This window comes from Roseovarius sp. D22-M7 (assembly GCF_037083785.1).
Lineage (GTDB): Bacteria > Pseudomonadota > Alphaproteobacteria > Rhodobacterales > Rhodobacteraceae > Roseovarius.
In genome coordinates this window covers 1-54065 of sequence record NZ_JBAPKY010000023.1, presented here as the reverse complement: position 1 = coordinate 54065, position 54065 = coordinate 1, and the positions used below count along the sequence as shown (strand labels likewise).

The 54065-nt window shown below is 65.2% G+C and carries 48 protein-coding genes, 1 tRNA gene and 3 pseudogenes; 19 read left to right on the top strand and 33 right to left on the bottom strand.

Annotation, left to right across the window (positions count from 1 at the left end; genetic code table 11):
* Positions 1 to 416: 416 nt before the first annotated feature.
* Together V8324_RS12005 and V8324_RS11995 are read right to left on the bottom strand one after the other, a co-directional pair.
* Positions 417 to 491, bottom strand: a tRNA-Glu gene (locus V8324_RS12005).
* A 797-nt stretch (positions 492 to 1288) separates the two neighbouring features.
* Positions 1289 to 1619: pseudogene (locus tag V8324_RS11995) on the bottom strand (transposase); the annotation flags it as partial.
* Here V8324_RS11995 and V8324_RS11990 point away from each other — a divergent pair.
* Positions 1602 to 2408: pseudogene (locus V8324_RS11990) on the top strand (transposase); the annotation flags it as partial. The pseudogenes V8324_RS11995 and V8324_RS11990 sit on opposite strands and share 18 nt — an antisense overlap.
* A gap of 392 nt (positions 2409 to 2800) precedes the next feature.
* On the opposite strand, the gene V8324_RS11985 reads toward V8324_RS11990, so the two are convergent.
* The 11 genes and pseudogenes from V8324_RS11985 to V8324_RS11940 form a co-directional block, all read right to left on the bottom strand.
* On the bottom strand, positions 2801 to 3073 hold the full coding sequence (locus tag V8324_RS11985; RefSeq protein ID WP_336420166.1) for a hypothetical protein: 273 nt from the start codon (positions 3071 to 3073) through the stop codon (positions 2801 to 2803).
* The gene (locus V8324_RS22400) at positions 3070 to 3597 is read right to left on the bottom strand and encodes an IS630 family transposase (RefSeq protein ID WP_442970524.1); all 528 of its coding nucleotides are present in this window, start codon (positions 3595 to 3597) and stop codon (positions 3070 to 3072) included. The genes V8324_RS11985 and V8324_RS22400 overlap by 4 nt, the downstream gene beginning before the upstream one ends.
* A 22-nt stretch (positions 3598 to 3619) precedes the next feature.
* Positions 3620 to 4021, bottom strand: coding sequence for a transposase (locus tag V8324_RS22395; protein WP_442970523.1), 402 nt, complete (start codon positions 4019 to 4021; stop codon positions 3620 to 3622).
* A gap of 410 nt (positions 4022 to 4431) precedes the next feature.
* Positions 4432 to 5613: an IS91 family transposase gene (locus tag V8324_RS11975; protein ID WP_336420165.1), complete on the bottom strand. Its 1182-nt coding sequence runs from the start codon at positions 5611 to 5613 to the stop codon at positions 4432 to 4434.
* Positions 5614 to 5624: 11 nt separating this feature from the next.
* Positions 5625 to 6494 carry a tyrosine-type recombinase/integrase gene (locus V8324_RS11970; RefSeq protein ID WP_336420164.1) on the bottom strand — a complete coding sequence of 290 codons (870 nt, stop codon included), beginning with the start codon at positions 6492 to 6494 and terminating at the stop codon, positions 5625 to 5627.
* A gap of 241 nt (positions 6495 to 6735) precedes the next feature.
* Positions 6736 to 7221 (bottom strand): flavodoxin family protein, encoded by a 486-nt coding sequence (locus tag V8324_RS11965; RefSeq protein WP_336420163.1) that lies wholly within the window; start codon positions 7219 to 7221, stop codon positions 6736 to 6738.
* A 177-nt stretch (positions 7222 to 7398) separates the two neighbouring features.
* Positions 7399 to 8358, bottom strand: a complete 960-nt coding sequence (locus V8324_RS11960) for a DUF808 domain-containing protein (RefSeq protein ID WP_336420162.1) — start codon at positions 8356 to 8358, stop codon at positions 7399 to 7401.
* A 458-nt stretch (positions 8359 to 8816) separates the two neighbouring features.
* Positions 8817 to 9957, bottom strand: a pseudogene (locus V8324_RS11955) (transposase).
* Between the two features lie 172 nt (positions 9958 to 10129).
* On the bottom strand, positions 10130 to 12430 hold the full coding sequence (locus V8324_RS11950) for a xanthine dehydrogenase family protein molybdopterin-binding subunit (protein WP_336420161.1): 2301 nt from the start codon (positions 12428 to 12430) through the stop codon (positions 10130 to 10132).
* 3 nt (positions 12431 to 12433) lie between these two features.
* Complete coding sequence (locus tag V8324_RS11945; RefSeq protein WP_336420160.1) at positions 12434 to 12886, bottom strand: (2Fe-2S)-binding protein; 453 nt, start codon at positions 12884 to 12886, stop codon at positions 12434 to 12436.
* Between the two features lie 401 nt (positions 12887 to 13287).
* Positions 13288 to 13977 carry an SOS response-associated peptidase gene (locus V8324_RS11940; RefSeq protein ID WP_336420159.1) on the bottom strand — a complete coding sequence of 230 codons (690 nt, stop codon included), beginning with the start codon at positions 13975 to 13977 and terminating at the stop codon, positions 13288 to 13290.
* 341 nt (positions 13978 to 14318) lie between these two features.
* Here V8324_RS11940 and V8324_RS11935 point away from each other — a divergent pair, with 341 nt between their 5' ends.
* Positions 14319 to 16367, top strand: a complete 2049-nt coding sequence (locus tag V8324_RS11935; protein ID WP_336420158.1) for a multicopper oxidase family protein — start codon at positions 14319 to 14321, stop codon at positions 16365 to 16367.
* 439 nt (positions 16368 to 16806) lie between these two features.
* Positions 16807 to 18312, top strand: a complete 1506-nt coding sequence (locus V8324_RS11930; RefSeq protein WP_336420157.1) for a hypothetical protein — start codon at positions 16807 to 16809, stop codon at positions 18310 to 18312.
* 267 nt (positions 18313 to 18579) lie between these two features.
* On the opposite strand, the gene V8324_RS11925 is transcribed toward V8324_RS11930, so the two are convergent.
* The 5 genes from V8324_RS11925 to betI all read right to left on the bottom strand — a co-directional run bounded on the left by V8324_RS11925 (position 18580) and on the right by betI (position 23466).
* Positions 18580 to 18822 (bottom strand): YdcH family protein, encoded by a 243-nt coding sequence (locus V8324_RS11925; protein ID WP_336420156.1) that lies wholly within the window; start codon positions 18820 to 18822, stop codon positions 18580 to 18582.
* A 106-nt stretch (positions 18823 to 18928) separates the two neighbouring features.
* Positions 18929 to 19588, bottom strand: a complete 660-nt coding sequence (locus V8324_RS11920; protein ID WP_336420155.1) for a thermonuclease family protein — start codon at positions 19586 to 19588, stop codon at positions 18929 to 18931.
* Positions 19589 to 19653: 65 nt separating this feature from the next.
* Complete coding sequence (gene betA / locus V8324_RS11915) at positions 19654 to 21309, bottom strand: choline dehydrogenase (protein ID WP_336420154.1); 1656 nt, start codon at positions 21307 to 21309, stop codon at positions 19654 to 19656.
* Positions 21310 to 21367: 58 nt separating this feature from the next.
* On the bottom strand, positions 21368 to 22885 hold the full coding sequence (gene betC, locus V8324_RS11910; RefSeq protein WP_336420153.1) for a choline-sulfatase: 1518 nt from the start codon (positions 22883 to 22885) through the stop codon (positions 21368 to 21370).
* Positions 22882 to 23466: a transcriptional regulator BetI gene (betI, locus tag V8324_RS11905; protein ID WP_336420152.1), complete on the bottom strand. Its 585-nt coding sequence runs from the start codon at positions 23464 to 23466 to the stop codon at positions 22882 to 22884. Before betI ends, betC begins: the two co-directional genes overlap by 4 nt.
* 239 nt (positions 23467 to 23705) lie before the next feature.
* Here betI and V8324_RS11900 point away from each other — a divergent pair, with 239 nt between their 5' ends.
* Both V8324_RS11900 and V8324_RS11895 read left to right on the top strand, forming a co-directional pair.
* Complete coding sequence (locus V8324_RS11900; RefSeq protein WP_336420151.1) at positions 23706 to 25274, top strand: ABC transporter substrate-binding protein; 1569 nt, start codon at positions 23706 to 23708, stop codon at positions 25272 to 25274.
* 101 nt (positions 25275 to 25375) lie between these two features.
* Positions 25376 to 26302 carry a choline ABC transporter substrate-binding protein gene (locus V8324_RS11895; RefSeq protein ID WP_336420150.1) on the top strand — a complete coding sequence of 309 codons (927 nt, stop codon included), beginning with the start codon at positions 25376 to 25378 and terminating at the stop codon, positions 26300 to 26302.
* Between the two features lie 54 nt (positions 26303 to 26356).
* Here V8324_RS11895 and V8324_RS11890 read toward each other — a convergent pair whose 3' ends face one another.
* Complete coding sequence (locus tag V8324_RS11890; protein WP_336420149.1) at positions 26357 to 26680, bottom strand: hypothetical protein; 324 nt, start codon at positions 26678 to 26680, stop codon at positions 26357 to 26359.
* 126 nt (positions 26681 to 26806) lie between these two features.
* Between V8324_RS11890 and choW the strand changes: the two genes are divergently transcribed.
* Both choW and choV read left to right on the top strand, forming a co-directional pair.
* Positions 26807 to 27643 carry a choline ABC transporter permease subunit gene (choW, locus tag V8324_RS11885; protein ID WP_336420148.1) on the top strand — a complete coding sequence of 279 codons (837 nt, stop codon included), beginning with the start codon at positions 26807 to 26809 and terminating at the stop codon, positions 27641 to 27643.
* On the top strand, positions 27640 to 28668 hold the full coding sequence (gene choV / locus V8324_RS11880) for a choline ABC transporter ATP-binding protein (RefSeq protein WP_336420147.1): 1029 nt from the start codon (positions 27640 to 27642) through the stop codon (positions 28666 to 28668). The genes choW and choV overlap by 4 nt, the downstream gene beginning before the upstream one ends.
* Positions 28669 to 28821: 153 nt before the next feature.
* Here choV and V8324_RS11875 read toward each other — a convergent pair whose 3' ends face one another.
* The 5 genes from V8324_RS11875 to V8324_RS11855 form a co-directional block, all read right to left on the bottom strand.
* Positions 28822 to 29292, bottom strand: coding sequence for an Hsp20 family protein (locus tag V8324_RS11875; RefSeq protein WP_336420146.1), 471 nt, complete (start codon positions 29290 to 29292; stop codon positions 28822 to 28824).
* A gap of 142 nt (positions 29293 to 29434) precedes the next feature.
* Positions 29435 to 30223 (bottom strand): trypsin-like serine peptidase, encoded by a 789-nt coding sequence (locus V8324_RS11870; RefSeq protein ID WP_336420145.1) that lies wholly within the window; start codon positions 30221 to 30223, stop codon positions 29435 to 29437.
* A gap of 45 nt (positions 30224 to 30268) precedes the next feature.
* Positions 30269 to 31687, bottom strand: coding sequence for a glycolate oxidase subunit GlcF (gene glcF / locus V8324_RS11865; RefSeq protein ID WP_336420144.1), 1419 nt, complete (start codon positions 31685 to 31687; stop codon positions 30269 to 30271).
* Entirely contained in the window at positions 31684 to 32826 is a 1143-nt protein-coding gene (glcE, locus tag V8324_RS11860) for a glycolate oxidase subunit GlcE (protein WP_336420143.1), read from the bottom strand. Before glcE ends, glcF begins: the two co-directional genes overlap by 4 nt.
* 52 nt (positions 32827 to 32878) lie before the next feature.
* On the bottom strand, positions 32879 to 34315 hold the full coding sequence (locus V8324_RS11855) for an FAD-linked oxidase C-terminal domain-containing protein (RefSeq protein WP_336420142.1): 1437 nt from the start codon (positions 34313 to 34315) through the stop codon (positions 32879 to 32881).
* Positions 34316 to 34436: 121 nt separating this feature from the next.
* Between V8324_RS11855 and V8324_RS11850 the strand changes: the two genes are divergently transcribed.
* The 3 genes from V8324_RS11850 to V8324_RS11840 are packed head-to-tail and all read left to right on the top strand — an operon-like array spanning position 34437 to position 35968.
* Positions 34437 to 34847, top strand: coding sequence for a CopD family protein (locus V8324_RS11850; RefSeq protein ID WP_336420141.1), 411 nt, complete (start codon positions 34437 to 34439; stop codon positions 34845 to 34847).
* A gap of 3 nt (positions 34848 to 34850) precedes the next feature.
* Positions 34851 to 35573, top strand: coding sequence for a DUF599 domain-containing protein (locus V8324_RS11845; RefSeq protein ID WP_336420140.1), 723 nt, complete (start codon positions 34851 to 34853; stop codon positions 35571 to 35573).
* Positions 35574 to 35608: 35 nt separating this feature from the next.
* On the top strand, positions 35609 to 35968 hold the full coding sequence (locus V8324_RS11840; RefSeq protein WP_336420139.1) for a hypothetical protein: 360 nt from the start codon (positions 35609 to 35611) through the stop codon (positions 35966 to 35968).
* 22 nt (positions 35969 to 35990) lie between these two features.
* On the opposite strand, the gene V8324_RS11835 is transcribed toward V8324_RS11840, so the two are convergent.
* The gene (locus tag V8324_RS11835) at positions 35991 to 36122 is read right to left on the bottom strand and encodes a hypothetical protein (protein WP_336420138.1); all 132 of its coding nucleotides are present in this window, start codon (positions 36120 to 36122) and stop codon (positions 35991 to 35993) included.
* A gap of 108 nt (positions 36123 to 36230) precedes the next feature.
* On the opposite strand from V8324_RS11835, the gene V8324_RS11830 reads away from it, so the two are divergent.
* Positions 36231 to 36851 (top strand): outer membrane protein, encoded by a 621-nt coding sequence (locus V8324_RS11830; protein ID WP_336420137.1) that lies wholly within the window; start codon positions 36231 to 36233, stop codon positions 36849 to 36851.
* A gap of 108 nt (positions 36852 to 36959) precedes the next feature.
* Here the strand turns inward: V8324_RS11830 and hisG are convergent, their stop codons facing one another.
* From hisG to hisS, 3 genes are read right to left on the bottom strand one after another with little or no spacing between them, the layout of a single operon-like run.
* Positions 36960 to 37655 carry an ATP phosphoribosyltransferase gene (hisG, locus tag V8324_RS11825; protein ID WP_336420136.1) on the bottom strand — a complete coding sequence of 232 codons (696 nt, stop codon included), beginning with the start codon at positions 37653 to 37655 and terminating at the stop codon, positions 36960 to 36962.
* The gene (locus V8324_RS11820; RefSeq protein WP_336420171.1) at positions 37652 to 38737 is read right to left on the bottom strand and encodes an ATP phosphoribosyltransferase regulatory subunit; all 1086 of its coding nucleotides are present in this window, start codon (positions 38735 to 38737) and stop codon (positions 37652 to 37654) included. The genes hisG and V8324_RS11820 overlap by 4 nt, the downstream gene beginning before the upstream one ends.
* Complete coding sequence (gene hisS / locus V8324_RS11815) at positions 38737 to 40251, bottom strand: histidine--tRNA ligase (protein ID WP_336420135.1); 1515 nt, start codon at positions 40249 to 40251, stop codon at positions 38737 to 38739. The genes V8324_RS11820 and hisS overlap by 1 nt, the downstream gene beginning before the upstream one ends.
* Before the next feature lie 10 nt (positions 40252 to 40261).
* Here hisS and V8324_RS11810 point away from each other — a divergent pair, with 10 nt between their 5' ends.
* Positions 40262 to 40555: a SlyX family protein gene (locus V8324_RS11810; RefSeq protein ID WP_442970522.1), complete on the top strand. Its 294-nt coding sequence runs from the start codon at positions 40262 to 40264 to the stop codon at positions 40553 to 40555.
* A 13-nt stretch (positions 40556 to 40568) separates the two neighbouring features.
* Here V8324_RS11810 and dnaE read toward each other — a convergent pair whose 3' ends face one another.
* Positions 40569 to 44069 carry a DNA polymerase III subunit alpha gene (dnaE, locus tag V8324_RS11805; RefSeq protein WP_336420134.1) on the bottom strand — a complete coding sequence of 1167 codons (3501 nt, stop codon included), beginning with the start codon at positions 44067 to 44069 and terminating at the stop codon, positions 40569 to 40571.
* Between the two features lie 179 nt (positions 44070 to 44248).
* On the opposite strand from dnaE, the gene V8324_RS11800 reads away from it, so the two are divergent.
* The 4 genes from V8324_RS11800 (at position 44249) to V8324_RS11785 (ending at position 48935) form a co-directional block, all read left to right on the top strand.
* Positions 44249 to 45766: an ABC transporter ATP-binding protein gene (locus V8324_RS11800; RefSeq protein ID WP_336420133.1), complete on the top strand. Its 1518-nt coding sequence runs from the start codon at positions 44249 to 44251 to the stop codon at positions 45764 to 45766.
* Positions 45767 to 45829: 63 nt separating this feature from the next.
* The gene (locus tag V8324_RS11795; protein WP_336420132.1) at positions 45830 to 46912 is read left to right on the top strand and encodes an ABC transporter permease; all 1083 of its coding nucleotides are present in this window, start codon (positions 45830 to 45832) and stop codon (positions 46910 to 46912) included.
* Positions 46912 to 47832 carry an ABC transporter permease gene (locus tag V8324_RS11790; protein WP_336420131.1) on the top strand — a complete coding sequence of 307 codons (921 nt, stop codon included), beginning with the start codon at positions 46912 to 46914 and terminating at the stop codon, positions 47830 to 47832. The genes V8324_RS11795 and V8324_RS11790 overlap by 1 nt, the downstream gene beginning before the upstream one ends.
* Before the next feature lie 29 nt (positions 47833 to 47861).
* Positions 47862 to 48935, top strand: coding sequence for a BMP family ABC transporter substrate-binding protein (locus tag V8324_RS11785; protein ID WP_336420130.1), 1074 nt, complete (start codon positions 47862 to 47864; stop codon positions 48933 to 48935).
* Positions 48936 to 48983: 48 nt separating this feature from the next.
* Here the strand turns inward: V8324_RS11785 and V8324_RS11780 are convergent, their stop codons facing one another.
* The 4 genes from V8324_RS11780 to V8324_RS11765 all read right to left on the bottom strand — a co-directional run bounded on the left by V8324_RS11780 (position 48984) and on the right by V8324_RS11765 (position 52080).
* Positions 48984 to 49604, bottom strand: a complete 621-nt coding sequence (locus V8324_RS11780; protein WP_336420129.1) for a class I SAM-dependent methyltransferase — start codon at positions 49602 to 49604, stop codon at positions 48984 to 48986.
* Positions 49605 to 49627: 23 nt separating this feature from the next.
* Positions 49628 to 50320, bottom strand: a complete 693-nt coding sequence (locus tag V8324_RS11775) for a CDP-alcohol phosphatidyltransferase family protein (protein ID WP_336420169.1) — start codon at positions 50318 to 50320, stop codon at positions 49628 to 49630.
* A gap of 47 nt (positions 50321 to 50367) precedes the next feature.
* Complete coding sequence (locus tag V8324_RS11770) at positions 50368 to 51030, bottom strand: phosphatidylserine decarboxylase (RefSeq protein ID WP_336420128.1); 663 nt, start codon at positions 51028 to 51030, stop codon at positions 50368 to 50370.
* A 228-nt stretch (positions 51031 to 51258) separates the two neighbouring features.
* Complete coding sequence (locus V8324_RS11765; RefSeq protein ID WP_336420127.1) at positions 51259 to 52080, bottom strand: ABC transporter permease; 822 nt, start codon at positions 52078 to 52080, stop codon at positions 51259 to 51261.
* 159 nt (positions 52081 to 52239) lie between these two features.
* Here V8324_RS11765 and cysQ point away from each other — a divergent pair, with 159 nt between their 5' ends.
* The 3 genes from cysQ to V8324_RS22390 all read left to right on the top strand — a co-directional run.
* Positions 52240 to 53016, top strand: coding sequence for a 3'(2'),5'-bisphosphate nucleotidase CysQ (gene cysQ / locus V8324_RS11760; protein WP_336420168.1), 777 nt, complete (start codon positions 52240 to 52242; stop codon positions 53014 to 53016).
* Positions 53013 to 53813, top strand: a complete 801-nt coding sequence (locus V8324_RS11755) for a 3-deoxy-manno-octulosonate cytidylyltransferase (protein ID WP_336420126.1) — start codon at positions 53013 to 53015, stop codon at positions 53811 to 53813. The genes cysQ and V8324_RS11755 overlap by 4 nt, the downstream gene beginning before the upstream one ends.
* Positions 53814 to 53957: 144 nt before the next feature.
* A partial coding sequence (locus V8324_RS22390; protein ID WP_442970525.1) for a 2Fe-2S iron-sulfur cluster-binding protein occupies positions 53958 to 54065 on the top strand: 108 nt, incomplete at its 3' end.

Sequence of the window (54065 nt, the reverse complement as noted above, 5' to 3'; positions counted from 1 at the left end):
CCACGCCCGACGGCGTCATCTCGCGGTGATCGGATACGTCGGAATGGCTGATCATATGTCGTCGGAACACGTGATCGAATGTGTCGGAATGCGCAAGATGAGCAGGGGAACCCGATCTATGTCGGTAAGGGCAAGCGGAAGGTCCCGAAAAAAAGGCCACCCGTTCACAGCACGGGATTCGGAAGGGCGTTGCCAAACTGATGGCGGAACTCGGCGCCTCCGAATACGAACTCATGGCCGCCTTCGGCTGGACGTAGGCGAGGACCGCCACCGTCTACACCAAGAGGTTCCGGCGCCGAGAGGCTGCATCGGCAGCGTCCCGGCGGGTCGAAATTTCCAAAGGTGGACCACGGCCCAAGATGCGTGGTCCATTTTCAGGCCTACGTGGACGAAAAATATTGGAAACATTGCGGAAATGGCAGCCCGTAGGGGAGTCGAACCCCTCTTTCCAGGTTGAAAACCTGGCGTCCTAACCGATAGACGAACGGGCCAATTGTCAGACGCGTACTAGGCAAAAGGCGGGCAGCGCACAAGAGGCTTTTTGAAAAAATCCTTCGCGAACGTCTATCCCAGATAATTCATGAAGCTGCAGTCTTCTGTTCAGGGGCTCGGTTTCGCGGGTCTGGGATCTGTTGCGCGGAATCGATTTCGGCGCCGGGTGGCAAGCCGGGCGGGTACTGGAATGTTGGGTGATCTGCAGTGATGTTGAGGGTGTCGGGGCGCTTGCGTCAGGCTCTTTTCGGTGCGGCGAGCGCATCGAAGAGACGGTTGAGAAGCCCAGATCGTGGATGCGATCCCGGCAGTTTGACCAAAATCGGGTTTACTTTCCTACGATAGTGGCGACAGGCTTGACGAGGTCTAGCCGAAGCATGACCGCCTCGGCCCGGTGCCGTTTTGAGCGCTTTGGACAGGCCGCGTGCCAGCAGGCGCCGCCATGCAGCATCGGACGCAACAGGTTGGCGTTTGCCTTCGAGCACGACGTGCAGTTCCGAGACGTGACGCGACCCGGGTTCACTGGAGTGGTTTCTTTTTCGGGGAGCGGTGCAAGATCGCGGGCAAGGAAATCCTAGCCGGCATTCCCCAAGTGTCCGGCCGGATGGCGTCAAGAATGCCTGACGAGGCCATGAGATCAAGCGTTTATGCGCTGCATGGCGATTGGCCTCGCGCAGTCGCGCGGTTGGGTGGCTCAGGCCGAGCGACCGGGTCATCCTCGGCCGCCTGAGGTGTTCTTCAGCGTTCTGGGCGGACCCGTTGAGCCGCATTCGTCGAGTTTGAACCGGAAACGCTGTCACGCGCATGACGGTGGCGCTCGCAGTCGGTGAATGGCGGCGAACGGTGCGCACCATCGGACCGGACACCGCGGCCTCGGAGAGTTGGAAGGTGATCGCAAGGGCATGGCGCACGACGCGGGCCCCGATCTTGATCAGCTTGAGTTGCAGGCTGGTGAGCGACCAGTCGGCAATTTCCTCGGGTAGTTCGATGCACCGCAGGAAGGTGGCCAGTTTCTAGGCGAGCGCGTGCAGGTGCAGCCGGACCTCGTTGTCGCGGAACCGCCTGTACGACAGCCGCGTCCAGTGGAAGGCGTATTTGCCTTCCTTGATATGCTGCTCGGGGACGCCGGGCTGATGAAAGAGCTGAAGGTCAAGCTCATGGAGCGGATGCCCGTCGCCGAGCTGACGGCGCATCCTGGCTATGAAGATGGCAAGGAAGCGCCGCCGGGTCAGGGCAACCGCCGGAATGGCGCCTCGACCAAGGTGCTGAAGGGGCAGGACGGCGGGATGCCGCTGGCGGTGCCCCGCGACCGCGACAGCGGCTTCGAGCCCGAGTTGGTGAAGAAGGGCCGGACCCGGACCTGTGGGATGGATGACGAGATCATCGGGCTCCATGCCGCCGGACTGACGGTCCGAGACATCCAGGCCCACCTGCTCGATCACCATGGCCTGAAGGTCTCGCCGGACCTGATCAGCCGCGTCGCCGACGCGGTGCTCGACGAGGTCCGCGACTGGCAGAGCCGCGCGCCGGACCGGATGTCTCCGATCGTGAGCTTCGACGGTCGCCATTGTCGCGCCATTGGTCCGAGCGACAATGGCGACGCGGGTGAAGATCCGCGATGCCGACAGCCGGACGGTCAAGACCAAGGCGATGCATGTCGCCCGCGGCGTCAGCCGCGACGGCCAGCGCGAGGTTCCGGGGTGACGAGGATCAGAAAACAGTCCCCCCGGACCGTTTTCTGATCCGCCTCAATCCGGAAATCGATCAAGACGCGCGGGTCCGTCCCGACCGACGGGGCCGCGACAAGGCTGATCTACCTCGCCATCCGAACCTTCGAGAACGGCAACCGCAATGTCCGGGAATGGTTTGCAGCCCGCAACCAGTTCGCCATGATGTTCGGCGAGCGCTTCGACGCTCGAGGATCTGAAACCGCATGGGCCGGGCCGGATACACAAAGTTCAGGACACCCCCCAGAAGGTCGTTCTCCGCCATGACCCGCCGCACACGGCGAGCAGCGGTGCGGATGCCAAGAACCCGCAGCCGCGCCCAGATCGCCCGATAGCCCTCCCCGGAAAACGGGGAGGACGCGATGACGGCGGGGTGGCTGCGTGTCATTGGCGGCGGTGCTACTCGGGACGCGGTGCCGATACACCGTGGCCCGGGGAATCTTCCAGAGGTCGCAGACCCGCGCCGTTCCGTAGCGCCGCCGCGTGGGGTTCGCATGCGCCCGCCTCATTTCTTCGCCTGCCTCGGGCCTTTTCGCGCTTGATTCCATCCCCCGGATCGAATGATCGCTGCGCGACTGGTCTCAAGGCCTCCGACGGGCCAAAGGGCGCCCGCCCTCCAGTCTATCGATCCTGGCATACAGCAACTCGTTGGCCATGGTGATCTCGCCCACCTCGGCATGGAGCCGCGCGATCTCCTCGTCACGGTCATCCCTCTCGCGCTCGTTCCGGGCGCTTTCCGACGCCATGAGAACCCGATCGCGCCAGTCCGACGGCCGGTGGACCGGAGCGTTCAGATCACGCGCGACAAGAATGCCAGACGAATACAGGTCTTTACAGCGTTTCCATTTATTCATGAGGCATAGCCTGCGGCCTTGAAGAAGTTCCAACATTCGTCGGGTATGAAGAGATCACAGATTTCACCGATGGCCTCGATGAGCTGGCTGAAGGTCCTTGCTCCAATGCGCCGGAGATGAGCCTTGAGCTTGGAGAAGGCCATTTCGATGGGATTGAGGTCGGGGCTGTAGGCAGGCAGGAACAGGAACCAGCAGCCATTTGCCTTGAGCAGTCCGGCCGCCTTCTCGCTCTTGTGAGTGGCCAGGTTGTCGAGGATGACGACGGATCCGGGCTCCAGTTCCGGGATCAGGACCTTCTCGACGTATGCGTCGAAGGCGTCGCGATCCATTGCGCCCGAGATCACCCATGGCGCGACGATGCCTTCGCACGACAAGCCCGCGATCAGGGTCTGGTTCCCCCACCGCCGGAACGGGGCGCTCCCCTTGAGGCGCAGGCCCTTGAGGCACCGTCCATAGGCGCGGGTCATATTCGTGTCTGTGCCGGTTTCATCGAGGAAGATCAGACGCTCGGGATGGATCCGCATGACTTTTTGTCGCCGAGCCCAGTCATGTCGCGCCTTGCGCACTGCAGGCTTTTCGCGTTCCCGGGCGATCAGCCCTTTTTTTATATGTGTACCCGCGGCGACGCAGCAGCGCATCAATGCCACTTGTCGAGCACGCTACCTCATGAGTTGTCAGCAACGCCGCCTGTAATTCCACCAAGGTGATGTCCGGGTCCTGTTCGATCAATTCCACGAAGAACCCGACGAAGGGCTCAAGCTTGCCGCTGCCTTTACGCGCGCCGGATGGCAGCGGCTCCAGTGGCTCGCCGTTGCGGACCTTCTTGCCCCACCTGGCCGCCGTCGCAGGACTGAGCAGCAAAACCTTGCCCGCTCCCGCCGCGCGCATGCCATCACCCATCAGCCGCTTGAAACGGACGCGCAAGTCCATCGAAAGTGCGTTGCTCATCTGACCTCCTCCCAGGGAGGAAGGAATCAGAAAAACGCCTTCTTGGGAATCTGGAGGGTTCTGTGAGGTCTGCGTGCGCAACGCTGATGCTGCCACACGGGTGCCCGGCAGACCTCATTGAAGCCGGATTGAGCGAACCCGCGGGCAGGTTTTGGGCTATGGGGATTGTGGCTCCGGCGTTGGCCTGGCGTGATAACCGCGAGGGCGAGCGGGTCGATGAATGGCATCGAACAGTCGACTATTGGGATCCTGGCTGGTCGCAAGGGGTCGCGAAACCGGTACGGTTCGCAGGCAAGTGTTGTTGCTTAGCGGCTGGAACAGCGGCAACGGAGGCTTCGGCACGTGATCTATCGGGCCGGTCTGCATGGAGGCGGGCGGCCGGTAGGATAGCGGTTCTTTGTCCTGGTCGATCATGAACTGTCGTTCCGGAATGCCCACTCGGGCGGGGCCTGGCCGTGATACCATACGGTGATCCTGACCATTGATCGACCGCAACAGGGGCATGGCCGCGCGGCAGGGGCCGCCTTCATTGCGGGTTTAGCACGGCTCTCGACCTCCTGCGCCTGGTTGGCCAGCAACGCTCTGCACGCCGTGATGCGGGCAACACGCTGCCCGTTGGCGAGGAAGCCATAATGGCGGATGCGGTGAAAGCTGTCCGGCACGGTATGAAGAAGAAAGCGCCGGATGAACTCTCCGGCATCAAGGGTCATCGTCCTGGGCCGACGACCATGGCGATAGTCACGCCAGCGGAACGTCACCTTGCCATCTGCCATGCTGACCAGACGTGAATTGGCGATGGCGACACGATGGGTATACCGGCTCAGATAGACCAGCACCTGTTCCGGCCCGCCGAAGGGTGGTTTGGCATAAACCACCCAGTCCTGACGACCGGCTGACGTCATCAGCCGGCCGAAGGCCTGCGGGTGGGCGCGTTCCGCGATATCGCCGAAGAACTGTAGCTGTCCGGCCTCGAAGGCAGTGCGCAGCGCCTGAAGAAACAGCCGACGGAACAGACGTGACAGCACCCGGACTGGCAGGAAGAAGTTGGGGCGGCAGTCGATCCAGCGCGTGCCATCGGGTGACGGGCCGCCGCCCGGAACGATGCAATGGAGATGGGGATGATAACTCAGGGTCTGACCCCAGCTGTGCAGCACCGCGATGAGACCGATCCCGGCACCGAGATGTTTGGGGTCGGCGGCAATGATGCGCAGCGTCTCGGCGGCTGTCCGGAACAGGATGTTGTAGACGACCTTCTTGTTCTGGAAGGCTATGGATGCAATCTTGGGGGGCAGCGTGAAGACCACATGAAAATAAGGCACCGGCAGAAGGTCGCCCGCCCGCGCCTCGAGCCAGTCGCGCGCCACCGCACCCTGACACTTGGGGCAGTGCCGGTTGCGGCAGGAATTATAGGCGACACGCACCGCACCGCAGGCCCGGCAGCCCTCGACATGGCCGCCGAGCGCGGCTGTCCGGCACAGTTCGATCGCCGACATCACGCGGCGCTCCACGCGTCCGAGGTGGCCGTCGTGAGCCTGAACGTAAGCGGGGCCATGGCGGCGGAAGATATCCGACACCTCCAAGCCGGATGGCATAGCGCCCCCCCTCAGTCGGGTGGCACCACCTCCAGGCTCAGGCGATCGAACGGGCTCTGCGTCTTCGCGATCGTCGTCGTGGCTACCTTCGTGTAGCGCGCAGTGGTCGACAGGTTACTATGGCCAAGCAGCACCTGGATGACGCGGATATCGACACCGCTTTCAAGAAGATGGGTCGCGAAGCTATGTCGCAAGGTGTGTACGCTGACTTTCTTGGTCAATTCTGCCGCCTTGGTCGCGGATCGACAGGCTGCGTGCAGCACCTGCACATCGATGGGCTTATTGCCACGCCCGGGAAACAGCCAGCCTGACGGCCGCGCCAGACGCCAGTAGGTTCGCAAGATGTTGAGAAGCTGTGGCGAAAGCATGACCGTGCGGTCTTTGGCGCCTTTACCATGGCGGATCTGTAGCACCATCCGATCACTGTCGATATCCGCGACCTTCAGACTGACCGCCTCCGAGGCGCGCAACCCAGCAGCGTAGGCCGTGGTCAGTGCGGCGCGCGCCTTCAGGGACGGCACCGCCTCGAGGAACCGCACGACCTCGTCAGCGCTCAGAATGGTCGGCAACTTGCGCGGCGTGCGCGCATAGGCGATCCGCTCGGGGATCTCCGCCCGGTTCAGGGTGATACCGTAGAAAAAGCGCAAGGCGCAGACCGTCTGGTTGAGCGCTGGCCAGGAAATGCCTTGTGATACCAAGTAAACCTGAAAAGCCCGAACATCCTCCAAACCCAGTTGATCCGGTGATCGGTTGAAGTATCGGGCAAATTTGGTCACAGCATTTAGATATGATCGCTGTGTAGCCGGCGACAGGTTGCGAAGCGTCATGTCGTCGATCATACGGCGGCGTAGCGGGCTTACCGCTGGTGTGGCATCAGCCATGGAATGGTCTCCTGATCAAAGGTTGGTCTCAGCAACCAAACCTTCTCATCAGGAGGCCATTTCCACCAATAGCGACGCCCATCCCGCGTCAGCGGGTTCGTTCAATCCCCCCGATTCAGTCATCAATGGCGACGCTGTAATGACTTCAAGTTCCGAGTTGCCCCCCCAGGAACGGCGCACTTGACACCATGGTCAAGAATACATCACCCGTCATGACGCGCGTTCGGTTCCGATCGGCCCATCAGAACATCCCCATGGCTAGACCGGCAGCCAGCGCCTGACCGAGCTCTCGGCATCGCATCAGTTCCTCATCCGGGATGGTCTTGGGCGCAAGGATCGCTTCCGGGGTCTGGGCATGGGTGCAGACGATCAGCGGGTCTTGCACCGCGCGCAGCCGCCAGCCCTGCGCGATGCGGGCCATCTGGCGGGCGGCATTCTCGCCATCGGACCCCGCGCAGACCATCTGCGCATAGGCGCGTCCTTCGATCCGGCCCAAAACGGGGTAATAGCAGCGATCGAAGAAATCCTTCATGGCGCCAGAGAGCGCGGCAAGGTTTTCCGGGGCGCAGAAGATATAGCCGTCGGCAGCCGTCAGGTCGTCCGGCCCGGCCTGATCGGCGGATTTCAGGTGTGTTTCCGCCTCTTCGCGAGCCGCCTCGCAGGCAGCCTTCGCCATCTGTTGGCTGCCGCCGGTGCGAGAGTGGTAGACAATGAGCAGCTGCGCCATGACCGCAGGTTAGCGATGGTGTAATCGGTTGACCATACCCATCGGCAAGACGCGCTCTACACGCTCTCCATTCGTGTCAACCCGGACCTCGAGACCAAGGACGTCTCCCCAAGCGATGCCGGAAAGGCTTCGGGCCCTGCCACTGTCACGCTCATGCGCAAGCGTAATAACGCGCGATCAGGCCTTTTCCGGAAACAGCCAGCTTGAGACCGGCACGATCGCGCGGGTGACGATCGGGATCAGCACGAGGCCGCTGGCCAGCCCGACGATCCCGTCGAGCCCCGCCGTCACCGCCCAGCTCACGAGACCATGCCCGGTCCCGAGCGTGCCCGCCGCCAGATCCGCCATGTGCGCGATCTGCTCATATGGCAAATGCCAGCCGAAATCGTGCAGCCCGTGCACGAGAATGCTGCCCCCGACCCAGAGCATGGCCACGGTGCCGACCGTGGCGATCACCCCCATCACCGAGGGCATCGACGTGACGATGCCCCGTCCCAGTGAGCGTGTGGCGGCAAGGCGTCCTTCCGCGCTGAGGTGAAGCCCAAGATCGTCGGCTTTCACCAGCAGGGCCACGGCCCCGTAGACCAGCGCCGTTATCGCGATGGCCACCGCCGCCAGTGCCAGCGCCTGGATCCAGAAGACGTCTATGTCGAGCTGCGCCAGCGAGATCGTCATGATCTCGGCGGAGAGGATGAAATCGGTCTTGATCGCCCCCTTCACGCGCTTTTCTTCCAGATGCGCCGCCTCCAGCGTCTGCGCCTGCTGGGGGCCATGCTCCTTGTGCGGGACGATCAGGTGCCAGACCTTCTCGGCCCCCTCGAAACACAGATAGGCCCCGCCGAGCATCAGAAGCGGCGTCAGCATCCATGGCAGGAAGGCTTGCAGCAACAGCGCCGCGGGCAACAGGATCACCAGCTTGTTGAAGACCGAGGCCCGCGCGATCGTCCACACGATTGGCAATTCGCGCGCCGCCGGCAGCCCGGTGACGTATTTCGGCGTCACCGCCGCGTCGTCGATCACCACGCCCGCGGCCTTGGTCCCGGCCTTGCCGGCCTGCGCCGCGACATCGTCCAGCTGGCTCGCGGCCAGCTTCGCGATCGCCGCCACATCGTCGAAAAGGGCCAGTAATCCGCTCATGTCGCTACCTGCCTTGGTTGATCGTCACGACAGCCAACCGGTTTCGGGGACATGACTGCCCGCCGACCATGTGCCAGTTTGCGGCGTCAATCAAGCGCATGAGCCACTGGTGAATTCCGGGCTCAATCCGCGCCCGGAGCATGGCTCGATACACGGGGTCGATGCTTGGCTGAGACGCTGGTGGCGCGCAAGCACATGAGGGCCTGCAGACGTGTTGCTTTTCGGCCACGTGGCTTGCCGGATATCTTACCTCGCAAAGGGGAGGCCTGCCCGGCCCTTGGGCGTGCTGCCACAGCGCAATGACCACTGGTTTCAATAACACGATTATGTCCACAGGCTACGCGTTCCTGGCACTGTCACTGGGTTCGGTCATATCGGCACAGGATGTCCGTCGTCAGATAATTGGGGAGATCTGGGCTTGGTTGGTATTGGAGGCTCTGGTCCTTGGGTGACTGATGTTACGTGTTCTCAATTTCGTGGTGCAAGCGCCGCTTGAGCATGGTTTTGCGTTTGATCTCTTCTCGCAGTTTCAGGATCTGCTCAGCGCGGCCGAGGTAGACATCGGCGGGTGTCGGGTTTCCCAGGCTCTCGTGGTAGCGCTGATTGTTGTAGTACTCTCCGAAGGCACCGATCTGGCGTTCGAGATCGCCGGGAAGGAAATAATGCTCGAGCAGAACACGGGTCTTCATGGTCTGGTGCCACGGTTCGATCTTGCCCTGGACTGCGGGTGGTACGGCGCCCCGCGGACATGCTCCATGCCCTTGTCCTCGAGATGATCGGCCAGATCGCCCGCGATGCAAGATGAGCCGTTGTCGCTCGACAACCTCGGTCTGGCGATCACGGTGGCGCTGTCGCAGCCCGACACGTCCAGGGCCAGGTCCAGCGTGGAGGTCACATCCTCGGCCTTCATCGTCGTGCAGAGCTTCCAGGCGATGATGTAGCGGCTGCGATCGTCGAGGATCGTCGACAAGTGGACCCAGCCCCACCCAAAGACCTTGAGGTAGGTGACGTCCGTCTGCCAAGGTTCGTCGGGCCGTGTGGTCCTGTCCCGGACCTCATTTGCTGCCTTCATAACGACATGCGCCGGTACCGTGATCAGATCCTCCGCCTTCAGGGTCCCGTAAGCCGATGATTCCGCGATAAAGTTGGAGGGATCAATTCCCCGACGAACGGTTTTCCAGGGTCAGATCGACAACGACCTCCTTCAACGCTGTCGTCTCCGAGCGCAGTTCCTTGACCTCCGGCGCGCTCGCCTGACGCACGGTATCGCCGGCCGGCCGTTGCCTGCCCGCCTCGAGGAACTCCTTCGACCACGTGTCGTACAGGCGCTCGCGTGCGTCGGGACAACGATCCCCCGGATCGTTTTCCGATCCTCCTTACCCCTCACGGCGGCCCAGGTCGGCATTCGACCATTGTCCTCGGACCAATGGCGGACAAGGTCTCATTCTCCTCGCCGCGCAAGCCCGCCAGCACGATCCCGATCTTCTCTTCGGCCGAGTACTGTTCGCGGGTCTTGCGCGTGATCCCCTTGACCAGCTTGTCCGCCGAGCCCTTCGATGGTCCGGATGTCGCCTGCGCGGTCCTCCGGTTCTTGTTCATCTTCGCTCCTTGGTGGCTGCGATGACCCGGAAACCCTCCGTCACGAAAAAATCAAATCCGTCCCACGGGCCCCGACGTCAGACAGCGCCCCGCGGTACCGGCCCGAATGATCGTTCGCAAATGCGTCCGACCGGCCGCGGCTCGGCCGAAGTGGAGAACACCCGGCGCGCGCTCAGGCTTGCGTGCCCATGGGAAGGGCCCGCCGCCGCTCTCCGGTCGCGACGAAGAGGCCGTTGGCAATGGCCGGGGCGACGGGCGGCGCGCCAGGCTCGCCGACGCCGGTTGCGTGCACCTCGAAGGGATGCGGCACGATATGCGTCACGACGTCTGGATAGTTGTCCGACCGCACCACGTCGTAATCGTGGAAATTCGATTCGACCACGGCCCCGTTCTCGAACGTGATCCCGGAATGCAGCGCATTGGTCATGCCCATGACCGCGGCGCCCTCCATCTGGCTTTTCACCCGTTCGGGATTGGCGCAGAAGCCGCAATCGATCGCCATGTGCATCTGCGGCACGGTGATCCGGCCGTCCACGATCTTCACATGCGCGGCACAGGCGACGTAGGAGACGAAGCTGCGATGCACGGCGAGGCCGATGCCCTCGCCCTCGGGCAGGTCCTTGCCGTAACCGATGCCGTCGGCGGCCACGTTCAGGACATGCGCAAGGCGCCCGGTCTCGATCGGGAACTCCGCCATGGGTTCGCCATAGTTCCAGAAATCGTCCGGCAGGCCAGCCGCCTTGGGGTCGAGGGTCCGCGGCGCGCCGATGAGATCGAGCCACATCTGCTTCTGGTCCTTGCCCAGTTCCTGCGCGAGATCGCCCACGAAAGACCCTATGGCCCAGGCATGCGGCAGGTTGGACACCGCCCGGAACCAGCCGATCCGGGTATGCGCGAACGCCTTGCCGCTCTCGCAGCGGATATTGGCGATGTCGAACGGCACGTCGGTCAATCCCATGCCCTGTTCCAGCGGCATCGGCGTGCCGTTGTCGGGCGCGAAGGTCGACAGGATCGACGGCGCCACCGAGCGGTGAAGCCAGCCCGTCACGCGACCGTCCGCGTTTATCGCCGCCTCGATCCGTTCCGCCGAGATGGTGTGGTAGAACGAGTGTTTCACATCGTCCTCGCGCGTCCATTGCACGCGCACCGGCGCGCCGACCTCGCGCGACAGCAGCGCGGCCTCGGTCACGAAATCGCCCTTGGACTTGCGGCCGAAACCGCCCCCCAGAAGCGTCACGTTCACCCGGACCTTCTCGGGGTCCAGATCCAGCGCGGCGGCGGTATCGGTCCGCGCGGTGTAGGGGCTCTGGACCGGGGCCCAGATCTCGAGGCCTTGGGGGGTATAACTGGCGATCGCCGCGGGCGGCTCCATCGGGATATGGGCGATATGCGCCTGGGTATAGGTCCGGACGACGCGCTTCGCGGCATTGGCGAAGGCGCTGTCGACATCGCCCTGATCGCGCGCCGGCATGCCCGGGGCCTCGGATGTCGCGATCATCTCATCCATGTAGGGACCTGAGGTGTAGCTGCCGTGCTCTCCGGCCGCCCATTCAACCTTCAGCTTCCTGCGGCCCTCGATCGCGGCCCAGGTGTTGGACGCGACCACGGCGATCCCGCCCAATGGCGCGAACTTCATCGCCAGCCCGCCATAGGGCAACTCGTGCACGCTCTCGACCCCGGGGACGGCCAGCGTCTCGGTTGCGTCATGGGACGTGGCCCGGCCGCCCACCACGGGCGGCCGCGCGACGACCGCGAATTTCATGCCGTCGAGCACGACATCGGCACCATAAACGGCCGCGCCGGTGGTGATGTCATGCAGGTCGGTGATCTGCACCTCGCCCTTGCCGATATAGCGGAACTGGTCCTCGGTCTTGTAGGCGATCTCGTCATGCGCGGGCACGGGCTGGGCCATGGCCGCCTCGGCGAAGTCGCCAAAGCCGGCGGTCTGGCCGGCGGGGCCCCGGATCTCGTGCATCTCGACGGTGACCTCGGCGGGGTCCACACCCCATTCGGCGGCCGCGGCGCGGGCAAGCATGGTCCTGACCGAGCCGCCGATCTTGCGGGCGGCCTGGATGTGATGCCGCATCGAGCGCGAGCCGTCCGTGTCCTGATTGCCGTATTTCGGCTCGTCGCCCGGCGCCTGCACGATCCTCACCCGGTCCCAGTCGGCCTCCATCTCGTCGGCCATGACCATGGGGATCGAGGTGCGCGATCCGGTGCCCATCTCGGAACGGTGCGCAACAAGGGTCACCGTGCCATCGGCGTCGATCGAGACGAAGACGAGCGGATCGTCGACGACGCCGTGGGGCATTTCAGTGGCCCCGGTCGGGTAGGTCTCGAAGGCGTCGGCGGGCATGGCATAGGCCGCAAGCGCGAAGACGCCGGCCGTGCCCAGAAAGCCGCGGCGCGTGACCTTTGCCAGATGCACCTCGCGGTTGGGGGGTTCGGTCATGGGTTCAAGATATTTCAGCATGATTCAGCTCCCCGTGCTGGCAAGGCGGACGGCGTTGACGATTCGTTGGTAACACCCGCAGCGGCAGACATTGCCGGCCATCGAGGTCAGGATCTCCTCGTCGCTCGGCTTGGGATTTTCGGTCAGCAGCGAGGCGGCCTGCATGATCTGACCGGTCTGGCAGAAGCCGCATTGCGGCACGTTGAGATCACGCCAGGCGATCTGGACGGGGTGGTTGCCGTCGGGGTCCAGCCCCTCGATGGTGGTCACGCTCGCGCCCTCGACATCGCCAAGGGTCAACATGCAGGACCGCTCGGCCTTGCCGTCCACATGCACCGTGCAGGCGCCGCACAGACCGACACCGCAGCCGTATTTCGTTCCGTTCAGGCCGGCGAGATCGCGGATGGCCCAAAGAAGCGGCATGGCGGGGTCCTGATCGAACGCCCGTTCCGTTCCGTTCAGGGTGATCTTGGTCATGATGCCTCCAATTGTTTTCTCTGGTCGGGTCGCAAGGCCGGACCTGGCCCGCCGTCCGGAGGGACGCGCTTAGAATCATTCGTTAACCAATTGTAACACGTGAACGTGACACCCCGGATCACTTTTGAAGGTTTCCCACCAAGGCGACCTTCGAGCCGGCACGCGCGCGGACGCGATGGTTCATGCGTGACCCATGGCGGATCCGTCAGGCTGGTTTTCTCGGTTCGCGCGAGCGGAAAGAGGGTCAGCACCTGCGCCAGCCCGCTGCGGTCTCGAGGCAGTCTCGAGGAAAGCGCGCCTGTCTCGGACGATTGTCTGCCACCGGACATGTTGCCGAGATATCTGGTCGGGTGCGATGCCTGGCGGCATATCGGGCAGGAACTCGACAGGCCGACCCCTGGTTATATGGCATCGCTCAGACCACCCCGGTCGGCCTTGAGCCCCTCGCCGCTTTGATGGATGACCATGCGCGCGGCCGGGAAGGGCCGGATCAGCGCGAAGGCCTGATCGGGGGTCCCGGTCAGCCACTGCTCGTAATCCTCGGGATCGAGGATCGCGGGCGAGCGATCGGGATGCGTCTGTCGCGTCAGCGCGTTCGGCATTGTCGTGACCATCGACGAGGTGATCATCTCGCGCTCTTCGCCGCCGTAATTACCGTTGTAATGGCGCCAGATGCCCGCAAGGGCGAACGGCGGTCGCTCTTCAACGCCGACCACGCCGAACCAGACATAGGTGGCCGGGTTGCGTCCCTTGGGCTCGCAGTAGCTTGTGGCCGGGATCAGGCAGCGCCGCTCCTCAAAGCTTTTGGCCCAGAACCGGGAATTGCGCAGCTTGTCGTCCCGCGCGTTGTTTACCGCCTTCGGCTGGATCGGCTTGCCGGTCTTCTTCGAGACCTGGGGCAGCACGAACCCCCAATGCGCGTTCTCCAGCCAGCGCGCGCCGTCCGAACCGACCCCGACGATCGGCGACATGGTCTTCGGGAAGATGGCAGGCTGTGGCTCGGCATTGCCCAACCGGTCATTCGCGGGATCCACCGCGAACAGCTGGCGCATGGCGGCGGGCGGCATGGTGTTGGAATAGAGATTGCACATGCCATCCATGATAACTCACGCATCGACATGGAGCATCTTGAAACGTGGATGTGCCAGCCATGCATGGACATGCAGAGTGACTTGGGACTCTACGCAGAGCATGGGCGACGTCGCGTCCGCAATCAGAACGAGCACCTGACGGTGTCGCGTGGCGCAATCTCTGTATGGCACCGGGCATGGCAACCTTCCCTTTCATGATACCATTTTCGGAATGTCTGGCAGCACTCTCTGTCAAGCTCACGTCGGCGTGCTCTTTCAGGGCCGCGAGAACTTTATCTTGCCAAACGTCGCAATTGTTTCCACCGTAACGATAGTTGATTTCAGGTTATTGGAGACTCCGCGTGACAAACGAAAGTATCGACACTGCGCTGGGGACGCGTTCGGATCATCCGGCTGCACGCACGGACCGCTGGCATGTCAATCGACGTCAGGCCCTCGGGCTTCTCGCGGGTCTGGCCGGGTCCACGGCGCTGTCCTGGCCGCACGGACTGCATGCGAAGACCAAGGGCGGCGCGGCGCTGAAAAGCCCGCCGGCCGGCACGCTGCTGACCGCAAAATCGGACCTGGCGAAGGAATATCTCAAGGCGTTGAAGCGGGTGCCCGGTTTCGGAGGCGCATCCCTTCCGGACAGGCTCTTTGCGCTTGCCTCGACGACGCGCCGGGATGCGGATCTTTACGGTATCGCGCTGACCGCCCCGGCCTATCTGGACCCGGCCTCGGGGGACACCGCGCCGCCCGTCGTCGGCCCGACACTGGAATTCGTGCGCGGCGACGTCAACGGCGTCTACCTGACGAATGACATCACCATCTGCGGCACGGACCACAACATCGTCATGACCTCCCCGCAATCGGGATGGCGGCCGCACGGGTACACGACGACCAACCTGCACACGCATGGCTTGCACGTCACCCCGCAGGCGCCGTCGGATGATGTTCTGCTCTCCATCCGCTCGGGCGCGGACACCGATCCGATGATGATCGCGCAGCCGAAACTCTACCCCTATCGCTACCAGATGCCCGGCGATCACCCCGTCGGCACCTTCTGGTACCACCCCCACAAGCACGGCGCGGTCGCAAGCCAGGTGGGCCCGGGCATGTCCGGCGCGCTGATCGTGCGCAGCCAGGACGGCAAGCCCGATTTCGACGACCTGATCGCGGCCGCGCCGTACAACATCACCCGATCCGACGAAGAGATCCTCGTGCTGCAGACGATCCCTTACTATTTCAGCAATGCCGAAGAGACCGAAGGCGTCTTCTATCCGGCGGGGTATTATGTCAAGGGCGCGCCGGATCCCAGCACCTGCTACGGGCTGACGCTCACCGAAGGGGACGCCACGACGGAACCGCCGACGACGGTGAACGGCCAGCGCATTCCCACCCTGTCGCTGGCCAAGGGCCAGATCAGGCGGCTGCGCTTCGTCAACGCGACGAACGGGCAGACCTATGTGCCAAAGCTGCGCGCAACCGACGGGTCAACGCCATTGCCCGGCCTTTACGCGGTCGCGGTGGACGGGATCACCCTGTTGCCGATGCCCGGCGCGCCAGCGGATCAACCCTACTTCAAGGTCGACCAGGGCTTGCGGGAAGGCGACGACCCGTCGCTCTACTGGACCACCGCAGAGATCATCACGCTGGCTCCGGGGCAGCGCCTTGATCTTCTGATCCAGGCCGACGCGCCCGGGCAGTTCGAACTTTACGGGGCCACGGCCGGCGAGTCGCCCATGGTCACGGAAGTCGACGACCCCAACACCGATACGCTGATCCGGATCGATGTCGGCGACACCGCGCATGACACGCCGCAGTCACTGCCGCCGATGTCGCTTTTCGCGGCGCCCGAGATACAGCGCCCGGTGCCGCCCGAGGTCGACCTCACCGGGGCCAACCTGCCACCGGCGACCAGATCGCTGGAATTCAAGACGGTCGACGCGGCCTTCAATGCCTCCGGCGTTCCGACATATCCGGCCTTTCTCATCAACGACCAGTATTTCGACGGCAACCTCGACGATCCCGCGCAGATCCAGCTTTACAAGGGCGACACGGATGTCTGGAACCTCTTCAGCACGAATGATGCCCATATCTTCCACATCCACATCAATTCGTTCCAGGCCCTCGCGCGGGTGCCCTACGACAAGGTGAACCGCGTCTACGCGGCGCCGATCCCGTACCGCTTTCCGATCTGGCGGGACACGATCTATTTCGACGGCGGGCCGATCAAGGACAGCGAAGAGACGACCTTCCTGCCCGGAACCATGGTGGTGATGGCCAGCAAACAGGTGGATTTCACCGGAGAGTTCGTTCTGCATTGCCATAACCTGTTCCACGAGGATAACGGCATGATGGTAACCGTCTCGATCCTGGACCCGGCCACCGGCGCGCTGGACCCGACATGACGCGCGGGCACAACCCTGCCGTTCAAGCGTTCCCGCCTCATGCGTCGAGGAGAGGGGATCGGATATCAAGTCCGGGAAATGACTGAAAACAAGGGGGGACGACCCCGCGGTTCCATCCACCGAAACTGACCCGGCACACCCTGATACGGGGGGTGTCGCGTCAATCGGGGGGACTGGGTTCAGTACCGGGGCACTGGCATGAGACAGCGCGGTGCGCCCGCCCCGGATCCGGACGAAGTGTCCGGGCCCCGTGCAATCTCCCCGCCCCGCGGCGACGGACGGACAAAATTTTCTCTTGATCGTGCCCTTTGAAGACGGCACCTTGTATAAAGAAGTCATAGGCAAAACAGCGGCTTAGCTGGTTAATGGAGGCTTCGGGAACCAAGCAGTTCCATTATTTGGCGGCCTGTGTTCGTTTTGATTACGAAAGGGGGCGACCATGGCAAACGCAAACATGACCACCGGGATTGTGGATGCCAACGATCATTGGACAACAACGAATTTGACCGCGATCCCGGCGAGGAACCCCGTTCTTCTGGCGTCGGTCCAGACCTTCAACGGTCCCGACACCGTTGGTGTCCGCCTTGAACGCGAAGATGACGGGTCCTTCTCGCTCTTTCTGGAAGAAGAAAAATCCAGGGACAACGAAACACGACACACGCTGGAGGAAGTGGGGCTATTCGCCACCTCGGAGGGGGCGATTGCCGATGTCCGGGGCAATGTGATCGGCGAAGCGGGCCTCGCGAACGTCAGCCAGCCAAGGCGCGACGACTGGCACAGCATAGCGACGAACCGGACCTATGCCCGGCCGGTCGTTCTCACCCAGATGATGAGCTATAATGGCAGCAATCCGTGCCATGTCAGAGTACGCAATGTCGGGTCCAACGCGTTCGAGTGCAGGCTGGAAGAGTGGCAATACCTTGACGGAACGCATGTGGAAGAAGAGGTCGGATACGTGGTGCTCGAAGCAGGCGTCCACGAAATCGACGACGATACGTACATCGAAGTCGGCACCGTAGAGACGGACCACAACTTCGCCAGTGTTCGATTTTCGCGGTCTTTCCAGGCGGGGCCGGTGGTCGTGGCCCAGTGCCAGACCTTCAACGGCACACACGAGATCGTCACGCGTATCCGGAATGTCACGGCTGACGGGGCCGAGATCCGCCTGCAGGAAGAGGAAGGGCGCGATGAGGTCCATACCAACGAAACTGTCGGCTACATTTCCACGCCATTCCTGCGACTCGGCGAGGTGAACAGCTTCGGCCAGTTCAAGCCATCCAAGCACGGCTTCGAATTCACCAACAGTTTCAACCAGCTTCCCGATCTTCCGAACCTTCCTGCAAATCTGGACCGGAAGATCGAAAACATAAATGTCAATTACGGGCTTTGCGGCGGAATGGCCCTCGCCGCGCGGGACTTCTTCCTGAACCGCAGGCCGATTCCGAACACGGGGTCAACCACCCCGCAATCCGGAGCGCTCTTCGATTACCTGTGGCAACGGCAGATTGACACCTTCGATCCCGAGCATGGGTGGGGATATCTTGGCAAGTTCCTGAAATTCTACCTCCCCACCACCTTTACCCGTGCGAAGTCCGTCTCCGAATTTCGCAGCGTGATCGACGCACTCGATGCCGGGCAACCGACCGTGCTCGGATTGGTCTATGTCCGTGCCGGCAATGGGAACCTGTGGGACAACCACCAGGTCCTGGCGTATGACTACAACAAGGTCGGCAGCGGAACCCGCATCAAGGTTTATGATCCGAATTTCCCGAACGATGATGATGTTCAGGTGCGGGTAGAGCTCAAGGATCAGGGGATCTTCGACCCGGCACCCGGGAACAAGAAAATCGACGCGGCCCAGTATGACGGGTCCGGACGCATCAACAATGTCATCGGTTTGATCCACATGGACGTCGAGTCTCAGACGCCCCCGGGAAACTTGTGATGTCTTCGCAGGACACACGGCCATCGTTCAGGCAGCGGCAGGGTGCGCCGGCTCCGTTGCCATGGTAGCCACGAGGGTAGCAACGGGGTGCCAGCGCCCCTGCCCTGCTGCCGGGCGCTTCGGGCATGTCCTTGACGACTGAAAGCTCGCTCGCGGCGCATCCTCGCGCCGGACGGTGAGAGCTTGCGGTGGCACGTGGTCACGCATGGGGGATGCGGGTCCTCTGGCCGCATCCCGTCGGCGTCGCGTGATCCGACCCCCGGGCGGTTACGCCGAGGCGGTCAGCATGCGGTAGATCTCGTCCTTGAGATGGGCGCGTTTCTTGCGCATCTCGACTTCGGTCAATTCCTCGACCGGGTTGACCAGCGTTTCCGCGGTGTGGATCCGGCGGTTGAGGTCGTGATACTCGTCCGCGAGCTTGGCGAAATGCGCATCGGTCTGCTTCAACTCGCTGATCCGGTCGGCGAGGTCGGGGAATTCGTCATGCAGCTCGTGCGGGGTGTGGGACATCGGGTATTTCCTTTTTTGCCTATGTGTCATGTGCAGGCTAAAAGAGGGCGGCGCACGCGGCCTTGATCGTGATCAAGACCGCGACCGATCATGGTGCTGTCAAGGCCTAGCGCCGCGCGCGCCGCCAGCCCGCCGCGCGCGCCTCGGCCTCGGTGCAGAACCACCGCTCGCCCGCCGCGACGCGGATAGACGTGCGGGCGTAGAAGGCCTGGCCGGGCAGGTGATAGATGCGCGTGCCGGTGCGGCCGATATTGCCCTTGATCGCGCAGCCCGCATTGGCCGGTCCGGTCCGCGACGAGACCTGCGCGCGGCGATGATCCTCGGGCCGGGTCATGCGGTGCGCGTGCAGGCCGTGCCCGGCGCGCCGCGCCGCCGCCTCCTCGGGCGCGTAGGCCATGGAATACTTGCGATAGGCCAGTGCCAGCCCGTCGCGCACAAGCTGGCGCGCGAGGTCCTGCCCGGCAATGCCGCACCGCGCCACGGTCCTGCCGTAGCGATCCCGGTCCACGGTGTCACAGGTCACCCGGTGGCCGCTGATCCGGGCGCGAACCTTGCCCGCCACCCATGCGCCGCAATCCCAGCCGGTGCCGTCGGGGGCCGTGCAGATCTGCCCCAGTTCGGGCGCGTCCAGCCCGTGCAGGCGCACGCGGATGCCCCCGACATCCAGCGTGTCGCCATCCACGACCCGCGCCGTCCCGCCGAACTGTTGTGCGGAGACGAAAGCGGGCAGCAGGAGAAGTATGAACGACAGGTAAAATTTCGGCATGCCCCGTCCTGCGCGAGACGCCCGGGCACTTCAATACAGAACGTGAACAAAAGGTTAATGCAGGATTATCTCTGCGCTTGTTTCCAATCGGGATGCACCCACGGCGGGGCATTGTCGGCCGGCAGGCGGCGACCCAGCACGTGATCGGCGATCTTCTCGCCCGCCATGATCGAGGGCGCGTTGAGATTGCCGTTGGTGATCCGCGGGAAGATGCTCGAATCGGCCACGCGCAGCCCCTCGACGCCGATCACCCGGCCCTCGGCGTCGACCACCGCCTGTGCGTCGTCGGCGCGCCCCATCCTGCAGGTGCCGCAGGGGTGATAGGCGCTTTCGACATGCGCGCGGATGAAATCGTCGAGGGCGGCGTCGCTTTGCACGTCGGCGCCGGGCTGGATCTCGTGCCGGGTGAAGGGCGCGAAGGCGGGCTGACCGAGGATCTCGCGCGTCAGCCGGATGCAGCGCCGGAAATCGACCCAGTCGCTGTCCTCGCTCATGTAGTTGAAGCGGATCACCGGATCGTCCCCGGGATCGTTGCTGCGCAGGGTGACGGCGCCGCGCGAGGCGCTGCGCATCGGCCCGACATGCGCCTGGAAGCCGTGCCCGTCGGCCGAGGCCTTGCCATCGTAGCGCACGGCGATCGGCAGGAAGTGGAACTGGATGTCGGGATACTCCACGCCCGCCGCGGACCGGATGAAGCCGCAGCTTTCGAACTGGTTCGATGCGCCCGGCCCGCCGCGGCCCAGAAGCCAGCGCAGCCCGACCCAGGCCTTGCCCGGCAGGTTCCAGTATTTGTAAAGGCTGACCGGCTGGCTGGCCGCCATCTGGATGTAAAGCTCGAGATGGTCCTGCAGGTTGGCCCCCACGCCGGGACGGTCGGCGACGACCGCGATCCCGTGCTCGGCCAGATGCGCGGCGGGGCCGATCCCCGACAGCATCAAAAGCTTGGGCGAGTTGATCGTGGAGGCCGCGACGATCACCTCGGCGCGGGCGTGCACGACCTCGGTGCCGCCGCCGCGCGCGATCTCGACACCGGTGGCGCGGCCGTCCTCGATCACCACGCGGCGCACGAAGCCGCGCACCAGGTCGCACATCTCGTGCCTGAGCGCCGGGCGCAGATAGGCATTGGCCGCCGACCAGCGCCGGCCGTTGTGGACCGTCATCTCGAACGGGCCGAAGCCTTCCTGCTGGTGGCCGTTATAGTCGTCTGTCGCGGGGTAGCCGGCCTCGACGCCCGCCGCGATGAAGGCACGCACCAGCGGGTTGCGCATGCCCCCCCGGCCGACATGCAGCGGGCCGTCCTGCCCGCGCCACGCGGGATCGCCGCCATGCCCGCCATCGTGCCAGCATTCCATCCGCTTGAAATAGGGCAGCACGTCGGCGAACCCCCAGCCCTCGGCACCCTGATCGCGCCAGTGATCGAAATCGCGCGCGTGGCCGCGCACGTAGACCATGCCGTTGATGCTGCTCGAGCCGCCGATCACCTTGCCGCGCGGGCAGGCGAGGCGCCGCCCGCCGAGATGCGGCTCGGGCTCTGTCCGGTAGCCCCAGTCGTAGCGGCGCATGTTCATCGGGTAGCTCAGCGCGCCGGGCATCTGGATGAAGGGCCCGGCATCCGAGCCGCCATGCTCGATCACCAGCACCGAGTTGCCGGCCTCGGCCAGCCGGTAGGCCATGGCGCAGCCGGCGCTGCCGGCGCCGATGATGACGTAATCGGCCTCCATCAGCGTGGCCCCGTGTGGCCGGCGGCGGATTTCGAGTATTTCAGGAAAGGTGAAACCATCATTCGCCTCGCGGGAAACGCTGGTTTTCCTCGACCACGTTGAGATCCATGTGGTTGCGCATGTAGCGCTCGGACGCCTTTTGCAGCGGCTGGTAATCCCACGGGTAGTAGCCGCCCTTGCGCAGCGCCTCGTAGACGACAAGCCGGCGGGCCTGGCTTTCGCGAACCTGGGCGTCGAACGCGTCGAGATCCCAGCGGGTGTCGGCCTCGGCGCGAAGCCGCGCGCGCGTATCGGCATGCGCAGGGTCCTCGGCGAGGTTGGTCAGTTCGTTCGGATCGTTTTCCAGATCGAAGAGCTGGTCGGGGTCGAGCGCGCAGCGGGTGTATTTCCAGCGCCCGTCGCGCAGCGCGACCAGCGGCGCATAGCTGGCCTCGGCGGCGTATTCCATCGCCACCGGGGTGTCGCGCGCCCCGCCCTGCCCCAGCGGCACCAGCGACTGGCCCTCGACCCAGGGCATGACCTCGGACATGTCGGCACCGGCGAGATCGCAGAGCGTCGGGCAGACGTCGATGGTGCTGACCGGGTCGGTCACCAGGCCCGGCGCCATGCCCGGCGCCGAGATCATCAGCGGCACGCGGGCCGAGCCCTCGTAGAACGACATCTTGAACCACAGCCCGCGCTCGCCCAGCATGTCGCCGTGATCGGCCACGAAGAGGATGATCGTGTCCTCGACCTGCCGGGTGCCTTCCAGCGCCTCCATGACCTGGCCTACATGCGCGTCGATATAGGAGATATTGGCGAAATAGGCCCGGCGCGAGCGGCGGATATCCTCGTCGGTGATTTCAAATGAGCGCCAGTCATTGGCGTCGAAGATGCGCTGCGAGTGCGGGTCGTGATCGGCGTACTCCATCGCCGGGACCTGCGGCAGCAGATGCTCGCACCCCTCGTAGCGATCCCAGTATTTCTTCCGCGCCACGTAAGGATCATGGGTGTGGGTGAAGCTGACCGTCAGGCACCACGGCCGCGTGTCGTGCCCGCGCCCCAGGTCGTAGACCTTCTGCGCGCCGTGGAACGCGACCTCGTCGTCATATTCCATCTGGTTGGAGATCTCGGCGACACCCGCGCCGGTGACCGAGCCGAGATTGTGATACCACCAGTCGATCCGCTCGCCCGGTTTGCGGTAATCCGGCGTCCAGCCGAAATCGGCGGGGTAGATATCGGTCGTCAGGCGGTCCTCGAAGCCGTGCAGCTGATCGGGGCCGACGAAATGCATCTTGCCCGACAGGCAGGTCTGGTAGCCCGCGCGGCGCAGGTGGTGGGCATAGGTGGGGATGTCGGCGGAAAACTCGGCGGCATTGTCGTAGACGCGGCTGCGCGAGGGCAGCAGGCCGGACATGAAGCTGGCCCGCCCCGGCGCACAAAGCGGGCTGGCCGTGTAGGTGTTGGCGAAGCGGGTGGAGCGTTCGGCAAGCTTTGCCAGGTTCGGCGTGTGCAGCCAGTCGGCCGGGCCATCCTCGAACAGCGTTCCGGTCAGCTGGTCCACCATGAAGATCAGGAAGTTGGGCTTTTGCGTCATGGACTTTCTCCCGGCAGGCTGGTGTCAAGGTAATGCAGCAGCACGGCGATGGCGGTCTCGGGATCGATGCCGCCCTCGCCGAGCGCCTGGCGGATGTAGAGCCCGTCGATCATGGCGGCACAGCCGCGGGTCAGGGTGCGCGCCTGGCCCGCATCGATCCGGCGGATGGCGTGATGCAGGTTCGAGCGCAGCCGCCGCTGGTAGACGTGCAAAAGCCGCCGCGCCGCGTCCGATCGCTGCGCCTGCACGTAGAAGTTCATCCAGGCCGAGACCATTTCGGGACGGAACTGCGCGGGGGTGAAGCTGGCGCGGATGATCGCCTCGACCCGGTCGCGCGGGGTTTTCGCCATGACCAGCGCACCGCGTATCTCGGCCGCGTAAAGCGTCAGGATGTGCCGCATTGCGGCCACGAAGATCTGGTCCTTGGATCCGAAATAATGATGCGCCAGCGCCGAGGACATGCCGGCGCGGCGGGCGATCTGGGCGACCGTCACGTCCAGTGACCCGTGCGCGCCGATCTCGGAAATCGCGGCCTCCATCAGCGCCGCGCGCCGTATGGGCTGCATTCCGACCTTGGGCATGGTGGGCTCCGTCCTCGAACTTGCCGCACCGGCCTATTCGTGTTTAATTGACGCGTCAATCAAGAAAAATCGGGGGAACATGCCGCCTGAACCGATCCGTCACATGCCAAGACCGTTGTCATTCACGGCACCGTCATATTAGCGTAGTTCCATCACAACCGACCATGACGGCGGATCGAGGCCCCGGGCCCGATGCCGGAAACAAGGTCGGGATCAACATCACCAAGGGGAGACCAACGATGACCATTCTCAACACTGGCCGCATGCACACTGGCCGCATGAACCGCCGCGGCTTCATGGCGACCTCGGCGGGGGCGGCCCTTGCCGCCGGCCTGCCCCTGCAAGCCCGCGCCGAGCCCAAGCGCGGCGGCCATCTGCGCGCCGCGATCGGGCACGGCGCGACCACCGACACGCTGAACCCCGGCACCTACGAGAACAGCTTCACCACCTCGCTGTCGTTCACCATCCACGGCCATCTGACCGAGGTCGCGCAGGACGGATCGCTGCGCGCGGAAGTGGCCGAAAGCTGGGAAGCCTCGCCCGACGCCAAGGTGTGGCGCGTCAAGATCCGCAACGACATCACCTTCCATTCCGGCAAGGCGCTGGAACTGGCCGACGTCGTCAACTCGATCAACTTCCACCGCGGCGAGAACAGCACCTCGGCCGCCGGTCCCATCGTCGCCCCGATCCAGGAAATCACCACCGAGGGCGACGACACCGTGGTGTTCACCCTCGACGGCGGCAACGCCGACTTTCCGTTCATCCTGGCCGATTACCACCTGTGCATCTGCCCCGCCGACGGCGACAGCATCGACTGGCAATCCGGCGATGGCCTCGGCAGCTACGTGCTGAAGGACTTCAACCCCGGCGTCTCGTATTCGGTCGAGCGGCGCGAGGACATGTGGCGCGACGGCGTGGGGTGGTTCGACAGCGCCGAAATCATCGCGATCGTCGATCAGAACGCCCGCACCACCGCGCTGGTGTCGGGCGACGTGCAGGTGGCCGACCGGCTGGACCTGAAGACCGTCAACCTGTTGGAGCGCCGCCCCAACATCCAGGTGAACGCCGTCGCCGGCACCCAGCACTACACCTTCGCCATGGACACCCGCGAGGCGCCCTATACCGACAACAACGTCCGCATGGCGCTGAAATACGGCATCGACCGGCAGGAGATGGTCGACAAGATTCTCTTCGGCTACGGGTCCGTCGGCAACGATCACCCGATCGGCCCCAACCAGCGGTTCTTCAACGAGGAACTGGAGCAGAAGACCTACGATCCCGACAAGGCCAGGTATCACCTCAAGCAGGCCGGCCTCGACAGCGTCGACGTCACCCTGTCGGCGGCCGAGGCGGCCTTCGTCGGCGCGGTCGACGCGGCGGTCCTCTACCAGAGCACGGCCGCCAAGGCGGGCATCAACCTGACGCCCTCGCGAGAGCCCAATGACGGCTACTGGTCCGATGTCTGGATGAAGAAGGACTTCTGCGCCGTCTACTGGTCGGGCCGCGTGGTCGAGGACCAGATGTTCTCGACCGCCTATCAGTGCGGCGCGTCGTGGAACGACAGCTTCTGGTGCAACGAACGCTTCGGCGAGTTGCTGGTCAAGGCCCGCTCCGAGCTCGACGAGGACAAGCGCCGCGAGATGTATTACGAGATGCAGGCGCTGGTCTCGAACCAGGGCGGCGTGGTCGTGCCGATGTTCGCCAACTGGGTGTTCGGCAACTCCACCGACATCGCCCATACCGAGGAGATGAGCTCGAACTGGGACGTGGACGGCATGCGCTTTGTCGAGCGGTGGTGGATGGCCTGACCGCCCCACCCCTTGCGAAATCCCGCGGGGCCCGGAGGCATCTTCCGGGCCCTCCGCCAAACGGGCCGCGCGCCCGACATTCCGATAACGGGAGAACCATGATGACCCTCTTCAAGACCCACCTTGCGGCGCTCGCCGTCGCGGTCGCCGCCGGGCCGGCCTTTGCCAATTGCGAGACGGTGACGTTCTCCGATGTCGGCTGGACCGACATCACCGCGACCACCGCCACCACCACCGTCGTGCTCGAGGCGCTCGGCTATGACACCGAGACCAAGATCCTCGCCGTGCCGGTCACCTACCAGTCGCTCGCCGCCGGTGACATCGACGTGTTCCTCGGCAACTGGATGCCCACCATGGAGGGCGACATCGCCCCCTACCGCGAGGCCGGCACCGTCGACACCGTGCGCGCCAATCTCGAGGGCGCGAAATACACGCTGGCGACCAATGCCGTGGGGGCCGATCTCGGCATCACCTCGTTCGGCGACATCGCCGATCACGCCGAGGCACTGGACGAGACGATTTACGGCATCGAGCCGGGCAATGACGGCAACCGCCTGATCCTCGAGATGATCGAGTCGGACGCATTCGGCCTGTCGGGGTTCGAGCTCAAGGAAAGTTCCGAACAGGGGATGCTCGCGCAGGTCAGCCGCGCCAGTCGCCGCGACGAGCCGATCGTCTTTCTCGGCTGGGAGCCGCACCCGATGAACGCCAATCATGACCTCACCTACCTGACCGGCGGCGATGACTGGTTCGGCCCGGACCTCGGCGGCGCCACGGTCTATACCAACACCCGCGCGGGCTATGTCGAGGAATGCCCGAACGTGGGTCAGTTCCTGCAGAACCTGCACTTCACGCTGGCCATGGAAAACGAGATCATGGGCAAGATCCTCGACGACGGCGCCGATCCCGAAGACGCCGCGACCGATTGGCTGACCGCCAATCCCGATGCGATCACGCCATGGCTGGAAGGCGTGACGACCCGCGACGGCGGCGACGCCATGGCGGCGGTCGAGAGTGCGTTGGATTGACAAGGTTTCGTTGCGCGTCAAGGAGTTCTCATTGTCGCGCAACGAGAAAATCCGTCAACCGCTAGATCTTTCGTTTAAAGCGTGAACGGTAGCCTTTCCCAACATATTATGAAGAATTTCTACAGCTTCGAGTGGGTTTTCTTCTATGAGCTTTTCAAAATATCTCTTTACTTCTGAACGATCGAGGGAAACCTCTACGAGAAAATCTCCAGTCAATCCTAAATTGCTTGCTTTTTGAAGGGAAACAAACTTTCCATGTTTCGTTGTAAACGTTGCCACCTTTTTCACCTCAAATTCTTTCCCTTTGTTTTGGACCGGCTCAAGGAGGTGTCTGTGCTGTTTGGTTTCTCGGCTCCAACCTCTAAATGTTAGTTGCATGACGTTCCTAATTGATGATTCTCGCATGGTGGGTGAACCTCATAGTATGGATACGGATAAAAACGCCCGCAAATGTCTGTCAATGGCATTTTTACAAATAACGATGCGAATTGTGAGGGCAAATTGATGGACTGGCTGAGCGAGCACAAGATCCCCGTGGGCGACTGGGCCGAGACGTTCTTTCTGTGGCTGCAGGAGAATGCCGCCGGGTTCTTCGACGCGCTGTCTCTGATGATGGAATGGCTGATCGACACCTTCCTCTGGGTGCTGCAGACACCGCATCCGCTGGTCATCGTCGCGGTCTTCGTCGCCCTGACCTGGGCGTTGCAACGCAACTGGAAGACGTGCCTGCTGATCGGGCTGGGGTTTCTCTTCATCCTCAACCAGGATTACTGGGAGGAGACCACCGAAAGCCTGACGCTGGTGCTGTCGTCGTGCATCTTCTGCATGGCGCTCGGCGTGCCCATCGGGATCGCCGCCGCGCACCGCCCGCGGCTTTACGACGGCATGCGTCCGGTGCTCGACCTGATGCAGACCCTGCCGCCCTTCGTCTATCTGATCCCGGCAATCGTGTTCTTCGGCATCGGCATGGTGCCGGGGCTGATCGCCACGGTGATCTTCGTGGTCCCCGCGCCGATCCGGCTGACGCATCTGGGGATCTCGACCACGCCGCAGCCGCTGCTGGAGGCCGCGCAGGCCTTCGGATCCACGGGCCGGCAGACGCTGTGGAAGGTGGAACTGCCCTATGCGCTGCCGCAGATCATGGCCGGGCTGAACCAGACCATCATGCTGTCGCTGTCGATGGTGGTGATCGGCGCGCTGGTGGGCGCCGACGGGCTGGGCGTTCCGGTGCTGCGGGCGATCAACACCGTCAACATCGCGCTCGGGTTCGAGTCCGGGCTGATGATCGTCGTGGTGGCCATCGTGCTCGACCGGATGCTGCGCATGAAGGATCGCGAATGACCGAGGTCGCTGTCCGCTTCGACAAGGTCTCGATCGTGTTCGGCGATGCGCCACAGACGGCGCTGCCGCTGATGGATGCCGGGCAGTCGCGCTCGCAGATCCAAGCGGACACCGGCCAGGTGCTCGGGGTGCATGATTGCGACCTCGCCGTCGCCCCGGGCGAGATCGTCGTGCTGATGGGGCTGTCGGGATCGGGCAAGTCCACGCTGCTGCGCGCGGTCAACGGCCTGAACCCCGTCACCCGCGGGACGGTCGAGGTGTATGACGGCACCGACATGGTCGATGTGACCCATGCCGATCCGTCGACGCTGCGCCGCCTGCGCCAGCAGCATATCGCGATGGTGTTCCAGCAATTCGGCCTGCTGCCCTGGCGCACGGTCGCCCAGAATGTCGGCCTCGGCCTCGAGCTTGCCCGCGTGCCCAAGGCGGATCGTGCGCGGCGCGTCGCCGATCAGCTGGCCCTTGTCAGCCTGTCGGACTGGGCCGACCGAAAGGTGGGCGAGCTTTCGGGCGGCATGCAGCAGCGCGTCGGTCTTGCCCGCGCCTTCGCCACCGACGCGCCGATCCTCTTGATGGACGAGCCGTTCTCGGCGCTCGACCCGCTGATCCGCAACCACCTTCAGGACGAATTGCTGGATCTGCAGGCCTCGCTGGGCCGCACGATCATCTTCGTCAGTCACGACCTCGACGAGGCGTTCAAGCTGGGCCGCCGCATCGCCATCATGGAGGGCGGGCGCATCGTGCAATGCGGCACCCCGCAAGAGATCTTCACCAACCCCGCGACCGGTTACGTGGCGGAATTCGTGGCGCACATGAACCCGCTCGGGGTGCTCTGTGCGCGCGACGTGATGGAACCGGCGACCGGCACGCCCGAGGTCACGGTGCCGCCCGACGCCTCGATCCAGGCGGTGATGGAAAAGGTACGAGGACACGACGCGCCGCTCGGCGTGGCCCGCAACGGCGAGATCCTCGGCCAGATCACGCGCGACGGGGTCCTTGCCAAACTGCTCGACCCGCGCGGCTGAGGCTTGACCCGCGCGGCTGCCGGGCGCAAACGGCGCCGCCCGCGCCGGGATGGTCGCAACAGGCGACAGGCGGGCACCGGACCGAACGCCCTGCGAAACGCCCGGCCGGCGCGAGGGCCGCCCGGGCGCGTGTCATCGGACTTTCGGACGTGGTCAGTTCACCTTCTCGGCGTCCACGACATCCTTGTGGATCGACGGCGCATCCCGCGAGATGGTGATCTGCCGCGGCTTCAGTGCCTCGGGGATCTCGCGCTCGAGGTCGATATGCAGCATGCCGTCGGCATGCGCCGCCCCGGTCACGCGCACATGATCGGCCAGCTGGAAGCGCCGCTCGAACGCGCGGGTGGCGATGCCGCGATGCAGGTAGCTGCGGTTCTCGTCATCGCCGGATTTGCGGGCCGAGACCACAAGCGCGCCGTCCTTGACCTCGACACTCAGGTCGTCGGCGGAAAAGCCCGCGACGGCGATCGAGATGCGGTAGGTGTCGTCGGCGGTCTTCTCGATGTTGTAGGGCGGGTAGGTCGGCTGCGCCATGTCGCTGGCCATCACCCGGTCCAGCAGGTCGGCCACCTGGTCGAAGCCCACGGTCGCACGGTAAAGCGGTGCAAGATCGAAGTTACGCATAAGTCATCCTCCTTTGAGCGATACTTTTCAAGGCCGGCCTTCCCACGCGGGACAGACCGGGTATGCGCGGCCCGCATGGCGGCGCCGCAGCGATAGAGAGATGGGAAGCGGCAAACCCCCTGTCAAGAGGGTGACGCAACGCTCAGGGCCGGGTTTGCGCGGCCCCGGTGACACGCCGCAGCACCGGGCGCGCGACCATCCCCGGCCCGGCCTCGATGGCGGCGCGCAACATCCGCAGCGGCCCCGCCAGCGGCATCCCCAGCGACACCTTGCGCCCCTCGACCTCGGCCATCGCCGAGATCACCGACACGATCCGCGGCCCGCCGTGGCCAAGCGTGAAGACCGGCGCGCCGCTGGCCCCGAAATCGACGTCGCAGGACATCACCAGCATCCCCTCCTGCCGGGCCAGAACGCGGCAGGCATTCTGAAGCGACGGCGCCTCGGCGCGGCCGCGCGCGTAGCTGACGACGCCGATCCTGTCGCCCGCGCGGGGGGCGGCCCCGGTGGCAAAGATCTGCCCGCCCGGCATGTCGATTCCCCGCGCCAGTTCCAGCAGCGCCACGTCATGGCGCACCCGCAGCGCCGAGGCACCGGCATCGAAGACATAGTCGGGATGCGCCACCGCGCGCGCCACGCGGGCCTCGGCCACCGCGCGCCCGTCGCGCAGCCCGGCGCGGAACGCGATGCGCCCCGGATCGAGGCGCATCCCCGTCTCGCGGTCGTAAAGGCAATGCGCGGCGGTCACCACGAGGTCGGGCGCCACCAGCGTGCCGGTGCAGAACCCCCGGCCCGCCAGTTCCAGCCGGCCCACCGCCTGCCAGTGCCGGGCGGTCGCCGCGATGTCGAGCCGCTGGAAATGGCCCTCCTGCGCGCGCGGGGCCTCGACCGCCACGGCGCACAGGAACAAAAGACCGAGGACGAGACGCCGCATGCAACCTCCGCGCACGGGGAAATGGTTAACGCAACCATGCCCCGTTCAGCGCAGGACGGGAACCCCCGAATCCGCCGCCGCGGCCATCGCCGGCGGTTTCGGCCCGGCTTGATCCATTGCGGGTGGCTTGGGGCCGCCGGTGGCCCAGTCGAGCAATTCGACCGTGTGCACCACCGGCACACCGGTGCCCGAGCCGATCTGCATCATGCAGCCGATATTGCCGGCGGCGATCACGTCCGGGCTCTTGGCTTCCAGCGTGCGGATCTTGCGCTCTTTCAGTTGCCCGGCGATCTTGGGCTGCATCAGGTTGTAGGTGCCCGCCGACCCGCAGCAGAGATGGCTGTCGGCCGGCTCCACCACCCGGAACCCGGCGCTCTTCAGCAGCGACTTGGGGTGCGTCTTGATCTGCTGGCCGTGCTGCAAGGAACAGGCGGCGTGATAGGCGACGGTAGGCGGCCCGGACCCCTCGGGCCGCGTCGTGCCGATCCGGTCGCTGCCGGCGATCCGGTCCCGTGCCGCGTTGACGCTGAACGCCTCCGCACCCTCGGGAAGAATCTCCGCGAGCACCTCGCTCACGTCCATCGTGATCGCGCTGACGCGCGCGGCGTCCTCGGCCAGCGGCTCCAGCCGGAACATGTGCCCGTAATCCTTTACGGTGGTGCCACAACCGGAGGTGTTGATCACCACCGCGTCCAGCCCCTCGCCATCCATCTCGCGCACCCAGGCGGCGATGTTCTTCGCGGCGCTCGCGTGGCTCTCCTCGGCCTTGCCCATGTGATGCGTCAGCGCCCCGCAACAGCCGGCGCCTTTCGCCACCACCACCTCGCAGCCCAGCCGCGTCAGCAGCCGGATCGTGGCATCGTTGATATCGGTGTTGAGGGCGCGCTGCGCGCAGCCGGTCATCAGCGCCACGCGCTTGACGCGCGCGCCTTGCGCCGGAAAGACCTGCGGCGCGTCGTTGCGGCTGACCGGCGGGATGCGCTTCGGCGCCATGTCCAGCATCGCGCGCAGCCGCGGATCGGGCATCAGCCGCTTGAACGGCCGGCCGATCTTCGCCGCGCGCAGCGCCAGCCGGAAGCGCCCCGGATAGGGCAGGATCCGTGCCAGAACCCAGCGCAGCGCACGGTCGGTCATCGGCCTGCGGTAGCGTTCCTCGATATACTCGCGCGCCTGATCCACCAGATGCATGTAATGCACGCCCGACGGGCAGGTGGTCATGCAGGCCAGGCACGAAAGGCAGCGATCGATATGCAGAACCGTCTTTTCATCCGGATCGCGGTCGTTCTCCAGCATGTCCTTGATCAGGTAGATACGGCCGCGGGGACTGTCCAGCTCGTCGCCCAGCACCTGGTAGGTCGGACAGGTCGCGGTGCAGAAACCGCAATGCACGCAGGATCGCAGGATCTCGTTGGCGCGCGCGATCTTGGGATCGGCCAGTTGCTCGGCCGTGAACTCGGTCTTCATGCGCTCTCCATCCGGGCCATCAGCCCGGGGTTGAGGATTCCCCTCGGGTCGAATTTCTGTTTCAGCCCGTCCTGCAAGGCGGCCACCGGCGCGGGCAGCGGGCCGAAGGCGGCGCGGTCGCGGTCGCCCCGCACCCGCAGCGCGTGCCCGCCACGTTCGGCCGTGGCGGCGTGGATCTCGGCCGCGCCCGTGCCGCAGCCCTCGGGCACCAGCAGCCAGACCAGCCCCCCGCCCCAGTCATACAGCGCCTGCGTGCCGGGCAGTTCGGCCACCAGACCGGGCGCGTCGGTGGGTTTCACCGAGATCCGCCAGACCTCGCCGGGACTGTCGTGAAAGACAGCGACATCGCGCACATCGCGCCAAAGATCGGCGACCCGCACCGGATCGGTCTCGAGCTTGGCGGCGCCGAACCCGGACAATTCCGCCTGCAACCGCTCGGCGCGGTAGGCGACCGACGCCTCGGACCCCTCCAGCCGCATCAGCGTCACGGGCCCGTCACCGTGGCTCGGCAGATGCGCGGCCCCCGTCACCTCGAAGGGCGTGCCCAGCGCACGGCACAGCGCGCGCACGGCCGCGTCGTCGTCCAGCCCTTCGATCCGCAGCACCCCGGCGCAGCCCGGCGCGGGCAGCACCTTCAGCGCCACCTCGGTCAGCACGCCCAGCGTGCCATAGCTGCCGGCCAACAGCTTCACCAGGTCGTAACCGGTGACGTTCTTCATCACCCGCCCGCCATTGGCGATGATGCGCCCCTGCCCGTCGACCAGCCGCACGCCCAGCAGGAAATCGCGGCACGCGCCCGCCTGGATGCGCCGCGGCCCGCTGACATTGGCGGCGACCGCGCCGCCCAGCGTCGGGGACCCGTCCGTGCCCAGCAGGCCGCGATGATCCATCGGCTCGAAGGCCAGCCGCTGACCCACGGCCTCCAGCGCCGCCTCGATCTCGGCGATCGGAGTGCCCGCACCGGCCACCAGCGTCAGGGCGCCCGGCTCGTACAGCCGGATCCCCGACAGCCCCGCGGTGCTCAACGCCGCGCCATTGCAGGCCCGCCCGATGGGCCGCGTCCCGCCGCCCGCGATGCGCAAGGGGCCGTCGGCCTCCTTGATGATCGCGGCAAGCTCGTCTTCGGTCGTCGGTGTCATGCTGTTTCTTCCGGCCAAAGGTGTCTTGGGCGCGCCCCCGGGACGTCACGTGTCACGCCACGCGACGCCGGCTGTCGGAGGCGTCGAGCGGAAAGACCTTGGCCGGGTTCAGCAGCCATTTCGGGTCGAACACGTCCTTCACGTCCATCTGCGCCGACAGGTCGTCGGGCCTGTATTGATGCGCCATCAGGTCGCGCTTCTCGATGCCAACGCCATGCTCGCCGGTCAGGCAGCCGCCGACCTCGACGCACAGCTTCAGGATCTCGGCCCCGAACGCCTCGCACAGCTCCAGATCGCCGGGCTTGTTGGCATCGTAAAGGATCAGCGGATGCATGTTGCCGTCGCCGGCATGGAACACGTTGGCCACGCCCAGCCCGAACTCTTCGGACATCTCGCCGATCCGGCGCAGCACGTAGGGCAGTTGCGCGATCGGGATCGTCCCGTCGAGGCACATGTAATCGCCAAGCTGCCCCATCGCGCCGAAGGCCGACTTGCGGCCCTTCCAGATCGCGGCGCTCTCGGCGGCCGACCGGCTCTGGCGCAGGGCGACCGGGTCGTGCTGCTGCGCGATGCCCTCGATCAGGCCCAGCTGCTCGTCGATCTCCGCGTCCGATCCCTCGACCTCGACGATCAGAAGCGCCTCGCAGTCAGGGTATCCCGCCTGCGCGAAATCCTCGGTGGCGCGGATGCAGGGGCGGTCCATGAACTCGATCGCCACCGGCAGCACGCCGGCCTTGATGATGTCGCTCACGCAGGCCCCCGCCACCTCGCTGCTGTCGAACCCGATCAGGACGGGGCGCGCGCCCTCGGGCTTGGGCAGGATGCGCAAGCTGGCCTCGGTCACCACGCCAAGCTGGCCCTCGGATCCGCAGACCAGCCCCAGCAGGTCGTAGCCCGCGGCGTCCAGGTGCGACCCGCCCAGCTCCATCACCGTGCCGTCCATCTGCACCAGCGTGACCCCCAGCAGGTTGTTGGTGGTCACCCCGTATTTCAGGCAATGCGCCCCGCCGGAATTCATCGCGATATTGCCGGCGATGGCGCAGGCCAGCTGGCTCGACGGGTCGGGCGCGTAAAAGAAGCCGTCCTCCTCGACCGCGCCGGTCACGCTCAGGTTGGTGCGCCCGGTCTGCACGCGGATCACGCGGTTGTCGTAATCGGTCTCGAGGACCTCGGCCATCCGCGCCACGCCCAGGATCACGCTGTCGGCGGTGGGCAGCGCCCCGCCGGCGAGCGAGGTTCCGGCACCGCGCGGCACCACCGGCACGCCCATCTCGTGGCAGATCGCCAGCGCCGCGCTGACCTCCTGCGTCGACCCCGGCAGGATCACGGCCATGGGCGGGCACTTATAGGCCGACAGCCCGTCGCATTCATAGGCGCGCGTCTCGGCCACGTCGTCGATCACCGCCTGCTCGGGCAGCACGGCGCGCAACCGCGCCACCAAAGCTGCCTTGCGCGACAGGATGGCGTCGTCGGGGATGGGCATCTGCATGGCGGTCTCCTCCTGCAATTGGTCATATCATATAACCAATTCGCGGCTATTGCGACTCATTTCTCTACGGCGTCACCCGGTCACACTTGCATGCCCCACCCCGCTGGGGCAAACGCCGCGCATGGACTGGGTCAAGATCATACATCTTCTGGCGGTGATGGGCTGGGTCACGTCGATCTTCGCGGTGCCGCGCGCGCTGATCTACTGGCACCGCGAATGGGACCGGCTGGGCGACTTCGGTCCGCTGGGCGATCTCACCATCCGGCTTTACCGCTTCTCGCTGGGGCTCGGGGTGATCGGCGTCGCGACCGGGCTGGTGCTCGCGCATTGGTGGGGCTGGCCGGCCTGGACCCATCTCAAGACAGCCCTCGTGCTGGCGCTGGCGGCGCATTACGGCTGGACCGGGCGGCTGGTGCTGCGCGCCCGGAAGGGCACCTTCACCGAAAGCGACCGCTATCTGCGGATCTTCAACGAGATCAGCGTCCTCGGCGTGATCGCGGTCCTCTGGGCCGTCGTCGTCAAGCCGTTCTGAGCGATGACACGCCTGCCGCCAGAGCTTTACGTCTTCACCCTCGTCGATCTCGCGGGCGTCGGATTGCTGCTGACCGTCTGGCTCGGCACCACCCTGCTGATCGAACATGCGCCGCGGCGTTTTCCCTCGACCTCGAACCTGATGGCCGATTACCGGCGCGAATGGATGGTCCAATTCGTCAGCCGCGACCCGCGGATCTTCGATTCGCAGGTGATCGGGCAGTTGCGGCAGGGAACCTCGTTCTTCGCCTCGGCCTCGCTGATCGCGATCGGCGGCACATTGGCGCTGCTGGGCGATCTCGAACGCGTGATGGGCGTCGCCGAGGATCTGACCGCCGGCGATCAGCCCATTCTCGTCTGGGAGGTGAAGATCCTGCTGATCATGGTCTTCCTGGTCAACGCGTTCCTCAAGTTCGTCTGGTCGAACAGGCTTTTCGGCTATTGCGCGGTGATGATGGGCGCGGTGCCGAATGCGGCGGATCACCCCGCCGCCCTGCCCCGCGCGGCCAAGGCCGCCGAGATCAACATCACCGCCGCGCGCGGCTTCAACCGCGGGCTGCGCTCGCTCTACTGCGCGCTGGCGGCGGCGGCGTGGCTCTTGGGGGCCTGGGCGCTGATCGCCGCGGCGGCGCTCACCGCGCTGGTGCTCCTGCGGCGGGAATTCACCTCGGCCTCGCGCGCCGTGCTGATGCGGCCGGACGCGCCACCCGACGACACGCGGACGTGACTGCATCCCAGCCGCGTTTCCTGTACAGTTGCGGCATGAAACCGATCGCCGTTGCCTGTGCCGCCCTTCTGCTCGCCCCCGCCGCCGCGGCAGAGATGCCGCAGATCCTCGATGCCACTATCGAGAAGACCGGCATGTCGTGGCGCGTCGATGTCACGATCCGCCATCCCGATACCGGCTGGGATCACTATGCCGACGGCTGGGAGGTGCTCGATGCCGACGGCAACCGCCTCGGGCATCGCGAGTTGCATCACCCGCATGTCGACGAGCAGCCCTTCACCCGCGCGCTGGCGAATCTCGCCCTCCCCGACGACACCCGAGAGGTGTTCATCCGCGCGCATTGTTCGGTCGATGGCTGGACCGAGGACACCGTGCGGATCGTCGTGCAGCCGTAGCGATTCGGGCCGTTGTCGCGTTTCAAGCAAGCCCCCGAAAACGGGGGCGGATGTGTGGATTTTCTGCAACTAAGGGCCTGCGAATAAGCAGTTTTCCGCCGTCCACCGTCATTTTTCCGCCGTTCACCGTGGTGTGATCCATCTTGTCGCCCAAGGCCCTTGTTCCCGCGCTGTATGACGCCGATATGACGTGCAGCGGTGCAAACCGTACCCCGAGCGATCTTCGGATCCTGAGGTGAAAAGAGCATGGAAGGATAAAGAAATGCTGAAGACAACAACCGCACTCGCGACAGTGGCTGCATTCATGGCCGCCCCCGCATTTGCACAGAAGATGTCCGCCCCCGAGCCCGAGCCCGTCGTCACGGCTCCCGTTGCCGCCGCCCCGGCGACCCCGAACTGGACCGGATTCTACGCCGGTGGTCAGCTTGGCTATGCCAATGCCGGCTGGGACGGTATCAGCGACGAGTTCGACGGCGACAACGCGTTCGACGGCGATGACGGCCTGATCGGCGGTCTCGTGGCGGGCTATGACTACGACCTGCAGAACGGGTTCGTGGTCGGTGCCGGTCTCGATTACGACTTCACCGACATTGATCTGGGTGCCCAGAACGCCTCGATCGAGGAAGTGTTCCGCGCCAAGCTGCGTGGCGGCTACAAGATCGGCCGTGGCCTGCTTTATGGCACCGGCGGCTATGCATGGGCCGACACCGACAACCTTGGCGACGATGACGGCTACTTCGTCGGCGCCGGCTACGAGCACCTGATCACCGACCAGTTCTCGCTCGGCCTCGAAGGTCTCTATCACGAGATCGACGACTTCGGCACGGGCATCGGCGAAGACTCCCTGACGACCGTCCAAGCACGCGGCACGTTCCGCTTCTGATCTGGCTTGATATGACGACCGAGGGCGGCCCCGCGCGGGCCGCCCTTTTTCATTGCCCGGATTTGCGTACATGTCGGGGGACAAAAACGTACACCCTGTACGCTGGCTTCAATCGAGGTCGAGCCTGTCCTTCAGGGCCCTGAAAGTCGTGCGATCCGCATCCTCCATCGGCGCCACGCGCGACTTGAACAGCGTCGCCTGCGACTTCAGGATCAGGCCATCGTCCAGCGTTTTCAGATGGTTGGCCCGCAGCGTGTCACCGGTCGAGGTGATGTCGGCGATCGCCTCGGCGCTTTCGTTCTTGACCGTGCCCTCGGTCGCGCCCTGGCTGTCCACCAGCTGGTAATCCGCGACCCCGTTCTCGCGCAGGAACTCGCGCACGAGGCGATGGTATTTCGTCGCGATTCTCAAGCGAAATCCGTGCCTTAGCCGGAACGCGGCGGCCACCGCGTCGAGGTCGTCAAGACAGCTGACATCCACCCAGGCCCGCGGCACCGCGATCACCAGATCCGCCTGTCCGAACCCCAGCTCGGCCAGTTCCGCGACAAGATTTTCCCATTGCCCCAGCGTCTCGCGCACCAGGTCGGTGCCGGTGACGCCCATATGAATGCGCCCGGCGGCCAGTTCCCGCGGGATCTCGCCCGCCGACAGCAGGATAAGTTCCACGTTATCAATGCCTTGAACAAATCCCGCATATTCGCGATCGCCCCCCGCGAGGCCCAGCTCGATGCCGTGCCGCGCGAACCAGTCAAAGGTCTTCTCCATCAGCCGCCCCTTCGACGGCACCCCAAGTTTCAGGCTCATGTCACCCCCCCGAGGGCCAGCACCAGCCCGGGCCTGATCACCCCGCCGACCGCCCCGCTCTGGTGGCCCGCGCCAAGCTGACGGGTCAGCGCATCGTAGCGCCCGCCGGTCGCCACGGGCGGCAGGTCGGGACGGTTTTCTGCATGGAAACCAAAGACAAAGCCGTCATAGTACTCCATCTGAACGCGGCCGTAACTGGCCTCGAAATCGAGCTTGGCACTGTCGATGCCGCGCGCCTCCATCGCCTCGAGCCGGCGCGCCAAGCGCGTCACCGCGGGCCGGATCGCGGCCATGTCCACCGCGATGTCGCGCAGCCGTTCCAGCGCGTTGTCGCTGGTCTCGCGCACGGCCAGGATCGCGTCGAGCAGGTCCACCTCGGCGCGGGCGATCGGCGCGGTTTCGGCATCCTCCCGCAACGCCTTGATCCGGCACGAGATTTCATCCGTCCCGCGCAGCCCGACCAGGGGCGCGGCCCCCGCCATCGGGTCGTCGGCCGCCAGCAGCGCCGCGCGCGCCTCGGGCACAGGTGCGCGCCCCGAGAAGCGGTCGATCAGCGCGCGGAACCGCCGAGGCCGCCAGATATGCCGCCGCAGCGCCGCCTTGCGCCTGTCAGTGGTGCGCAAACCCTCGACCGCCGCCATCAAGATGCCCATGTCTCCGGTCGCCGCGCGCAGGCCAAGCGGGCGCAGGATATTGAAAACCATCGAGAAAACCTCGGAATCCGCCGCGTCGGGCGCATCACGCTCGAAGATCTCGTAGCCCACCTGGATATATTCGTTGGCGCGCGCGGGATCCTCTTCCTGCCGCCGGAACACCTCGCCGGAATAGGTATAGCGCGCGGGCTCGCTCCCGTTCTGCATATGCATCTGCACCACCGGCACGGTGAAATCCGGGCGCAGCATCTGCTCGCCCCGCAGCGCATCCGAGGTGACATAGGCCCGCGCGCGGATATCCTCGCCGTAAAGATCGAGCAGCGCCTCGGCGGGTTGCAGGATCGCGGTCTCGACGGGTTGCGCGCCTGCCGCCTCGAAGAGGCCACGCAGGCGCGCGGCCTCGCCCAAGATCGCGGCGCGGTCGGGGATCATCCCTGCACCGCCAGAATTTCGCGTACCTTTTTAACGAGTTGATCGCGCGGCACCTCGACCTGGCTGGGGCGTTCCTTCCATTCCTCGAGCGTGGCGCCTTCGGCCAGTTGCGCGCCGAGGATCAGGTCCTTGATCTGCACGACGCCCTTGTCGAACTCGTTGCTGCCCGCGATGATCGCGATGGGGCTGCCGCGCCGGTCGGCATATTTCATCTGGTTGCCGAAATTCTTGGGGTTGCCGAGATAGACCTCGGCGCGGATTTTGCCTTTCGAAGGATCATTCGGGTCAAGGTCCGAGTTACGCAATTCGCCGACCATGCTCTGATACTCGGCCATACGGGCGCGATCCATCACGGTGACGACGACAGGGCCGGACCAGATGTTTGAATCACCCACTTTACCTTTTGCGTGCAAGGCGGCCAGCAAGCGGTCAACGCCGATGCTGACGCCGGTGGCGGGCACGGCCTGCCCGGTAAAGCGCTTGACCAGATCGTCATACCGACCGCCGCCGGCAACGCTGCCGAATTGCCGCGGGCGACCTTTTTCATCAAGGATTTCAAAGGTCAACTCGGCCTCGTAGACCGGGCCAGTATAGTAGCCGAGGCCGCGGACGACGGACGGGTCGATCACGATACGATCAGGGCCGTAGCCTTGGGCTTCGACAAGTTCGGCAAACTCCATCAACTCTCCGATGCCATCGGACCCAATACCTGACTGACCGATTATCTCGTTCAATCTGGTAAGTGTCTTTAGGCTATTCGCGCGCTTTGCCTCGAGAAAGCCGAGGATGAGTTCTGCCTGAGCATGGGAAAGGCCTGCACCCTCGGTTAAGTCGCCACTTTCGTCACGTCTTCCAGCGCCAAGCAGCATACTCACTCCGTCACGCCCTAGGCGGTCCAGCTTGTCAATTGCTCTCAGCACGGCTCCTCTGGTGCGCTCATCATCCGCCACTACTCCGGCGGCCTCCAACACCCCATTCAAAACTTTCCGATTATTCACCCGCACCACGTAATCGCCGCGCGGGATACCGACCTCTTCGAGGCAATCGGCCAGCATCGCGCAGATCTCGGCGTCGGCGGCCATGCTGCTCGTTCCCACCGTATCTGCATCGCATTGATAGAACTGGCGAAACCGACCCGGGCCGGGTTTCTCGTTGCGCCAGACCGGCCCCATCGCGTAGCGGCGGTATGGCGTCGGCAGATCGTTGCGGTGCTGGGCAAAGACGCGGGCCAGGGGCGCCGTCAGGTCATAGCGCAGGGCGAGCCACGTGTCGTCCTCGTCCTGCCAGGCGAACACGCCGTCATTGGGCCGATCGACATCCGGCAGGAACTTGCCAAGCGCCTCGACCGTCTCGACAGCACTCGATTCCAGCGCGTCGAACCCGTAGCGGTGATAGACCCCGGCAATGGTGTTCAGCATCGCGGCGCGTTCGGTCACATCCGTGCCGAAATAATCGCGAAACCCTTTCGGCGTTTCCGCCTTGGGGCGCGGCTGTTTGCGGGGTTTGGCCATAGGTTTGTCCTTGCGACGGCTGTCGCGGCGCGGTCTAGCCGAAGGCCCGCGCAGGGGCAAGCCGGGCGGCGCGATTGACCGCCCGCCAGCGGGGGCTTACACCCTGCGCATGACCGAGATCGAGGAAAAGCTCGCCCATCTGATCCGCGCCGTCGACGACCTGTCGGAGGTGATCGCGCGGCAGGACCGCGAGATCGACTGGCTGCGCGCCCGTGTGCAGATTTTGCTGGAACGCGAGGCGGCGCGGCAGGAAGATGGCGAGGGCAGCGTGACCGTCGGCGACACTCGCCCGCCGCATTACTGACGCGGTGAAAGCGTTAGATCTCTTCGACCATCATCACGCCGCTCAGGCTCTTGATCGCGCCCTTGATCTGCGGGGTGACGGGGTATTCGACGCCACTGTCGATCTCGACCTCGCCGGGCAGCCCGTCGCCCATCAACCGGAAATGGATCGGCCCCGGTGCGCCCGCGCGGGTCGTCTTGGCGGCCCCTTCCAGCACGCTCGCGACCGACCCGATCACCCCCGGCTGATCCACGAAGATCCGCAGACCCACGGCCCCGGCATGCGCGACCATCCCGTCGATGGGCTGCACCGCGCGACACAGAAGTTTCAACTGGTCGCTTTCCAGCGTCGCCTCGGCGGTGATGACGACCTGCGCGCCGGTCTCGAGGAACTCGCGCGATTTCTCGAGCACGTCGGAGAAGATCGTCACCTCGTAGCCGCCGGTGGTGTCGGACAGCTGCGCGAAGGCGAAGCGGTTACCGCGCGCCGATTTACGCTCCTGCCGACCGGCCACGACGCCGGCCATCTTCACGAGCGCGGGGCCGCGCTCGACCCGGGCGGTCACCTCGTCGAGCGTCTTGACCTCCTGCCGCTTGAGCACGGTCATGTAATCGTCCAGTGGATGCCCCGAGAGGTAGAACCCGACGGCCCTGAACTCTTCGGTCAGGCGCTCGGCGGGCAGCCAGTCCTCGACCGGCACCAGCCGCGGCTCCGGCAGGTCGTCACCCGCCTCGCCGAAAAGCGAGACCTGGCTGGAGTGCTTCTGCTCATGGATCGCGGCCGAATAATTCATCAGCGCCTCGAGGCTCTCAAAAACGCGGCGACGGTTGCGGTCAAGCTCGTCGAAGGCGCCGGCGCGCGCCAGCATTTCCAGCGGGCGCTTGCCGATGCGCTTGAGATCCACGCGCCGGGCCATGTCGTAAAGCGTGGCGAAGGGCCGGTCGCCGCGCCCCTCGACGATCAGCTTCATCGCCTCGACACCCACATTCTTGAGCGCGCCGAGCGCGTAATGCAGCCGCCCCTGCCGCACCGCGAACATCGCCTCGGACCGGTTCACGCAAGGCGCGGCCCATGGCAGCCCGAGGCCCTTCTTCACCTCCTGGAAATAGACGGAGAGCTTGTCGGTCAGGTGTATGTCGCAATTCATCACGCCGGCCATGAATTCCACCGGGTGATTGGTTTTCAGCCATGCGGTCTGGTAGCTGACCACCGCGTAGGCCGCCGCGTGCGACTTGTTGAAGCCGTAATTGGCGAACTTGTCGAGCAGGTTCCAGACCTCGATCGCCTTGTCCTTGTCGACGCCGTTCTTCGCCGACCCGTCGAGGAACTTCGGCCGTTCGGCATCCATCGCCGCCTGGATCTTCTTGCCCATGGCGCGGCGCAACAGGTCGGCGCCGCCAAGTGAATAGCCTGCCATTTCCTGCGCGATCTGCATCACCTGTTCCTGGTAGACGATGATGCCTTGGGTCTCGTCGAGGATGTGATCGACCGACGGATGCAAATGATCGCGGGCGCTGAGGCCGTTCTTGACCTCGCAATATTTCGGGATGTTCTCCATCGGGCCCGGGCGGTAAAGGGCCACCAGCGCAACGATGTCCTCGATGCAGGTGGGCTTCATGCGCTTCAGCGCATCCATCATGCCAGAGCTTTCCACCTGGAAGACGGCGACGGTGCGGGCGCGCGAATAAAGCGCGTAGGTCTTCTCGTCGTCGAGCGGGATCTGCCCGATGTCGTTCTCGGCGCCGGCGAAGGGCTCATAGATGGTGCTGCCGTCCTGTGCGGTGTGCAGGTCGCGCCCCTCGGCGTGGATCTGCTGAATCGCGTTCTGGATCACGGTCAGGGTTTTCAGCCCCAGAAAGTCGAACTTCACCAGCCCCGCCTGTTCGACCCATTTCATGTTGAACTGCGTCGCCGGCATGTCGGCCCGCGGATCCTGGTAGAGCGGGACAAGCGCGTCGAGCGGCCGGTCGCCGATCACCACGCCGGCGGCATGGGTCGAGGCGTTCCTGAGCAGCCCTTCGACCTGCTGGCCATAGGTCAGCAGCCGGTCCACGACCTCTTCCTTCTCGGCCTCCTGCTTCAGCCGGGGCTCGTCGGTCAGCGCCTGTTCGATGCTGACGGGCTTCACGCCCTCGACCGGGATCATCTTGGACAGGCGATCGACCTGCCCGTAGGGCATCTGCAGCACCCGCCCGATATCGCGTACCGCCGCTTTCGACAGCAGCGCGCCGAAGGTGATGATCTGCCCGACCTTGTCGCGGCCGTATTTTTCCTGGACGTACTGGATCACCTCCTCGCGGCGATCCATGCAGAAATCGATGTCGAAATCGGGCATGCTGACCCGCTCTGGGTTCAGGAACCGCTCGAACAGCAGATTGTACCGCAGCGGATCGAGATCGGTGATCGTCAGCGCATAGGCCACGAGGCTGCCCGCGCCCGAACCGCGCCCCGGCCCGACCGGGATATCGTGATCCTTGGCCCATTTGATGAAATCGGCGACGATCAGGAAATAGCCGGGAAAGCCCATCCCCTCGATGATGCCCAGCTCGAAATCGAGGCGTTTCTCGTACTCCTCGACCGATGCCGCGTGGGGAATGACGGCAAGGCGTTTTTGCAAGCCTTCGTGCGCCTGGCGGCGCAGCTCGTCGACCTCGTCATCGGCGAAGCGCGGCAGGATCGGGTCGCGCCGGTAGGCGCCGAAGGCGCAACGCTTCGCGATCTCGACAGTGTTCTCCAGCGCCTCGGGCAGATCGGCGAACAGCGCCGCCATCTCGTCCTGGCTCTTGAAATAGTGCTGCGGGGTCAGGCGGCGGCGCGGCTCCAGCTGATCGACATAAGCGCCGTCGGCCACGCAGAGCAGCGCATCATGCGCCTCGTACATCTCGGATTTGGGGAAATGCACGTCGTTGGTGGCCACCAGCGGCAGGTCCATCGCGTAGGCCATCTCAATCAGGCCGCGCTCTGTCTGACGCTCGGCCTCGGGCGCGCCGTCCTCACCGGGATGGCGCTGCAATTCGACGTAAAGCCTGTCGCCGAACGCACCGGCCAAGCGCCGCATCAGCGCCTCGGCCGCCGGTCGCTGCCCGCCCTGCAAGAGCCGCCCGACCGGCCCGTCGGGCCCACCGGTCAGGCAGATCAGCCCGCCCGCGTGATGCTCCAGCTCGTCGGCCGTGACATGCGCAAGCTGCCCGTCGCCACGCAGGTAGAGGCACGAATTCAGCTTCATCAGGTTCTGGTACCCGGCTTCGTCCTGGGCCAGCAGCACAACCGGCGCGGGCGGTCTGGCGCGCTCGCCGGGATTCGCCGCCAGGTATTCCATATCCACCTGGCAGCCCATGATCGGCTGGATGCCGGCCTCTTGGGCGGTGACGGAAAATTCGAGGGCTGCGAACATGTTGTTGGTGTCGGTCACCGCCACCGCGGGCATTCCGGAGACCGCGCACAGACCGGGCAGTTTCTTCAGACGCACGGCCCCGTCGAGCAGGGAGTATTCGGTATGCAAACGCAGATGGATGAATCGGGGATCACTTGTCATGTCGATCACATTAGCCTTGGGCCGCGGCGAGCGAAAGCCGCCGCGGATCGGCCATCTGATGAAAACACGCGCAGCGCCGGCAGAGGGGATACGCGAATCCGCACGGGGCCATTGCCGTTGGCACCAAGGCTGCGTTACTGACACCGGAACATGCTGCCAGCATCCGGGACCGACCACGCGTGACACCGCCGCTTCTGAGCATTGACCGCCTGTCCAAGGCCTATCCGGGTGTCGTCGCCAACGATGCCGTGTCGCTGGAGGTCCGCGACGGCGAGGTGCATGCACTACTGGGCGAGAACGGCGCGGGCAAATCGACGCTGGTAAAGATGATCTACGGCCTCGTGAAACCCGATGGCGGTAGGATGCGCTTGCGCGGCGCGCCTTACGCCCCCGAGGATCCGAACGCGGCGCGCAAGGCCGGCGTGGCGATGGTGTTTCAGCATTTCTCGCTCTTCGAGGCGATGAGCGTGGCCGAAAACGTCGCCCTCGGCATGGCAGCGCCGCCGCGGCTGCGCGACCTGTCGGCGCGGATCCGCGAGGTCTCGCGCACCTACAGACTGCCGCTCGACCCGCAGCGGATCATCGGCGATCTGTCGGCGGGCGAACGTCAACGGGTCGAGATCATCCGTTGCCTGCTGCAGGAGCCGCGCCTGCTGATCATGGACGAGCCGACGAGCGTCCTGACCCCGCAGGAGGTCGAGATCCTGTTTCAGACCCTGCGCCAACTGACCGCCGAGGGGGTCGCGATCCTCTATATCTCGCACAAGCTGGAAGAGATCCGCAGCCTGTGCGACCGCGCGACCATCCTGCGCCGCGGCCGCAACGTGGCCACCTGCGTGCCGCGCGAGACCTCGGCGCGCGAGATGGGCGAGATGATGGTCGGCGCCTCCTTCGCCGCACCCCAACACGTGGCGCATGCGCCCGGCAACGTGGCGCTCACGGTCTCCGGCCTGTCGATGCGCGCGCCCTCGGCCTTCGGCACGTCGCTGAAGGACATCACGTTCTCGGTGCGCCGCGGCGAGATCCTCGGGCTTGGCGGGGTGGCCGGCAGCGGCCAGGACGAATTGCTGTCGGCCCTTGCGGGCGAAACCCCGACGGCGGCGGGCGCGATCCGGCTGAACGGGGCCGCGATCGGCCGGCTTGGCCCCAACGCCCGGCGCAGGCTGGGGCTGCTGACCGCGCCAGAGCAACGGCTGGGCCATGCCGCAGCCCCCGAGATGAGCCTGACGGAAAACGCCTTCATGACCGGCGCGCAGCGCGAGGGGCTGGTATCACACGGCTTTGCCAGGTGGGGCGCGGCGCGCGATTTCGCGCAGGCGATCATCACAAGGTTCGACGTGCGTACACCCGGCCCCGACGTCGCCGCGCGGGCGCTGTCGGGGGGCAACCTGCAAAAATTCGTGATCGGGCGCGAGGTGCTGCAGCGCCCCGAGGTTCTGGTCGTCAACCAGCCCACCTGGGGGGTCGATGCCGCCGCCGCCGCGTCTATCCGACAGGCGCTGCTCGATCTCGCCGCAGCAGGTGCGGCGATCCTGTGCATCAGCCAGGACCTAGACGAGTTGATGGAGATCTCCGACCGGTTCGGCGCGCTCAATGCCGGGCGCCTGTCGCCGATCCGGCCCGCGAAAGGCCTGAGCGTCGAGGAGATCGGCCTGATGATGGGCGGCGCGCATGATCTGGAGCCGGCGCATGCCTGAGCGGTCGGATCCGAGTATTTCTGGAAAGATGAACAAACTGGCGTGCAGGCCGGGGCGCTCGCCATGCTGAAGCTGGAGACCCGGCCGCAGCCCTCGGTGCTCTGGACATGGGTGGCGCCGATTCTGGCGGTGGTAATCACGATGCTGGCCGGGGGCACGCTTTTCGCCGCGCTCGGCAAGGACCCGGTCGACGCGATCGCCACGATCTTCTGGCAACCGCTTTTCGGCGAGTTCGCGCATTACTACCGCCCACAGCTTCTGATCAAGGGCGCGCCGCTGGTGCTGATCGCCATCGGTCTCGGCCTCGGGTTCCGGGCGGGGATCTGGAATATCGGGGCCGAGGGCCAGTATATCATGGGCGCGCTGAGCGGCGCGGGCGTGGCGCTGGCCCTCTACCCTATGGACAGCGTGCTGGTGTTTCCGTTGATGGTGCTTGCCGGTGCGCTTGGCGGCTGGACATGGGCGATGATCCCGGCAGTGCTGAAAGTGCGCTTCGGGACCAACGAGATCCTCGTGTCGCTGATGCTGGTCTACGTGGCCGAGCAATTGCTGGCCGCCATGGCGCTCGGACCGATGAAGAACCCCGAGGGGCGCGGCTTTCCCGGCTCGCGTAACCTGCGCAACTATGACAGCGCCCACAATGCCGAGCTGATTGCGGGAAGCGGCATGCATTGGGGCGTAGTGGCCGCGTTCGTCGCGGTGATCCTCGCCTACGTGCTGCTGACGCGCCACCGCCTTGGCTATCACATCCGCCTGACCGGGCAGGCGCCGCGCGCGGCGCGGTTCGCCGGTGTGCGCACCGCCCGGCTGGTGGTGATCTGCCTCGGCAGCGCGGGTGCCCTGGCCGGGCTGGCGGGTATGTTCGAGGTGGCGGGCCCCGCCGGGCAGGTGACCATCGATTTCAACGTGGGCTACGGGTTCACCGCGATCATCGTGGCGTTTCTGGGCCGGTTGCATCCGGTGGGCATCCTTGCAGCGGGCGTGTTGATGGCGCTGACCTATATCGGGGGCGAGATCGCGCAATCCAATCTCGGCCTGCCCGCCGCCGCGATCCAGGTGTTCCAGGGCATGCTGTTGTTCTTCCTGCTGGCGGTGGACGTGCTGACCCATTACCGCATCCGCATCACGAGACGAGAGGCGGCCTGATGGATCTTGGCACGATCGACCCGGCGCTGCTGCTGGCCTCGCTGATTGTGGCGGCGACACCGATCCTGCTGGCCGCACTGGGCGAACTGGTGGTCGAGCGCGCGGGCGTGCTCAACCTCGGCGTCGAGGGGATGATGATCACCGGGGCGATCTGCGGCTTCGCCGTGGCGGTCAATTCCGGCTCTCCGCTGGTAGGGTTCGCGGCGGCGGCGGCGGGCGGGGCGATGCTGGCGCTCTTGTTCGCGCTGCTCACGCAATTCGCGCTGGCCAACCAGGTGGCCAGCGGCCTTGCTCTGACGCTGTTCGGGCTGGGCCTCTCGGCGCTGCTGGGGCAGGGCTATGTCGGGATCAAGCCCCCGTCCACGCCGCGGCTGGACATCCCGATCCTGGGCGACATCCCCTTTCTGGGGCGCGTGCTCTTTTCGCATGACCCGGTGGTGTATCTCGGGCTGGCGCTGACGGGGCTGATCTGGTGGATGCTGCGCCACAGCCATGCGGGGATGGTCCTGCGGGCCGTGGGCGAGAACCATCATGCCGCGCATGCGCTCGGCTACAAGGTGGTGCGCATCCGGGTGCTGGCGATCCTGTTCGGCGGGGCCTGCGCCGGGCTTGGCGGGGCGTATCTGAGCCTCGTGCGCGTGCCGCAATGGACCGAAGGCATGACCTCGGGCGCCGGCTGGATCGCGCTGGCACTGGTGGTCTTCGCCTCTTGGAAGGCGGGCCGCGTCCTGCTGGGGGCGTGGCTTTTCGGCGGGGTCACGGTGCTGCAGCTCAACCTGCAGGCAGTCGGCATCGCCATCCCGGTCGAGTACCTGTCGATGTCGCCCTATCTGGTTACCATCCTCGTGCTGGTCACCATGTCCGCCGACAAGTCGCGCGCGCCAGCCTCGCTTGGCCGCACCTTTCACGCATCCCAATGAAAAAGCCATGCAACACAGGGAGTTTCCGCATGAAAATCACTCCGTTTCTCGCCTCCGCCACGCTGGCGCTTGGTCTTGCGGCCGGCGCCGCGGCGCAGGACACGACCAAGGTCGGGTTCATCTATGTCGGCCCGATCGGCGATGGCGGCTGGACCTATGAGCACGATCAGGCGCGACTCGCCGTAGAAGAGCATTTCGGCGACCGGGTCGAGACCGTCTACCAGGAAAGCGTGCCCGAGGGCGCCGATGCCGAACGCGCGATCACCCAAATGGCGCTGCAGGGGGCGGACCTGATCTTTACCACATCGTTCGGATTCATGGAGCCGACGCTGGCCGTCGCCGCTAAATTTCCGAACGTGAAGTTCGAACACGCCACCGGCTACAAGACCGCGCCCAATGTCTCGACCTATTCGGCGCGGTTTTACGAGGGGCGCGCGGTCCAGGGTCATATCGCGGGGCGGATGACCGAGACAAACCAGATCGGCTATATCGCCTCGTTCCCGATCCCCGAGGTCATCCGCGGCATCAACGCCGCGTTCCTGCACGCCCGCGAGGTCAATCCGGAGGTCGAGTTCAAGATCATCTGGGCCTATACATGGTTCGACCCGGCAAAAGAGGCCGACGCGGCGACCGCCCTGATCGAGCAGGGTGCCGACGTGATCCTGCAGCACACCGATTCCACCGCGCCGCAGGCGGCCGCGGAAAAGGCCGGGAATGTGATCACCTTCGGACAGGCGTCGGACATGTCGGAATACGCGCCGATGCCGCGGGTCAGCTCGATCATCGACAACTGGGCGCCCTACTATATCGAGCGCGTTCAGGCGGTGATCGATGGCACATGGGAAAGCCAGCAGGTCTGGCACGGTATCGCCGAGGGCATGGTCGAGATCGGCGAGATCACCGACGCCGTACCCGCCGAGGTGCGCGACGAGGCGCTTGCGCTGGAACAGGCGATGGCCGAGGGCGACTATCACCCCTTCACCGGGCCGATCGACCGACAGGATGGCAGCGCGTGGCTGGCCGAGGGCGAGGTCGCCGATGACGACACGCTTCTGGGCATGGATTTCTATGTCGAGGGTCTCAGCGGCCAGATCCCCAACTGAAGATGCACCCGCTGGACGCCCCCACGCCCCGACCGGCGTGGGGCCTTTTCAGTTCACGCGCTTTTCCAGCACCAGGAACGTCATCAGCCCCATCGGCGGCAGATCCCGGCGGATGGCGATATGAAGGCGCGGATCCTGCAGCACGGTCCGCATCTCGAAATCCGACTGCCAGCCGAGCATGTTCTCGAGCGGCGAGACCGCCCGCGCCAGCCCGGCCCAGATCCCGCGATCGTGCTTGAAATGGTTGGTGATGACCACCTGCCCCCCGGGCCGCAGCACACGGGCGATCTCGGACATCACGACTTCGGGCTCGGGAACCACCGAGACCACGTGCATGGCCGCCACGGTGTCGAAACTGTCATCTGGAAAGTCCAGCGCGCGGGCATCCATCTGCCGCAGCCCCGCGACATGGGTCAGGCCCTGCTTGGCGACCCGCGCGCGCGCCTTGCGCAGCATGTCCTCGCTGTAATCCATGCCCGTCACCCGCAGCCCGCGATCATAGGCTTCCAGCGACAGGCCGGTGCCCACGCCTACCTCGAGCACGTCCCCGCCGCGAGTGTTGATATGGCGCACCGCCGCGCGCCGCCCGGCCTGGGTGATCCGGCCGAAGGTCGCGTCATAGACGGGCGCCCACCGGGCATAGGAACTCGAAACCGCCTGCAATTCCATCGTTCAACCTCGCTTGTTGTACATCATCGGGCCGCGTCGCCGGGATACCAGACAAGGGCCGCCCATATCACCACCGCGACATATATCAGCCCCATCAGGATCAGCGCCGCCCATGTGAAAAGGACCAGCGCCGCGGCCACGCAGGCAAAGCCCAGAAGGAAAAATTTCACGTTCTCGCGCGAGATCCGGGTCTGCTTGAACGACCAGACCGGAACCGGCGAGATCAGCAGCAGCCCGACACCGGCCATGTAAAGCGCTACCAGCCATGCGGGCGGGTGCGGCATCTCCGGCAGGGCGAAGGTCACGAACATCGGCAGCATCGCCAGAAGCGCGCCGGCCGGGGCTGGCAGGCCGGTGAAATAGGCTCCGGATCCGCCCTTTGGTGTCTCTTCCTTGGCGCTGACATTGAACCGCGCGAGGCGCATCACACAGCACACCGAGAAGAACAGCACCGCGATCCAGCCGGCATGCCGCATGTCCTGCAGACCCCAGTAATAGATCACCAGCGGGGCCGCGACGCCAAAATTGAGGAAATCGGCCAGCGAATCGAGCTCGGCCCCCATGGCGCTGCTGCTGCGCAACAGCCGCGCGAGACGCCCGTCGAGCCCGTCGAGCACACCGGCGATCAGCAGCAGCTGCACGGCGCGCACGTAATCGCCCTGCACCCCCAGCCGGATCGCCGTGACGCCCGCACAGATCGCCGCAACCGTCAGCATGTTGGGCAAAAGCTGCGCCAGCGTCACCTCTTTGCGCGGCCGCCCTGTCACGGGTCGAGCTCCGCCAGCACCGTCTCGCCCGCGATCATCGTCTGGCCCACGCGCACCTGCGGCGCGATTCCCTCGGGCAGGTAGACGTCGAGGCGCGAGCCGAACCGGATCAGCCCGAAGCGTTCGCCGCGCGACAGCGACGCCCCCTCGCCGGTGAAACAGACGATGCGCCGCGCCACCAGACCGGCGATCTGCACCACCGGCAGCAGGCGTCCGTCAGCCATCTCGATCACCACGCCGTTGCGCTCGTTATCCGCGCTCGCCTTGTCGAGCGACGCGTTCAGGAACTTGCCAGGCCGGTACGCGACGGTTCTCACCGTGCCCGCCACGGGCGCGCGGTTGATGTGACAGTCGAAGACGCTCATGAACACGCTGACCCGGGTCAGGGGCGTGTCGGGCAGGCCCAGTTCCGACGGCGGCACCACCGGCTCGATCAGCGACACGATGCCGTCGGCGGGGCTGACGATGACGTTGGGGCGTTCGGGCACCACGCGCTCGGGATCGCGAAAGAAGTAATAGCACCAGATCGTCAGGCCGACCCCGATCCAGCCCAGCTCATCCGCGATCAGGAAAAGCACAAGCGTGACGGCCGCGAAGATCGCCACGAAGCGCCGCCCCTCGGGGTGCATCGGCTTCAGGAAGGTCTCGTGCATCTTCATGCGGGCAATCTCCCATGGCGTGCAACTGAGCACCGCCTAAGGCCCCGGCCCCGAAGATGCAAGGCGGCAACTCGGACTTGGCGGGAACCGGCGCGCGGGCAGAGGATCGCGGCCGCGGTTCCGTCGACATCGTTTGCGGTGAATTTTTTCGGACACGCAACGTGCTTGGGCCGGTGTCGTGCCACCGTGGTGCCTGTCCACCTACGGCATGCCGCCCTCGGCAGATATCTACCGCCGCGCGTCCCAGCTTTTCGAGGCGAACTGGCGGGTATAGAATTCCCCCATCAAGCCGATGACCAGAAGGGTCACCCCCACATAGACGGGATAATCCAGCGACGTCTTGTGGGGAAAGTAGTTGATGAACACGAATCCCCGCGCCTGGTCGATCGTGTGGAACAGGGGGTTCCACGAGAACATGTCGAACATGAACGCAGGCAGGCTGTTGGCCACGAACATCTTGCCCGACGCGATCATGTTGGCGCGTTGATAGATGGTTGTGAACAGCGACACGAAAGTCGGAAACCACGGCTTTATGGCCAGCAGCACGAGCCCGACGGCGACCCCGGTGAACCATGCCAGCAGCAGCATCCCGATCGCCGCGACCGGTTGATGGATGGTGATCGGCGTGAAGGCGACGTGATAGACGAAGAGGATGACCGCCATCGACAGCACCTGGATGTAGAGCGACCCGAGCGCCGAGGCGCAGATTGCGACGATGGTGTTCATTGGCGCGTGCTGCATCATCGGCGAGGACGGCCCTTCGGACCCGACCACGGCCCCGACCGCCTTGATATGCGTGAGGTAAAGGAAGATTCCCGACATCATGAACAGCAGGAAGTCGCCGCGCAGCTTCGCCCCGCGCAGCCCGAGCAGGCTGAACATCACGTAGAAGGCCATCACGATGATCACCGCCGTCGCGATGTTGAGCACCAGCGCGATCACCGCGTTGCCATGCCCCTGGCGAATGTTGCGGACGGTCGCATGATAGATCAGCTCGAGCAGGACGACGGCCGAATGGACGCTCGATTGCGGGCGGGCGGTGTGAAACATCGGACCTCTGGCTGGCTGCCTGCGGCATGGTGGTGCGGGTGACTTGCGCTTGTCACTGGACATAGCATAGGGGCAATGCGTGATCTATTCATTAAGGGCGCCCCACCGCCCGACCGGACAAAGGAGCGGGACTTGGACCATCAGGCACTGACAGCAGAGATGCGGCGGCTGGCCCTCGAGGCGGGCGCGCGGATCATGGAAATCTACGAGGCCGACGATTTCGACGTGAAGGTGAAATCCGACGACAGCCCGGTGACAGAGGCCGACGAGGCCGCCGATGCAAGCATCTCGGCCGGGCTGCGCGCGGCCTTCCCGGATGTCACGCTGATCACCGAGGAACAGGCGGAATCGCACGCGCTGCGCGGCCAGACCTTCCTGATCGTCGATCCGCTGGACGGCACCAAGGAATTCATCAACCGGCGCGGTGATTTCACCGTCAACATCGCCTATATCGAGGACGGGCACCCGATCCGCGGTGTGGTCTACGCCCCGGCGCAGGGCCGCATGTTCTACACCCTGCCCGACGGCACCTCCGTCGAAGAGGACGGACCGTTCGACGCGGGAACCCCCGGCGTGCAACGTCCGATCCGCGTCGCGTCACCCGACGACACCGCGCTGATGGTGGTGGCGAGCAAATCCCACCGGGATGCGGCGACCGACGCCTATATCGGCAAATACGCGGTCAGGGACATGACAAGCGCCGGCTCCTCGCTGAAATTCTGCCTCGTGGCGACGGGCGAGGCCGATCTCTATCCCCGCCTCGGCCGCACGATGGAATGGGACACCGCCGCCGGTCACGCAGTACTGGCCGGCGCTGGCGGCCATGTCGTGCGTTTCGACGACCACGCGCCGCTGACCTACGGCAAGCCGGGCTACGAGAACCCTTTCTTCCTCGCCCACGCCCCCGGCGTCGACCTGAAGCCGGGCGACGCATGAGCGTTCTGGTCGTCATCCCCGCGCGCTATGCATCGAAGCGCTATCCCGGCAAGCCGCTGGCACAGCTGGCCGGCGCGGGCGGCGTCGCCAAATCGCTCGTCCAGCGCTCATGGGAGGCCGCCTGCGCGGTGCCGGGCGTGGCGCGCGTGGCGGTGGCCACCGATGACGACCGTATCAGAACGGCGGCCGAGGCCTTCGGCGCCGAGGTGGTGATGACGTCGACCGACTGCGCCAACGGCACGGAACGCTGCGCCGAGGCGCACGGCATACTCGGCGGCGACTACGAGATCGTGGTCAACCTCCAGGGTGACGCGCCGCTGACCCCGCCATGGTTCGTCGAGGACCTCGTCTCGGGCCTGCGCGCCGATCCCGCGGCCGAGGTCGCCACCCCGGTGATGCGCTGCGACGGGGCGGCGCTGAACGGGTTTCTCGCGGATCGCGCGGCGGGGCGTGTCGGGGGCACGACGGCCGTCTTCACGCGTGAGGGGCATGCGCTTTACTTCTCCAAGGAGGTGATCCCCTACACGTCGCAGACCTTTGCTGCGGACGCGCCCACGCCGGTCTACCACCATGTCGGCGTCTACGCCTACCGGCCGGCGGCGCTCGACGCCTATCCCGATTGGCAGCCCGGCCCCCTCGAGGGTTTGGAAGGGCTCGAACAGTTGCGTTTTCTGGAAAACGGCCGGCGCGTGGTGTGTATCGAGGTGAGCGCCCGCGGACGCCAGTTCTGGGAGCTCAACAATCCCGGGGACGTGCCGAAACTCGAAGAGATGATGCGCGACATGGGGCTTGACTGAGCACGCGACGAGACCCGTCCCCGGACCGGCGAGGCAGACGGGAAAGCCGGGCCCGCCGGCCGCCGTAAAAATGAGGTGAGGCGTCGCGATTGGCGAAATGACCGCGCCGCATGCGTGATGTAATACCTGACGGGAGGCACGCGCATGACCGAAACGATCACCTTCACCCTCGACGGCCGCGAGGTCACGGTGCCCGAGGGCTCGACCATCTGGGAGGCGGCGCACGGGCAGGGGCTGGTGATCCCGCATCTG

What these genes read in the sequence shown, in the direction of transcription:
- V8324_RS11985 (WP_336420166.1), bottom strand. Translation starts at nt 3,073, where the DNA reads ATGAATAAATGGAAACGCTGTAAAGACCTGTATTCGTCTGGCATTCTT.
- V8324_RS22400 (WP_442970524.1), bottom strand. Translation starts at nt 3,597, where the DNA reads ATGCGGATCCATCCCGAGCGTCTGATCTTCCTCGATGAAACCGGCACA.
- V8324_RS22395 (WP_442970523.1), bottom strand. Translation starts at nt 4,021, where the DNA reads ATGAGCAACGCACTTTCGATGGACTTGCGCGTCCGTTTCAAGCGGCTG.
- V8324_RS11975 (WP_336420165.1), bottom strand. Translation starts at nt 5,613, where the DNA reads ATGCCATCCGGCTTGGAGGTGTCGGATATCTTCCGCCGCCATGGCCCC.
- V8324_RS11970 (WP_336420164.1), bottom strand. Translation starts at nt 6,494, where the DNA reads ATGGCTGATGCCACACCAGCGGTAAGCCCGCTACGCCGCCGTATGATC.
- V8324_RS11965 (WP_336420163.1), bottom strand. Translation starts at nt 7,221, where the DNA reads ATGGCGCAGCTGCTCATTGTCTACCACTCTCGCACCGGCGGCAGCCAA.
- V8324_RS11960 (WP_336420162.1), bottom strand. Translation starts at nt 8,358, where the DNA reads ATGAGCGGATTACTGGCCCTTTTCGACGATGTGGCGGCGATCGCGAAG.
- V8324_RS11950 (WP_336420161.1), bottom strand. Translation starts at nt 12,430, where the DNA reads ATGCTGAAATATCTTGAACCCATGACCGAACCCCCCAACCGCGAGGTG.
- V8324_RS11945 (WP_336420160.1), bottom strand. Translation starts at nt 12,886, where the DNA reads ATGACCAAGATCACCCTGAACGGAACGGAACGGGCGTTCGATCAGGAC.
- V8324_RS11940 (WP_336420159.1), bottom strand. Translation starts at nt 13,977, where the DNA reads ATGTGCAATCTCTATTCCAACACCATGCCGCCCGCCGCCATGCGCCAG.
- V8324_RS11930 (WP_336420157.1), top strand. Translation starts at nt 16,807, where the DNA reads ATGGCAAACGCAAACATGACCACCGGGATTGTGGATGCCAACGATCAT.
- V8324_RS11925 (WP_336420156.1), bottom strand. Translation starts at nt 18,822, where the DNA reads ATGTCCCACACCCCGCACGAGCTGCATGACGAATTCCCCGACCTCGCC.
- V8324_RS11920 (WP_336420155.1), bottom strand. Translation starts at nt 19,588, where the DNA reads ATGCCGAAATTTTACCTGTCGTTCATACTTCTCCTGCTGCCCGCTTTC.
- betA (WP_336420154.1), bottom strand. Translation starts at nt 21,309, where the DNA reads ATGGAGGCCGATTACGTCATCATCGGCGCCGGCAGCGCCGGCTGCGCC.
- betC (WP_336420153.1), bottom strand. Translation starts at nt 22,885, where the DNA reads ATGACGCAAAAGCCCAACTTCCTGATCTTCATGGTGGACCAGCTGACC.
- betI (WP_336420152.1), bottom strand. Translation starts at nt 23,466, where the DNA reads ATGCCCAAGGTCGGAATGCAGCCCATACGGCGCGCGGCGCTGATGGAG.
- V8324_RS11900 (WP_336420151.1), top strand. Translation starts at nt 23,706, where the DNA reads ATGACCATTCTCAACACTGGCCGCATGCACACTGGCCGCATGAACCGC.
- V8324_RS11895 (WP_336420150.1), top strand. Translation starts at nt 25,376, where the DNA reads ATGACCCTCTTCAAGACCCACCTTGCGGCGCTCGCCGTCGCGGTCGCC.
- V8324_RS11890 (WP_336420149.1), bottom strand. Translation starts at nt 26,680, where the DNA reads ATGCAACTAACATTTAGAGGTTGGAGCCGAGAAACCAAACAGCACAGA.
- choW (WP_336420148.1), top strand. Translation starts at nt 26,807, where the DNA reads ATGGACTGGCTGAGCGAGCACAAGATCCCCGTGGGCGACTGGGCCGAG.
- choV (WP_336420147.1), top strand. Translation starts at nt 27,640, where the DNA reads ATGACCGAGGTCGCTGTCCGCTTCGACAAGGTCTCGATCGTGTTCGGC.
- V8324_RS11875 (WP_336420146.1), bottom strand. Translation starts at nt 29,292, where the DNA reads ATGCGTAACTTCGATCTTGCACCGCTTTACCGTGCGACCGTGGGCTTC.
- V8324_RS11870 (WP_336420145.1), bottom strand. Translation starts at nt 30,223, where the DNA reads ATGCGGCGTCTCGTCCTCGGTCTTTTGTTCCTGTGCGCCGTGGCGGTC.
- glcF (WP_336420144.1), bottom strand. Translation starts at nt 31,687, where the DNA reads ATGAAGACCGAGTTCACGGCCGAGCAACTGGCCGATCCCAAGATCGCG.
- glcE (WP_336420143.1), bottom strand. Translation starts at nt 32,826, where the DNA reads ATGACACCGACGACCGAAGACGAGCTTGCCGCGATCATCAAGGAGGCC.
- V8324_RS11855 (WP_336420142.1), bottom strand. Translation starts at nt 34,315, where the DNA reads ATGCAGATGCCCATCCCCGACGACGCCATCCTGTCGCGCAAGGCAGCT.
- V8324_RS11850 (WP_336420141.1), top strand. Translation starts at nt 34,437, where the DNA reads ATGGACTGGGTCAAGATCATACATCTTCTGGCGGTGATGGGCTGGGTC.
- V8324_RS11845 (WP_336420140.1), top strand. Translation starts at nt 34,851, where the DNA reads ATGACACGCCTGCCGCCAGAGCTTTACGTCTTCACCCTCGTCGATCTC.
- V8324_RS11840 (WP_336420139.1), top strand. Translation starts at nt 35,609, where the DNA reads ATGAAACCGATCGCCGTTGCCTGTGCCGCCCTTCTGCTCGCCCCCGCC.
- V8324_RS11830 (WP_336420137.1), top strand. Translation starts at nt 36,231, where the DNA reads ATGCTGAAGACAACAACCGCACTCGCGACAGTGGCTGCATTCATGGCC.
- hisG (WP_336420136.1), bottom strand. Translation starts at nt 37,655, where the DNA reads ATGAGCCTGAAACTTGGGGTGCCGTCGAAGGGGCGGCTGATGGAGAAG.
- hisS (WP_336420135.1), bottom strand. Translation starts at nt 40,251, where the DNA reads ATGGCCAAACCCCGCAAACAGCCGCGCCCCAAGGCGGAAACGCCGAAA.
- dnaE (WP_336420134.1), bottom strand. Translation starts at nt 44,069, where the DNA reads ATGACAAGTGATCCCCGATTCATCCATCTGCGTTTGCATACCGAATAC.
- V8324_RS11795 (WP_336420132.1), top strand. Translation starts at nt 45,830, where the DNA reads ATGCTGAAGCTGGAGACCCGGCCGCAGCCCTCGGTGCTCTGGACATGG.
- V8324_RS11790 (WP_336420131.1), top strand. Translation starts at nt 46,912, where the DNA reads ATGGATCTTGGCACGATCGACCCGGCGCTGCTGCTGGCCTCGCTGATT.
- V8324_RS11785 (WP_336420130.1), top strand. Translation starts at nt 47,862, where the DNA reads ATGAAAATCACTCCGTTTCTCGCCTCCGCCACGCTGGCGCTTGGTCTT.
- V8324_RS11780 (WP_336420129.1), bottom strand. Translation starts at nt 49,604, where the DNA reads ATGGAATTGCAGGCGGTTTCGAGTTCCTATGCCCGGTGGGCGCCCGTC.
- V8324_RS11775 (WP_336420169.1), bottom strand. Translation starts at nt 50,320, where the DNA reads ATGCTGACGGTTGCGGCGATCTGTGCGGGCGTCACGGCGATCCGGCTG.
- V8324_RS11770 (WP_336420128.1), bottom strand. Translation starts at nt 51,030, where the DNA reads ATGAAGATGCACGAGACCTTCCTGAAGCCGATGCACCCCGAGGGGCGG.
- V8324_RS11765 (WP_336420127.1), bottom strand. Translation starts at nt 52,080, where the DNA reads ATGTTTCACACCGCCCGCCCGCAATCGAGCGTCCATTCGGCCGTCGTC.
- cysQ (WP_336420168.1), top strand. Translation starts at nt 52,240, where the DNA reads ATGCGGCGGCTGGCCCTCGAGGCGGGCGCGCGGATCATGGAAATCTAC.
- V8324_RS11755 (WP_336420126.1), top strand. Translation starts at nt 53,013, where the DNA reads ATGAGCGTTCTGGTCGTCATCCCCGCGCGCTATGCATCGAAGCGCTAT.